This is a genomic window from Priestia megaterium (assembly GCF_009497655.1).
Taxonomy (GTDB): Bacteria; Bacillota; Bacilli; order Bacillales; family Bacillaceae_H; genus Priestia; species Priestia zanthoxyli.
In genome coordinates this window covers 320,515-378,185 of record NZ_CP023317.1, presented here as the reverse complement: position 1 = coordinate 378,185, position 57,671 = coordinate 320,515, and the positions used below count along the sequence as shown (strand labels likewise).

Here is a 57,671-nt window from a genome sequence, read left to right as displayed (position 1 = left end):
TTATAAATATCTACAGGATACCTTCCGTAGTTTCCAATATTATAAATAGTAGGCATAATAGAGGTTCTGGCATCCGACCAGAAGCCTATGCTTGCTAAGGCGATGAAAATTCCTGCGTATACAAGCGCTCCTCCTAAAATAAACAATAGAAAAATAAAAACATCATACCACTGGAAATGAAGATGTAAAGAAGACGCAGCATAAGCCATTACGGCAATCCCTGTGATACCACCAAACAATGATTCCAGTTCCATCCGCTCTAAAATAACTTGAAACAAACTGTGAATCGGCCGCGTTAAAATTCGGTCCATTTCACCTTTAACAATGTAGCGCTCGTTGAAATCCCAAATGTTAAAGAAAGACGAAAAAATAGCAAAAGGGACCAAAAAGAAACCATAAATAAAGATAATTTCCTCTCGTGACCATCCGTGCAGCGACTGAGTATGTCCAAATACAACTAAAATAAAAATCAAATTAACTGTTTGAAACAATAAGTCTGAAATGATTTCAACTACCATATCGGTGCGATACTGAAGCCTTGTTTTCATATATTGACTAATGTACTGAAAGAAAATCGAAAAATAAAACATTTTCATAGACTACCCTCCTTGAATAACCATTTTTTTCTTCGCTATGTTCCACAAACACGCAATAGGAATAAATAGAAGCCCTGACCAAACTGCTTGTGTAATAAGAGCATTTATTACTTCCTGCCCTTTAAATCCATTTGTGAAAATCATGCTCGGAATATAACTAATGGCCTGAAAAGGGAAATAGCTCATAATATGTTGCGCCCATAAAGGATAGAAACTGATGGGCAGAAGAAGTCCTGAAAACAAATCAATAACAACGCGCTTCGCTCGAATGAGTCCGTCATTGTTAAAGAGAAAGAAAGTAGTAATACCCGTCAATAAATTAATTTGTGTATTAATAATGAAACTAAAAATTAAAGACAGTCCAAAATAAAGCCATGTTGCGGCATTGGCTGAGAACTGTACTGGAAATAAAAACGCGACAATAATCATACCGGGCACTGAGAAAAACAGCAGCCGAAAAATCCCTTCTCCCAGTCCTTGCATTGTTTTCATACCAAGGTAGCTATAAGGCTTAATTAACTCTACTGCCACCTTGCCATCTTTAATTTCCATTGCCATTTCACGGTCAATGTTATTAAAATAAAAGGCTCTTGCCATCCATGAAACGGCTACATACGTTGTCATTTGGGTAATGGATAACCCTTGAATATTCTCTTTTCCTCCATAAATAGCGGACCATAAAAAGTAGTAAGCACCAATATTAATCGCATAAATCAATATTCCGCTGTAATAATTCGTCCGATACGCCAGCATCATTAAAAAGCGAATGCGTATCATCTCTATATATTTATCCATTCACAACACCTTCTTCATAAATGTTGCGGATGATTTCTTCCGTTGAAATTTCTTCAATGTTAATATCACTGATTTCGTGCTTTGCCACCACTTTAGCAATCAGCTGTGACAGTAAGTCTCCTTTATTTTGAAGCTGCGCTGTCCACAAATATTTTTGATCACCTTCAATCCAGTTAACAGGCATCCCTTGCGTCAATAGCTTCAACTGCTCTTTATTTGGCGCGGTTCCAAATTCAAACGTGACTTGTTTAAGGTCTCCCCAATTCGAACGCAGCTTTTGCAGTGATCCGTCATAAATAATACTGCCTTCATCGAGCATTACAACGCGTTCACATAAAGCTTCAATATCTGCTAAATCATGTGTCGTAAGCAAAATCGTCGTATTATATTTTTCATTAATTTCTTTTAAAAATTGGCGGATTTTTAATTTAACCAGCACATCTAAACCGATCGTCGGTTCATCTAAAAATAGAAGCGGCGGATTATGAATAAGAGCAGCAGCCAGCTCACAGCGCATTCTTTGACCTAGAGAAAGCTTTCGCACCGGCTTATCTAGCAGCGGTCCAATATCTAACGTTTGAATAACATGTTCCATATGAGCGTTATAATCTTCATCTGACACTTTGTATACTTTTTTTAACAAGCGAAAAGATTCTTGTACGGCAATATCCCACCACAGCTGAGAGCGTTGACCAAAAACAACTCCAATCGTTTGGGCAAACTTCTCCCTTTCTTTATGAGGATTCATTCCATTTACGGTAATCTCCCCTGAAGTAGGAGTTAAGATTCCTGTCAGCATTTTGATTGTGGTCGATTTCCCCGCTCCGTTTTCTCCTATATAACCTACCATTTCCCCTTGTTTTACGGTAAACGAAATATCGTTCACAGCTTTCATAACTCTATAATTACGGGTAAATAAGTCCCGGAATGCCCCTTTAAGGCCAGAGCGGCTAGAATAGGCTTTAAATTCTTTCCGAAGTTGATTCACCTCAATAGCATTTTTCATTGTATTCCCTCCGTTACGTCGACGTATTAGTGGTTTCTTTTATTGTTTCCGGCGCCCTTGCTAGCAACTCCTCTGCGAGATGAGGAACTATTTTCTAGCAGTTAGCTCACAAATTTCTATCATACACGTTCTCGAATGTTTTTCAAGAAACAAATAAGTTTGATAGAATAAAGAAGTTGAACTTTTCATTAGGAGGCATAACATGCAATTTACAAAATCAGAACAATTACACGCTGAAGCGCTCGAACATATTGTAGGCGGCGTTAACAGCCCTTCACGTTCATATAAAGCCGTAGGAGGCGGAGCGCCTGTTGCAATGGAAAAGGCAAGCGGAGCTTATTTCTGGGACGTCGATGGAAATAAATATATTGACTATTTAGCAGCTTACGGCCCTATTATTACAGGACACGCTCATCCTCATATCACGAAAGCTATTACAAAAGCAGCTGAAACTGGTGTTCTTTACGGTACGCCAACTGCTCATGAAGTCACATTTGCTAAAATGCTCAAAGAAGCGATGCCCGCATTAGATAAAGTGCGCTTCGTCAACTCTGGAACAGAAGCAGTTATGACAACAATCCGTGTAGCACGCGCTTATACTGGACGCGATAAAATCATTAAATTTGCAGGTTGCTATCACGGCCATTCCGACCTTGTATTGGTAGCAGCTGGATCTGGCCCTTCTACGCTCGGAACTCCTGACTCTGCAGGTGTACCAAAAAGTATCGCTAATGAAGTCATCACAGTTCCTTTTAACGATATTGAGCCTTACAAGGAAGCATTAGAAAAATGGGGCGATCAAATTGCAGCTGTTTTAGTAGAACCAATCGTTGGAAACTTCGGAATTGTTGAGCCAGAACCTGGCTTTTTAGAACAAGTTAACGAATTAACTCACGAAGCTGGAGCACTTGTTATTTATGATGAAGTGATTACAGCATTTCGCTTTATGTACGGCGGAGCTCAAGATTTACTTGGTGTAAAACCTGATCTGACTGCATTTGGAAAAATCATCGGCGGAGGTCTTCCAATCGGAGCCTACGGCGGTAAAAAAGAAATCATGGAAAAAGTGGCGCCGCTTGGACCGGCTTATCAAGCAGGTACAATGGCAGGAAACCCAGCGTCTATTCTTTCTGGGATTGCTTGCCTGGAAGTACTAAAGCAAGAAGGTGTTTATGAACAGCTAGATAAGCTAGGGGCGATGCTCGAAGAAGGTATTTTAAAACATGCTCGTACATATAACATGCCTATTACGATCAATCGATTAAAAGGCGCTCTTACTCTCTACTTTACAACAGAAACGGTTAAAAACTATGAACAAGCAGAAAATACAGACGGCGAATTATTCGCACGCTTCTTTAAACTAATGCTCCACCAAGGCGTCAACTTAGCTCCTTCGAAATATGAAGCATGGTTCCTTACTACAGCTCATACAGAAAAAGATATTACCGACACTTTAGAAGCTGTAGAAAAAGCATTTAAACAGTTAAGTGAAGAACGCTAATTTTTACTCTAAAGCACTCGTTTGAAAATGAGTGCTTTTTTATCTTGCCTTTGGGTTTCCTTATAGAACATTCCCACCTTTCATAACCATTTCTTACGCGTCATCTCCTTTTTGTCATCCTGTCGAAAAATCCCGAGAAATACCCTTATTTTTCTGCTTGTTTTCTCTTGATATCCATTCTTAAACCTTGTATAGTATGTTATTGTTTATATTATTTCCAACAGGTTATGTAATAAAGAAGGATTGATTTTTGCAATTTATCATTTGTTTTGGGGAACATTCTTCATAACGAAAAAACTTTTTTACAGAAAGGAACTACGAACGCACATGAAACTTGGTGCCCGCATCTTAAAAACGGGAATTGCCATTACACTTTCATTGTTATTAGGTGAATTTCTAAGTTTACCATCTCCAATATTTGCGGCAATTGCGGCAGTTTTTGCAATTCAACCGTCTATTTACAGATCTTATTTAACAATATTGGAGCAAATACAGGCGAATGTGATTGGAGCTGCTTCTGCAGTTTGTTTTGGACTTATTTTTGGTACCCACCCCATCATTATTGGTTTTACCGCTGTTGTTGTCATCGCAGTCAACTTAAAATTACGTATTAATAATACAATTGGGCTTGCGCTTGTGACAGTAATTGCAATCATGGAAAATCCAGGAGATAATTTCGTTGAATATGCGCTTATACGCTTTGGTACAGTGTTACTTGGGGTATTCTCAGCATTTATTGTCAATCTTATTTTTATTCCGCCAAAGTATGAAACAAAGCTGTATTATAAAATTGTAAGCACAACGGAAGAAATTATTAAATGGATTCGCATGAATCTTTATCACGCATCTGAGCACACATTGTTAAAAGAAGACATTGAAAAAATGAAAGACAATGTGGCTAAAATGAATCAACTTTTCGATTTTTACAAAGAAGAACGCACTTATTCAACCAAAAAACGTTTTGTTAAGTCACGCAAGCTCGTTTTATTTCGTCAAATGATTACCGTTACAACACGCGCTCTTACAACCCTGAAACTACTTCATCGAGTGGAAAATGACCTTCAAGTCATGCCGCAGCAATTTCAAGATTTAATCAAATCTGAAGTTGAGTGCCTGTTAATGTATCATGAGCAAGTATTATTAAAATTCATTGGGAAATTACGCGTACAGCCAACCACTACTGTACCAAACGAAGCCTGCGTTGGAAAACGAGCTTTAATCGATAAATTTATGCAGTACAAAATATACGATAATGATGAAGAGAATAAGATTATTTATCATATCTTCCCTTTAATTTCCGTCATCATTGAGTATAGTGAAGAGTTAGAGCATCTTGATAAGCTGATTGATACGTTCCAAAACTATCACAAAGATGATAACTCATTTGATATTAATCATCAGCGACAAGAAGATTAAAAACACCACCTATTGTTAGACAATAGGTGGTGTTTTTAAATTGTATCAAGCTGCTGAACGTTAAAGAGCTGATAGTAATGACCTTTTTTCTTAATTAACTCCTCATGAGAACCTCGTTCGACTACTCTTCCATTTTCTAAAAGTACAATTTCATCAACATGAGTAATTGTAGATAAACGGTGGGCTACAATGAAAGTCGTACGGTCTTTTGCTAGTTCAGCTAATGCTTCTTGAATATAGTGCTCACTTTCCAAATCTAGAGCTGAAGTGGCTTCATCAAAAATAAGAATAGCTGGATTTTTTAAAAATACGCGCGAAATGGAAATACGCTGCTTTTGTCCCCCTGATAGCTTCATTCCCCGCTCTCCCACTTTTGTATCATATCCTTCGGGCAAATTCATAATAAAATCGTGGGCATTTGCGGCTTTTGCCGCAGCAATTACTTCTTCATCTGTCGCTCCTGGCTTTCCAAGCAGTATATTGTTTTTAACCGTGTCACTAAACAACACCGTATCCTGCAGGACGATTCCAATCTTATCTCGCAGGCTGCGTACTTTATAGGTTTTGATATCAATGTCATCAATGAGAATTTTCCCCTCTGTCACATCATAAAAGCGCGGAATTAAGCTGATAAGCGTGGATTTCCCTCCTCCGCTCATTCCAACAAACGCAACGGATTTTCCTTTTTCTACATCTAAATTAATATCATGAATCACAGGTTTTTCTTCTTCTTCATAAGCAAATGAAACGTGCTCAAACTGCACCTTTCCATGAAGCTCAGTACATTCTTTTGCATCTTTCTTGTCTGTAATATCGTATTCTTCATCAATGAACTCAAACACCCGGTCCATAGATGCAACAGACTGCGTGAGCGTAGTCGATGAATTGACCAAGCGGCGAAGCGGATTATACAAGCGGTCAATATAGGCCACAAATGCTACCATCGTTCCTACGCTAAGACTTTCTGTGATGACTTGATATCCAGCAAATGTAATCACGATTAAAGGTGCCAAATCGGTAATGGTGTTCACTACTGCAAATGTTTTGGCATTCCAATTCGTATGATTGATTGCTTTTTGTAGAAAATTTGAATTTTGCTTATCAAATTGTTTCTGCTCATGAGGCTCAATAGCAAAGCTGCGAATAACAGAGATTCCTTGAACCCTTTCATGCAAGTGACCCTGTACTTCCGCTAAAGCCTGCGAACGGACTCGCGTTAAATGGCGCAGACGACTGTAAAAATATTTTACAGAGAACGCATAAACCGGCAGCAAAATAATCGATACCAGTGTTAAAGGTACATTCATCGTAAACATAATCACAATGGCTATTACAATCGTCATCATATCAAGCCATACGTTCATTAAGCCTGTGATAACAAAGTTTTTTGTTTGCTCTACATCATTAATGACTCGTGAAATCACTTCACCCGCTCGCGTGTTTGCATAGTAACGCAAGCTAAGCTTTTGAATATGGCTAAACAGCTGATCCCGAATATCATATAATACTTTGCTCGATACCCACTGAGCATAATACTGCCTGTAATATTCAATGGGAGGTCTTAACACTAAAAATATAACAAACGAAATCCCCATAATCGTCACCATTTTATGAACTTTTTCAGAGGAAGACATGCCATGTCCATTTACGATATCGTCCAAAACATATTTCAAAAGCAGCGGAATTAATAAAGGAATAGCAAATTTAATAATACCAATTAAGACAGTGCCGACAATTTGCCATTTGTATGGCTGTACAAACTTCATGTAGCGTCTTATACTTCCCATAAAATCTCCCCTTTCTATCTATGAGGGCAAGCTTTCTTAGTATATGTACACGCGTCGATTTTTTAGTGCTTTTATCTCTTCTAAAAGATGGCGACCATAACGCCAAAAAGAACATTATATCAAACAGTCAGCTTTAGACGGCCTAACATAATGTTCTCTAGCTCATTCATCAAGAATGCCGATATGTTAAAAAACGTTCATACCAAATGTCAATGAAATCTGGAGCAAACGGGCCTTTTCGCTGTCGAATCCAACCTTTTAACTCCTCGACGTGATTATGTAAAATACGGTCAATCACTTCTGGATAATTCATTTCTTTTCGATGCTTCTCATATTCATCTTCATCAAGAAGGGTGTATGTCATATCTGGATAGACTTTAATATCTAAATCATAATCAATATATTTGAGCGCTTCATTGTCATCATAAATGAACGGCGAACTGATATTGCAGTAATAATAAATTCCATCTTCACGGATCATCCCAATGACGTTAAACCACTGCTGAGCATGAAAATAACAAATTGCCGGCTCTCTTGTGACCCATGTTCGTCCATCTGATTCTGTAACGACTGTACGATCATTTCCTCCAATCACTAAGTTATTGGTTGCTTTTAATACGGTTGTCCGATCCCACACGCGATGAATATGTCCATTATGCTTGTAGCTGTGTATTTGAATTGTTTCTCCTTCCACCGGAATTCCCATCTCCAATACCTACTTTCATTTTAGCACTTAAAAAAATTCATATAACGTCTCCATTTGTCTTATGTTTATTATAACGGTTTCTCTCTCATTTTAACACAAATGTGCTAACCTTCTTGAGTTCAAAAAAGTCACTCCCCCTACTTTTCCTTTGCTTAGCAGCCTTAAAAAAGAGAGGAAGTGACACATCAATGTTCATTAAGCAAGTGTAGAGCAAGCCCCTTCACTTTTATATGTACGAATAATGTCTTCGGTTTGTGCTTCAAACGTCAATTGAATCTCTTTTAATTTTAGCTTCATTTCACTAATTTCATCTTGCACAGAATGAAGTTTTGCTTCTTCATGAAGTTTTACTAGTTCACCTTCGATTTCCTGACAGCGCTCAATCTCAGACTGCAAAAACAGAAGTTGATCCATGGTCTCCAATTGTTGAGTCACTAGCTGATCAAATTTTTTCATACGATAGCTCCTCCCTATTTGCTTTAACCATACACGCGGCACTTCTGTTAACATTCTGTTTAGGTGAGACAGATTCCTTTGACGAGTTGTGTAAAGTTTCAAGAAGTTTTGTCATACTTTGTTGCTTTTTATATAAGAAAAAGCGAACTTAACATCGCCGTTTGAAAGACGTTAAGTTCGCTTTTGATATTAACCTTGGTATTTACCAGCGTTTTGGTTTTTCTTTGCTTCAGCTTGTGCGTTTTGTTGTCTCACTTCTTGAGCACTTGTTTCGCTAGCAAATTCAGTACCGAAGTTGTTTTTAGATGCTTGAGCATTTTGGCTTTTGTTTGCCGCTGCTTGTGCATTTTGTTGCTTCACTTCTTGTACATTTGTTTCGCTACCAAATTCAGTACCGAAGTTGTTTTTAGATGCTTGAGCATTTTGGTTTTTCACGTGTTGTGTGCTTGTACCAGATGCTGTTTTGTTAGTTTGTTTTGCCATTGTAATCACCTCCACGAAAATTAATATGCCCGGGAGGTAAATAGGGTATGCAAACTTTTTTCAGTATTTTAAGGCGCAAGCACAAAATACATTTACCTTACATTAAAAGTGAACGCCCTCCGTCAATAATAAGCGTTTGACCGCAAATCATATTTGCTTGATCGGAGACTAAGAACATCACTGCATCTACCATGTCTTTTGGCTCCACCATACGACCAGCTGGAGTATGTTTGCGCGCATCATCTAACAGTTCATCACGATTTGGGAAGTGCTTTAATGCTTCTGTATCCACAGCACCTCCAGATACAGCATTTACCACAATATTTTTTGGAGCAAGCTCCACTGCTAAATAGCGGGTCAATGCTTCTACAGCAGCTTTTGACACGCCTACTGTTGTATAATTTTCCAAATAGCGAATAGAACCGAGCGAACTGATGGTAACAATCTTTCCTCCGCCTACTTTTTCCATACGTTTAGCCGCTTCTTGTGCACAGAATAAATATCCTTTGCTATTGATGTCCATTGTCCAATTCCAGTGAGTTTCTTCTAATTCCATAATAGGACGTAAAACTCCTGAAGCTGCATTACTTACAAATACGTCTAAGCGACCGAATGCGTCATCAATTTGCTCAAACATTTCTTTAATTTTCTCTACTTTTCCTACGTTTGCTTTAACAACTAATGCTTCTCTGCCTAATGCTTTAATTTCTTCCGCTACTTCCTGCGCTGCACTTTTGCTTCGTGCATAGTTTAATACAATATCGTATCCTTCTTTAGCAAGACGTAAAGCAATCTCTTTACCAATACCTCTGCTGCTTCCCGTAACTAGTGCTACCTTTTGTGACATGATGTCATCTCCCTTATGTATCATATTATCTTTACATTGTACTGATTTTATCGCATAAGAAACAAGTAATATAGGGAAAATAGATAAAACTTGATAAAATGAACGAGGTGAATAGAATGTATGTAGGTAGAGACATGACGGCTCTTTCAATGATTTCTAAAAGCGAGTGGAAAGACAGCGAGCTTGCGTTTTTCCATCACTCTTTACAGCAAATGACGCCGTATTTAAATGCTGAAGGACAAAGTATTCATCAGCAAATTATTAAAGAAATTGAAGCACGAGGCGGGTTACAGCGCCACGAAGCAGATTATACACACGGCACGCACGTATCATATGATTAAATAAAAAGAAGCGCGGAGTTTATCCACGCTTCTTTTATTTAACAAGCAAATATTCTTTTAAGATTTTTTGATGGGAAACCGGAAATGCATATTGTTCTAAGTCTTTTTCAGAAACTACTTTCAAATTTTTTAATGCACTGATATCACTTGCAAGCTCTGCTTCATATACTGTGATGTTCCAGACGATATGAGAAAACACGTGCTGAATTGTGGTAAAAGGCGCATGGATTTTAATATCAGCTCCGTACTCATTTTGAATAAACGCCTGAAGCTGCTGATGATCTGGCGCTATACTAAGATCTACTTCTATATTTGGAAATTCCCATAGATTAGCTAAAAGTCCTTTGCTTGGACGCTTATGAATTAGATAATTTCCTTCACCGTCTTTAATCACCGCTGCAGCAAGCTGAAGAGCACGCGGCGCTTTTTTCTTTGATTTAACGGGAAGCTCATTCTGCACTCCTTCTTCAAAAGCGCGGCAGTGTTCGCGAACTGGACATAACAAACAGGAAGGAGAAGTTGGTGTACAGACAATGGCACCAAGTTCCATCATACCTTGATTGAAATAGGAAGGGTTATCTGTTGAAATAATTTCATGCACGATTTCTTCAAACAACTTTCTTGTTTTCGGTTTTGCAATATCATCCCAAACGGATAAAATGCGCGATAGCACACGCATGACATTTCCATCTACAGCAGGCTGCGGCACTCCGTATGCAATACTTAAAATGGCCCCTGTTGTATAAGGACCCACTCCTTTTAGTTTGGAGATTTCTGCTGGCGTATTTGGAACTTCTCCCCCGTATTGTTCGTGAACTTCTCGAACCGCAGTTTGCAAATTACGGGCACGGGAATAATAGCCTAATCCTTCCCACGCTTTTAACACATCATCTTCATTCGCATAAGCTAAGTCTTTGATAGTGGGAAATTTGCTAATAAAATTATTAAAATAAGGAATGACCGTATCTACTCTCGTTTGTTGAAGCATAATTTCAGATACCCACACCTTATAAGGGTCCTGATCTTGACGCCAAGGTAAAATGCGCTGTTCCTGCTCAAACCAAGAGATTAAGTCATTTTGAAATGCTTGAATATCAAAATTTTGTACAATATCTTTACTTTGTTTCACGTCATAGCCTCCGAGGTATTAACTATACATATACAATGTGTTGCTTTTTGAATCTTAGTAACTTTATGATAACCTTATAACAACTACAAATATGAATAGTAAAATGAATTGTTCAAATAATGAATAAAAACAGCCGATTTGCTGCGTTAATAATAAAATGAGATTTTTTGCTTTAAATCAAGCTCTCATGCTGAATTAGAATAATCTAAGATCGTCATCATCTTACAAAGGAGGAGTTCGCTCTGGATACTGGTACACACATTGCAATGGGAATCGCTCTGGGCGGCCTTGCAACATTAGACCCCACTGTATCTGCGAATACAGCCACAATGGATGCTGTGATGATTGGCGTAATGGCCGGGTCATTAGCACCTGATTTAGACACTGTTTTAAAGCTGCGAAACAATGCACAGTATATCCGCAATCACCGTGGAATTACACATTCTATCCCGGCTGTTATTTTATGGCCTTTGCTTATCGTGCTCATTCTTTCGCTTCTGCTGCCAGGAGCTAACTTGCTGCACCTATGGATGTGGACCTTTGCAGGCGTCATTATTCACGTTTTTGTTGATATCTTTAACGCTTATGGCACGCAGGCTTTACGGCCTTTCACAAATAAATGGATTGCGCTTGGCGTAATCAACACGTTTGATTACGTGATTTTCTCAGCCCACGTGCTCGCAATTTTAATCTGGTTTATTGGAGCAGAGCCAGGACCAACATTCATTACGCTATATGTGTTATTGGCGTTTTACTATGGACTGCGCTTTTATATGCGCCACCAAATCGCCAAGAAGCTTCGAAAACAGTTTCCTGATGTTATCAAGCTCAATATCTCTCCTACGCTGCGTTTCACTCACTGGCACTTAGCCGTGACGACCGAAAAGTACTTTCATGTAGGAAGAGCAATCGGAGAAGAAATTTTTATTTATGATACGTTTGATAAAGTTCCAATTCCTGAATCGGCCGTAATTGAAGTAGCGAAAAAAGATGAAAATTTATCTGCTTTTCTTTCCTTTTCACCTATTTATAGATGGGAACTGGACGAATATAACGACCACATTGAAGTGCGTTTTATTGATTTACGCTACCGCAGCAAAGACTACTATCCATTTGTAGCCGTGGTCCAGCTTGATTACGATTTAAATATTATTTGTTCGTACACTGGTTGGATTTTCAGTGAGAAAAAATTGCGTAAAAAGCTTGATTACCTCCCGCACTAATCATAACAAGAACAAATATGAAACCCAAAAACGAACCGTCTTGAGAAGACGGTTCGTTTTTATTTAATGTTTTAAATAGTCATCGTTATTTAATAAATGCTGATATTTAGGGTTTTTAACCGCGATTTCATGAAGTTTGTCACCGTAGCTGTTGATGTACATCGTAACAACCTTTTCCGTCGCTTCTTTCCCTTTATAATCATATCCTGCTTTTGCGTAAGATGACTCAAAATCTTCCCAGAAAAGTTCGACCCATGTACGGGCTTGAGCGTATGAAAGCGAACTATTTTTGCTTAATAGCTGATTCGTTAATCTTTCGAATATATCGTTCATAAGAACACCTCGATTACCAAAATTCTTTATGAGTATGTTTGCACTTTTAACTTACACTATAAATGCGGAGTTATTCACTCCCTCATGTACTATATCATAACCGCAACGCTTTCTGTTGTAAAAGGAGAGGTATCGATGCGCAATAAAGCAAAAGATTTTACAAACCAACATCATACTAAGTTTGAAGGCGAACCTCGAGCAAAAGCAGAATACGCTTCAAAACGTGCAAATGGAACGATCAATACGCATCCGCAAGAACGTATGCATGCTTCTAATGAGCGCGAAGAATAACCGCTTGCTTTGCTTATTTGTTTAAAAGTAAAGCGAATATAGATATCAAACAAGCAGCACACTTCGTGCTGCTTGTTCGTCCCTTTATTTTTTCAACATGGAAATAGGCAATGCCTCTTCGTTTTGCGGTGAGCCAAGTCTAAACCCCCATGCAAAAACTCCGTTCATATAATCAATTTTAAAATATGAACCCGGATCTCCTTGAATTTCATATACTTCCCCTGCTTGAAACGTTTCAGGATCCAATAAGTACGATCTAGCCATTGTTACTTTTCTTTCTAATACTGCATACTCATTGACCATGCCAAGCTGTTCAGCTTTTCGTGCTTTTTCTTGAAGAGACCCAATTTCTTGTTGAAGTTCATACGTCGTCATATCACTGTAACGTTTTTCAGACATGCTGCTTTCCCCCTTGTTTGCTTTCATTTTATTATAACAAAAGGTATAACTAAAGGGAGACTATGAAAAGGGAGTTTTGGGAATGAAAACAGTGCTAATCACAGGCGGTGCGACGGGTCTTGGAAAAGAACTCGCAAAACTTTACGCAAAAGACTGCAACGTCATTCTAGCTGGACGCAATCAACAGAAATTAACTGAGGCCCAGCATGAGCTAGGAGAAAACGTATATACGATGTCTGTAGATATTACACAGTATGAAGAAGTAGGAAAATCTGTAGAAAAACTGCTGATGCAGCATTCAGTAGATATCCTTATCAACAACGCAGGCATTGGACATTTTGGTCCTTTGACAGATTATACAAAACAAGCAATCGATGAAGTCATCGATACAAATGTAAAAGGAACTATTTTTTTAACACAAGCGCTTATGCCTCATCTCTTGACGAGACCTGAACCTAAAGTTATGAATATCATTTCAACTGCAGGACTTCGAGGGAAAGCCAATGAAAGCGTCTATGTGGCAAGTAAATTTGGCGTAAGGGGATTTACAGAAAGTTTAAAAGTGGAGTACCAAGATACCAACCTTCATGTGACGGCAGCTTATATGGGAGGCATGAATACTCCTTTTTGGGATCACAACAACCACATTAAAGATAAAAGCCGCTTGCGCTCAGCTTCAGAAATCGCTGAGATTATTTATAAACAGCAGAATGATTCAGAAGATATTTTGTTTTAAAAAGATTGAAGCATCACAATAAAAAAATCCGAACGAGTTGGATTCTCTATCAAGAATCTCGATTCATCGTTCGGATCTTCCTTCAACTAACATACTTTTTTCCCCGCTCTATTCCTCTTCAATAGAATCTAGAAATGATTGAATTTGTTCAATGGAGAATCCTTTTCTATAAAGAGCCTGCTTCATTTTTTGCTGATATTCCCAGCCTTCATACTTTGAAAAACGACGATGAGCTTTCATTCCTTGATATTGCAGAGCTTCCCAAACCTCATCGCTTTCTTTTTCTGTATCCGTTCGCTGAAATGCTTCTTGAATAACAGAAAACGAATAGCCCTTCACTGCCAATGCTTGTTCCATTTTTTGTTTCATCATTACTTGAGATAATTTTTTATATTTCCCTTTTAACTTTTCAATTAATTTTACAGCAGTTTGAATTTGCTGTTCTTCAGGGTATTCACATAAACTAAGGGTAATAATGGAATCAGAAATCCCCTTTTCTTTTAATTCTCTTTGAATCACATTTGGTCCTTTTGGTGTTGTGTTCATCTGAGTTAACACAAATGCTTTGGCAAACTCTTCATCATTTAAATAACGGTGGCTGACTAGTTTCTGAATAACTTGTTGAATAATAGTAGAGTTAATTTCTTTTTTCTTTAAATAATCGTGTACCTCTTTTTCAGAGCGCATTCGATAAGATAAGTAAATGATCGCTAAATTATAAGCTTTTTTCTCATCATCTGCGTACTGAATTTCCGTTAATTCAAATTCATCAAGCTCACGACCTTTTTTTAAGTCATATTTGATGAGGACATTTTCGTCAACACCAAAGCCAAACTCTTCACCTTTACCATAATCTAAATACACATTATAACGTTCACCGCTATTCTTTTGCGTTGTGATCTTTGTGACAACAGGCATTAACCTTCACCTCATATTTCTTATTAAATTGATGGCTGAAGAACCGCCAAACGTATCATACACATTTTTATTTATCTCAATAAAGGAGGAAGTTCGTATGAAAATTGTTATTGCTGGAGGAACTGGATTCGTAGGTAAAGCTTTAACAAAACATTTTTTAACACAAAAACACTATGTATATATTTTAACACGCAATGCAGATAAAGCTGCAAGAGATCCGAAACTTCAATATGTAGAGTGGATGCAAGAAAACAGCCAACCTGAAGAGCATGTAGAAGGAGCAGACGTTTTTATCAATTTAGCTGGCGTTTCACTTAACAGTGGCCGCTGGACGGACGAACGCAAAAAAGCCATCGTGGAAAGTCGCCTTTCTTCTACTCAAGAAATTCTTCGCATTATGGCTTCTTTACCCGAAAAACCGTCACTTTATGTAAATGCAAGCGCCGTTGGTTATTACGGGACATCAACGAAAGAAACGTTCACAGAAGCTTCTCCATCGATCGGGACAGACTTTTTGGCTGAAACGGTAAAAAAGTGGGAAAATGAAGCGCTAAAAGCCATGGAACTCAATATTCGTACTGTCTTAACAAGATTCGGCGTTATATTAGGGAAAGATGGCGGAGCACTTCCTTCTACGGCCCTTCCTTATAAATTATTTGCAGGAGGAACAGTCGGTTCCGGAGAACAGTGGATGTCTTGGGTGCATCTTCAAGACGTCGTGAAGATCATTGATTACTGTATTCATACCGAACAAATAGAGGGAGCTGTTAACGTCACTGCCCCAAATCCCGTTCAAATGAAAGAGTTTGGAAAGACGATTGGAAAAGTGTTGAATCGTCCTCATTGGATGCCCGTACCTAGCTTTGGCCTTCAGCTGCTGATGGGAGAAATGAGTATGATTATTTTAAAGGGACAGCGCGTTTTACCTGAAAAATTGATTCAACAGAATTACATTTTTACATATACTGTATTAGAAGATGCATTGCGAGATTTACTCTAGTTATTTTCTGTTATTTCCCTAAAACAGGTGACTAAGCTGCCGATAGATAGGAGTAACTTTATGAAAACCATTCTCTTAAAAAATGCAACGCTCTATCCTATTACGTCAAAACCTATTTATAATAGTGATGTGCTCATTCAAGATGGAAAAATTGTTTTAATTGGGCCAAACTTGCAGCCACCTCTTCGAGTAGAAGTCATTGACTGCAAACAGCGTTATTTATTCCCTGGATTTATTGATGTTCATACACATCTAGGATTATATGATGAAGGAACCGGCTGGGCCGGGAATGATGCTAACGAAACCATTGAACCTATGACTCCACATATCCGAGCTTTTGACAGTGTACATCCTTTAGATCCTGGGTTTAAAGATGCCATTGAAGCGGGTATTACGTCTGTACACATTATGCCAGGAAGTGCAAATGTGATTGGAGGCACAACTTCCGTTATTAAAACAGCTGGAACAAGCATTTCTCAAATGTTAATTCAAGAGACAGCTGGACTTAAGATTGCGCTAGGAGAAAATCCAAAACGAATTCACAGCCACGGCAATAAAGAATCGATTACGCGAATGGGTATTATGGGGATGCTGCGAGAAGCCTTTTATCACGCAGCAAGCAGTGACAACAAAGATGATTTGCGCATCAAACCTCTCACTCAAGCACTGAATAGAGAAATTCCAGTTCGGATTCATGCTCATAGAGCCGATGATATTCTATCAGCTCTTCGCTTAGCAGATGAATTTCATTTAGACGTCCGTATTGAGCACTGTACAGAAGGCCATTTAATTGCTAAAGAGCTGGGTGGAAGAAATTTAAAAGTGAGCGTAGGTCCAACTTTAACACGCCGCTCAAAGGTTGAACTTAAGAATAAAACGTGGAAAACCTATCAAGCTCTTTGCAATGAAGGAGTAGAAGTTTCCATTACAACGGACCATCCTTATACGCCTATTCAGTATTTAAATATTTGCGCATCCATTGCCGTACGTGAAGGACTCGAAGAGCAAAAAGCATTAGAAGGCATCACGATTACTGCTGCTCGGAATCTCCGTATTGATCATCGAATCGGCAGTATCGAAGCAGGAAAAGACGCTGATTTAGTGCTATGGAGCCATCATCCCTTTCACTACTTAGCAAAGCCTATTTTCACCATGATAGATGGTAAAATATTATTTAAAAAAAATTAACATTTTACCTATTTTCTTTTTTTATTTTTTTTAGTATGATACGTTTAGAAGCATGTGAATTTCACAAAAGCATAAACATCACACGTTGACTTTTTATGTTTGTTGACTTGTAATGGGAAGGCAAATGGTGCGCCACCAGGTAACTGGTTCTAGTGGGTTCGATTCCCACCCCGAAATTTTTTTAATTATTAAAAAATTTCGAGGGTGGGGACTTGATTGGAGTCTGTATATACCCTCGATCAGGAGGGAAAAGTTATGTTAAAAAAACGTGACCTAAATGACTGTCAATCTCTATACGAACTCATGGTACATCCTGATGTCTTCCCTTTTGTTCGTCATAAAGCCCATTCCTATGAAGAATTTTTATTTGTGACTAAACAAACGATGGAAGCAGAAGATCATGGAGAAATTATTTCTCGCACGATTTTAGATGAATGGGGTAACCCTATCGGCACCATTAATTTATTTGATGTACAGGATCAAGCTGGTTTTTTAGGCACTTGGCTTGGCAAACCGTTTCATGGAAAAGGATATAATCAAATTGCAAAAGAAGCGTTCTTTAATGAACTGTTCTTTGAGTTAAATATAGAGCGAATTTTTATGCGAATCCGCAAAATCAACATCAGGTCTATTAAGGCTGCCGAAAAACTGCCTTATGCAGTACTTGCGAATGAAACACACAAAGCTTTATACGATGAAATTAATCAACATGAAGACGTATATGATTTATACGAAATTCCAAAAGACTTGTATACATTATACTACCTGCGTCACGAACAAGACGTTCAAGAAGATCACCAGCTTAAAGAAGCGTAAGAGTCTCTCCGTTACACGGGGAGCTTTTTTTATGATTAAAAACGAGAGATTCTGGAAAAAATAAGTAGCATGATCGAAAAACGTTAATTGGAGGTTTTTTTATGTCTGAAAAAAAACGAAAAGAAAACGCAAAAAATACGTTAAGTAGCGCTCAAGAAATCTATTACGGCCGCGAGTTTAAAAAAGCAGACCGTGCAGGCGGCTACACGAAAAAATAAGTGAGGCAAAACATCTCTATCCAACGCTTGATCATCCCAACGTCCTTTCTGTACACTGTGTATCGGAAGGACGTTTTATATTATGTAAAGATAATAACGCAAAGATTTCATGCGTATGATTTACGATTTTTTAATACTTTACTATATCCACAAAGTTTACCCACAATTATGTGGATAATGTGCATAACTTTATCAGATATGTATATTACCGCTTTCATAACTTGAAATAACAGTGGGTAATTTTTATGTAAATTTTCTGAAAAAATGTGAATAATGTGGATAAAGTTGTGAATATCCTATACAATTCAGCAGTTAACTTCTTGTTAACCTGTGGATATCTTCTTTAGCACTTTCGTTTGTTTTAGTAACATGAAAGCTTTTGATATATTATAAGTATAATAATAAAAAGTAGGGGAACTTCCCCTACTTTTTTATGATTGGAAACAATATATCCACACTTGTTCCTTGATTTAACTGACTAGAAAATGTCATCTGCGCATGATGAGCTTTAATAATCCGATAGCTGACCATCAGCCCTAAACCTGTACCTTTTTCTTTTGTACTATAAAAAGGCTCACCTATCTTCGCTAACCGTTCAGGAGGAATACCTTGCCCTTCATCAGCAAGCTGCAGCCAAAGGTGGTTTTCTTTTGCTTTAATCGTAATATGAATACCCCCTCCTTCAGGCATTGCTTCGATAGAGTTTTTAATAATATTAATAAATACTTGTTTTAACTGATTTTTATCTCCATATACCTGCGGTAATTGCTCATCCCTTTCAAATATGAAAGCTACCTTTTTTTCTACTGCTTCAGGTTCAAGAAGCGAGCACACTTCTTGAACAAGCGCTTGCATATTCAAGGGTTCAACATTCATAACCTGAGGTTTTCCTAACATCAAAAATTCTTCTACGATTCCATTCATTCGTTCTAATTCAGTTTCCATGATATCTATATACAAAGCATCTTTGGGATTTTGTTCTTTTAATAAGTGAACAAAACCTTTTAAAGAAGTCAAAGGATTTTTGATCTCGTGAGCAACTCCAGCTGCAAGTTCTCCTACAACGGCAAGCTTCTCAGAAGTTCTAAGCTTCTCTTCTGCTTTTTTACGCTCCGTAATATCTGTCGATACGCACAGCATTTGAATCACTTCCTGTTTTTCATTCATAATAGGAAGTTTTGCTGTTTCGACCCAGCGCCGGTTTCCTTTCGAATCTTTAAACTGTTCTTCTAATACCATCCCTTTTTGCGTACAGTTTGAAAACGTCCCTTTATATAAAAGATCTGATTGAAGGTTGAATTGATATTTATCAATTGGTTGTCCAATCAAGTCATCAGATTTTTCACCTAGCAGCATCGCAAAAGATTCATTAACAAGAATGAACTCCCTTTTTTGATTAATGGCATAAATATAGCTTGGATTAATGTCAATGACTTGTCTTAAAAACGTTTTTTGTTCCTGCAGCTGATTTTCTTTTTGCTGTAAATTTGCTTTAGAATGGCGTATATAGCTAATCATTTCATTAAACTGTTTAGATAAAGTACCGATTTCCCCCCGCTCAATTTCTCGTTCCGGAATTTTTTGATTAAAATTCCCGCGAGCTACTTGTCCCGCCAATTCATATAGTTTACGAATAGGATTCACAATTTGCCTTGCATATAACGCAGTAAAAAAAGAAAGTAGTAAAATTGTAATACCTGAAACGGTCCAAAGCGTTTTTTCAAACGTTTCATAAGGCCTGTAAATTTCTTCAACGGGTAATTCAGCGACAATTCCCCAATCCAAAACAGGAATATATTCAAATGACGCAAAGAAGTACTTACCTTCGGTGTTCACAACGCGCTGATATCCTGATTTATGATTCATCGTTTCCTGAACGATTTCATTTTCCCTGGCATTTTCACCGATTCTCTGTTTCTCAGGGTGTGAAATAATTCTACCATTGCGGTCTACAATAAACGTATAGCCGTTCTCTCCTATATCGAACGTTTGAAAAATGGATTGAAAGCTTTTATTTTCTTCAATGCGCAGCGCTAAATTTATAACTTTTTTTACATTTTGCTGCTCATCCAAAATAGGAATTGCCATCACCACAATGTAATGCTTTGTGTCTGCTGAAACGACATCGCTTAAATATATTTTTTTAGTTCGCAGCGCTTCTTGAAAATATTTTCTTTTACTTAAGTTCACGTGCTTCATACTCTTTAAATCATCTGGGTAATAATGCTCCACATACCCTTTTGTATTAAAAATGGTTCCGCTATCGATATACGGTGAAATATTAACTATTTTCTGCAGTTCTTTGTCTATCTCTTGTTCATCATCTGATAAAAAAATAGGATCTTGCTGTACCTCGTCGCCCAAGCTCCAAATATCTTTAATAACGATGTTAATTTGCTCTTTCATTCTCTTGACGGTTTTATCAGTTACCTGTCGATATTGATCTTGAGAAATATTAGGCAGCATCACTCTTGAAACTATAAACATTAGCGTCAGTACGGTACAAATAAGAAGCACATTAATCGTGAAGATTTTCCAAAACGTATGAGATTTAAACCATTTCATGTTTGTTCACCTTAATTCAATGAAGTCTACCTCCATTGTACTGCAAAATGAAAACTTTTCCATGTAAATGATAGAATTCCACCTTTAGACATAGAAGAAAAGCATTTGGTTCTACATTACTATCAGAAAACTATGAGCTTTTTCACTGCATTTTCTTCATACAGTAGAAATCAATTATTTATCTTCCAATAAAAAGACCCCATCACGAAATGATGAGGTCACCCATTTACTATTTCTTCTTCCTTCTAGCCCCGTAAAAACCAAATAAGAGAATAAACCAAACGGGTGTCAACAATAAGGCTGGGCGCGTCGCATCAGAAAACAGCATAATAATAAGAATCACTGCAAACAACGCTAGCACAACATAGTTTATAAATGGTGTTAACGGTGCTTTGAATGTTGATGCTGCATGCAGCTGCGGACGTGTTTTTTTATATCTTAGATGGCAAATCAAAATGATACTCCACACCCAAATGAAACAAATAGCGCTGATGGTTGTTACGATGCCAAAAGCTTGATCTGGTATCAGTTTGCTTAACAAAGCTCCCGCCGAGATAACCAGCGTAGATACAAACAATCCGTTGCTTGGTACGTGGTTTTTGTTCAGTTTTGCAAACGTAGATGGCCCTTGGTCATTTTTACTTAAGTTATATAAGATACGGCTCGTTGAAAACATTCCGCTATTACAAGCAGAAGCGGCTGAAGTTAATACAACAAAATTAATAATTCCAGCAGCAAGCGGAATTCCGACTAAACTAAAGGTTTTAACAAATGGGCTTTCTGCTGCATTCAATTCCATCCACGGGTTAATAAATAAAAGGACGATAAGCGCTCCAACATAGAAAAATAAGATTCGCAGCGGAATTTTATTAATGGCCGATGGAATATTTTTTTGGGGATTTGATGTTTCTGCTGCCGATACCCCAACCAATTCAACCCCGACGTATGCGAAAATAACCATTTGGAATGAAAGTAAGAAACCTGAAACACCGTTTGGAAACAGTCCTCCATGATTCCAAAGATTTTGAACCGTAACGGATCCTGCATCTGTTTTAAATCCGATTACCAGTAAAATAACGCCAATAACAATTAACGCAAGAATCGTAATAACCTTTATTAAAGCAAACCAAAACTCTAATTCTCCAAATAATTTTACGGTTAATAAGTTAAGTCCTAATAAAATGATTACACAAATAAGTGCAGGAATCCACTGAGGAATATTGAACCAATATTTCACATATACGCCAACGGCAATCACATCAGCCATAGCTGTCATGATCCAGCAAAACCAGTACGTCCACCCTGTGACAAATGAAGCCCATGGTCCAAGATACTCTTCAGCAATATCTGTTAACGATTGATAACCTGCTTTAGACAGCAGTAGTTCTCCTAGCGCTCTCATCACAAAGAAAAGCGCAATACCCACAATTAAATAAGCAAAGATGATAGAGGGACCTGCAAGCTGTATGGCTTTACCAGAACCTAAAAATAATCCCGTCCCAATGGTTCCTCCAATCGCGATTAGCTGAACATGACGATTGGATAAATCCCTCTTTAATTCTCGTTGTTCCAACTCTAACTCCTCCTAACAATAAAACCTTTGATACGATCGTGCGAACTACAAAATAAAGTCCAATAAAAAAAGAGATTGGATGCGCTCCAATCTCATGGTCATAAGAATAACAAATATTATGGTACATGCTACCAATTAGTAACATACCAAATAAATATCCGGTACTCTTCTGTCCTTTTGCCTGAGATTGTGAACCCTTCGGCGTCGCGAAACTATCGCGATCTCTCCAGAAGCTGCTCCTGCTATAGTGTGATCCATAGCAATCATAGCTTTCTACGTATTAAATTTTTCGATCAAGATAATGACTGTCGAATAGTTGTTTATTCTAATACCAGTTGGATGCTTTGTCAACAAGAAAGATGACTTTCATTTATTTACCTTCTTCGAAAGAAGGTAATGAAACAGGTTCAATCGTCAACTTAGTATCCTTTTCTACATGCTACCTGAGTCCCTGCGGAAACCTAAATACGTTAAATGGATCGTACTTTTTATTTACTCTTTCTAACCGCTCTGCGTTGTCTCCAAAATACTCACGCTCATAGTTTCTAAGGTTGCTGATAGGGAAATTCACATAGGAACCTACCGTAATACTTTTAATATATTCAAATCGCTTGCGAAGCCATTCTCTGTTTGCGCTTGCAAACGCATCGTCTGTCCACACGGATTGAAAGCCCAGAATATATCTGGAGTTTCTGTAAAAGAAGGCTGTTTCTCTTTTACCAACACTGCGAATTTCTCCTCCTAGTGCATAAAAAGAAATCGCGGCGTAAACGGACCCTTCCGCTGGACGCTGTATGAGATCTGCAAGATTTTCAAGCTCGCCAACTGAATAACTTCTTTGCACAAATCTTCCCGTTGACTTAAATTTTTCAGACGGAGGATAGGTTGCTTCTATCTTTTGTACCGCTTCAAGAAAAGATAATGACTCTAGCTCGACTCGGAACCCCTCCACCTCTGCAAAAGGCTGCAAGATCTTTCGAGCTCTTTCTGGAGATCCGTAAAAGAAGCCGTTCGCAAATATGCCCAATCCTTCTCCTTCTGCATTATAAAAACTGGCAACTAGCGTCATACGTTTGTCCAGTTCAGGCAGCCAGTTTTGCCATATATTCATCACTTGTGCCTGTTTTTCCTTTGTAGTACCTACATAAAAGAACCGAACGAGCGTCACAGAGCGGTTCGCTGGCTTTGGAAGCTGAAACGTCATGCTTACTACAACGCCAAAATTACCGCCACCGGCACCTCGGCATGCCCAAAAAAGATCAGCGTTACACGATTGGTTTGCCTTAATGAGCTTTCCTTCATAATTGACCAATTCTAGCTCCATCAAGCTGTCACACCCTAATCCGTAAAGTCTGCTCGAAAGCCCCCAGCCGCCTCCGAGCGTAAAGCCTGATACACCAACAGTCGGACACGTTCCTCCTGGAAACACATATCCGTTCGAACCGATGAAATCATACACTTCCGTATTCTTTGCTCCCGCTTCCACCTTTAAGATGTTCCGTTTCCTATCCAACTTCAACGCGTTTAACCGACTAATATCAATGACTAAAACACAGTCACCTGTAGAATACCCTTCATAATGATGACCGCCAGATCAAATCCGAATCTCTACACGATGCTTACGTGCCCAGTGGATCGCATTTACAACATCCTGCTTTTTTTCACAGTACACAATCACAAGCGGAAATTTATCAATAGCGCGATTCCATTCCTGACGAGCTTCCTCATAAATGGGGTCTTTCGGCGTTACCACTTTACCTGTAAGCCCTTTCAAAAACATTGAGTCCATTTGACCTCTGCCCCTCTGTATATACTTTTTAGTAGTTTTATTACTATAGTATTCTTGGGGTGGTTGAGGGTTTGGGTTTTCAAGACTAGATTGGCGTTTATCATCTCTATAAAAAATGAAATATAAGTACTAATAAAACTTCTTTTCGGTGCTCCGATGCTTTCTAAAACATAACTTTCCAATAATTCAAATTAGATATATTAGAATATTTTTTCTTCCAACAAGAGTCCACTTCAAATAAAAAAAGAGCAGAACCAAATCTGCCCTTTACTCTTCATCTATTTATTTCTTTAACGTCAAACTCACCACATTCTCCACGTGCGCCGTATGAGGGAACATATCAACAGGCTGAATGTAATCAACGTTATAAGCCTTCGACAGCTGCTGCACATCTTTCGCTAATGTGGATGGATTACAAGAAACGTAAACCACTTTCTTTGGCTTTACTTGTAAAATTGTTTTTAGAAGCTTGTCATCACAGCCTGTTCGCGGCGGGTCAACAACGATAACGTCTGGCTTCCAGCCTTCTTTTACCCACTGCGGCATCCATTTTTCAGCTGGACCTGTCACGTATGTGGCATGTTCAAATCCATGATCTTTGGCATTTTTTCTCGCGTCTACAATGGATTCTTCAATCGTGTCCATTCCGCGAATTTCTTTGGCATCTTTAGCAAGCCATAAGCCAATCGTCCCTACTCCGCAGTAAGCATCTACGATTTTTTCACTGCCTGTTAGCGCAGCTGCTTTTTTTACTTCGTCATATAGCTTCACCGTTTGAAGAGGATTCAGCTGGAAAAATGCACGCGCTGAAAGTTCGAATGAGATATCACCTAACGTTTCTTGAATCACCGATTTTCCAGCGAGCGTAAACGTTTCGTCTCCAAAAATAAGCGATGTTTTTTGGCCGTTTACGTTTTGTACGAGCGATTTCACTTCCGGCAGGCGGCGCTGAATTTCTTTCATCAGCAGCTCTTTTTTCGGAATTTCTTTTTTAGCCGTGATTAAAACAATTTGCACTTCACCCGTTTCAAATCCTACTCGAGATACGATAGTACGCACAATTCCACGGCGTTTGCGCTCGTTGTAGATAGGGATTTGAAGGTCTTGTAAAATTCGTTTTATTTCTTTTGTCACGTGATTTGTAGCTTTATGCTGAATGGGACAGTTTTCAATATCAATCAAGCGGTGAGAATTCAGTCCATACAAACCAGCAATGACTTTTTGTTTGTCCACGCCGACTTGAAACTGAGATTTATTACGGTAGCGCCACGGATCTTCCATACCAATCGTTTGGCGAGTTTTTTCCTCTACTTTTTTTAATGAACTGTGACGTTCGAACGCTTGCAGAACAATATCCCGCTTGGATTCTAGCTGACCTTCATAAGATAAGTGCTGAAGCTGGCAGCCTCCGCACTGGTCGTAAATCGGACAGGGTGCTTCTACGCGATGAGGAGATTTTTTGCGAATTCGCTTGATTTTCCCTTCGGCAAACTTATGCTGAACATTTGTTGCTTCTACAACCACTTCTTCATTCGGTAATGCTCCCGGTACAAAGACGACTTGGCGCTTAAAATAGCCTACGCCTTCTCCATTAATACCGAGTCTTTTTATCGTCAACGGAAACGTTTGTCCTTTTTGAACTTTCATTTCAGTTTTTGGTTTATTCATGAGACCAACTCCGATTAGTTTAAATTCTTTATATAGTTATTAACGGTCTTTAACTGCTTAAAACCTATTGGACCGTATCGCTTTAAAAAAGACATCAACGCATATTATAACACTTCAACAGCAAAAAACCGACAGGAGAAACATTCCCGTCGGTTTTTATCTTTATTTCGTTTTAGAAGGACTTTTTTTCAATTGTTTACGTTCGTTCATTAAATCATCAATACTTTTAAACGTATAGCCCTGCTTTTTTAAATCCACAATCGCTTGATCTAACGCATCTGCGTTATCCTTTGAAACGGTATGCAGAAGCATGATCGCACCTGGATGTATTTGAGTCATCATATTGTCGTATGAGTAGCGCCAGCCTTTTTGTTCATTCACTTTCCAGTCAACAAATGCTAGTGACCAAAATACATTCGTATAGCCTTCTTGCTTTGAAAGAGCTAGCGTTCGTTCGCTAAATACACCTCTAGGTGAGCGGAGATACTTCATTTCATCACGACCGGTAATATTCTTGTATTCATCTTTTACTTTTTGCAGCTCTTCTTTAAAACGTGCATCATCCACTTGAGTTAAGTCAGGGTGATGCCATGAATGATTGCCGACAATATGCCCTTCTTTTACCATTCGCTTAATTAGCTTAGGCTCTTCTTTTAAATAGTGTCCTGTTACAAAAAACGTCGCAGGAACCTTTCTTTTTTTGAGCACGTCTAATACCTGCGGGGTATAACCATTTTCATAACCGTTATCAAACGTTAAATAAATATTTTTTTTAGTTGTATCGCCGAGGTAAAACGCATCATACTTAGCAAGAATGTGTTCATAAGCTGTACCTGCGGATGCGGGCTTGTGATTTTTACTTTTTTGAAATCCCCAGCTGATCGGAGTGTTTGGATACATTTGTGCTTCAACAGATGCTAGGCCTGTTGACATCACGAATAAAAAAACGAGAAAAAAGGTGAACCGGCGCATAAGAAGCTCCTTTCGGAAGTCATTTTACGCTTAGTATCCACTCAATTTTCTCGTTCATGAACGTTACTTTTTACCATACGCTCCGGACGTATGTTTATTTAAATACCGGTTCTTTAAATTGCTCAAGCTTTTCAAATGAAGACTTGTCTACATCTGCATGCAAGCTGTTTCCGTGTGAATCCATCGTCACTACAGCTGTAAAACCTTCTACTTTTAAATGCCACATTGCTTCAGGAATACCGAACTGCATCAAATCAACGCCTTCTACGCTCTTGATACAATCAGCATAGTACTGCGCAGCTCCTCCGATAGCATTTAAGTACACACCGCCGTGCTCTTGAAGAGCAGCAAGCGTTTTAGGACCCATACCGCCTTTACCGATAACCGCGCGGATACCAAATTTCTTCATAATATCTCCTTGGTAAGGTTCTTCACGGATACTTGTTGTTGGTCCTGCAGCGGTTACGTGCCATTTTTCATCTTCATCTTTTAACATAACCGGGCCACAGTGATAAATGATTTGTCCATTTAAATCAATTGGCGCATCGTGGTCTGTTAAATGTTTATGAATAGCGTCGCGTCCTGTGTAGATCATACCGTTGATGCGCACTACGTCACCAACTTTTAATTCACGAATTTGCTCTTCTGTAATAGGTGCTTGTAATACAACTTCTTTTGTTTCATCCGCATTTTGTTTCTCTTCTGCACCTGCATTTTTATTAAAATCTACTTCTTCGCCTTCTTGATACAGCCACTCTTGAACGCTTCCTGTATCAGCGTTGATTTTAATACCTAAGCGACGGTAAGCCCAGCAGTTATACGCAACTGACACATAGAAGCTAGCAGGAATACGATTGATTACGCCGACTTTACAGCCAAGTAATGTCGTTTCTCCGCCAAAGCCCATTGTACCGATTCCTAACTTATTAGCATTTTCCATTACATACTCTTCTAATTCTTTCAGCTGAGCGTTTGGATTTTCGTCATCTAAGTTTCGGAACAGCTGCTCTTTTGCTAATTCATAGCCTGTTGTACGGTCGCCACCGATTCCAACACCAATGACGCCGGCGCTACAGCCTTGGCCTTGCGCTTGGTATACTGAGTGCATCACACATTTACGAATACCGTCTAAATCACGACCAGCTCGGCCTAACCCTTCTACTTCACAAGGCAGGCTATACTGAATGTTTTTATTTTCACAGCCGCCGCCTTTTAAAATAAGACGCGCATCAATATAGTCATTTTCCCACTGTTCAAACTTAATAACCGGCGTGCCTCCGCCTAAATTATTACCGCTGTTTTCTCCCGTTAACGAATCTACAGAATTAGGGCGAAGCTTTCCGTGCTTTGTTGCTTCTTCAATTGCCCAATAAATCGCTTCTTTAATTTGAAGCTGATTCACTCCTACAGGGGTTTTAATTTTAAATGTTGGCATACCTGTATCTTGACAAATTGGCGATAAATTATCATCCGCCATCTTAATATTATTGGTAATGGTCGCTAAAGACATTGCTGCACGCGTTCCTGCATTTTCACGCGCTTTTGCCTTTGCGATAGCACGTCGAACGTCTTTTGGCAATTTTGTAGATGTTTCAACAATTAAATCGTACATGCTTTGTTTTAAAGCTTCAATCATCACTTAATTCCTCCCATATCCCGCTAATGTATGTATTTATCTATCTGTCGTACAACTTTCAAAATTTATTATACTCCTTCAAAAATTGTTTCGAAAGACCTTTATAGGAGGATTTCTACTTCAAGCAAAAAAGCGCTAGTCTTTCTAGCGCTTTTTTCTTCTTCATTCTTTATCTTTTTTAAACTGCTCACATTTTGCTTCTAAGTCATCAATCATTGTAATCAAACGGTCAATATCTTCTAGATCTGTGTTTTCAGGCTCCATAGAGTCTAATACATGTACAAACATATTTAAACGATCTTTTAAATAACGTACTTGTGAATCTTTATCTCGAACGGCGTTTCCCATTTTAAACCCTCCTGATGTAGCTTTTCATTCGTATTTCCTTATATCCTAACGAATACTTTCATATTTGACAACTAAAAGCAATAAAATCCATAATAGTCACTGGTGTCCGTTTTGAATGGGACGTATAATTTAGTCTAGCAGGACGGACCGTGAGATGTTTTCATCATCATTTCACTTTACGGAAAAATAAAAGGAGTTTTTTTATGGCCACTTTACAACGAATTACCCCGGAATTCGATCCGTGGGAAGCGTATTTAGATATGAAACAATATGGCAAACCGACGCTCACAAACGTTGAATTTACAACAACGACGCTTTGTAATATGCGATGTGAGCACTGCGCAGTTGGATATACGCTGCAGCCAAAAGACCCAAACGCACTGCCTCTTGATTTAATTTTAAAACGTCTCGATGAAATTCCAACACTTCGAGCGTTAAGCATCACGGGCGGAGAGCCTATGATGTCTCTATCTTCTGTGAAAAATTATGTGGTGCCTTTATTAAAGTATGCACACGAACGAGGTGTCCGTACACAGATTAATTCAAATTTAACATTAGATCTTGCTCGTTACGAACAAATCATTCCTTATTTAGATGTTTTACATATTTCTCACAATTGGGGAACGATGGACGACTTTGTTGAAGCTGGCTTTGCAATGATGGAGCGAAAGCCTACTTATGAGCAGCGCGCCAAATATTTCGACCGTATGATTGAAAACAGCCGCGCGCTTGTAAAAGCAGGTGTAACGGTATCAGCTGAAACGATGTTAAATAAACGTACGCTTCCTCATATGGAAAAAATTCATCGTCAAATTGTGGATGAAATGCTTTGTCAGCGTCACGAAGTACACCCTATGTATCCAAGTGACTTTGCCAGCACCTTAGAGACATTATCTCTTCCTGAAATGCGTCAAGCGATTCATCACCTTCTTGATATTCGAGATGAAAATGTGTGGATGCTATTCGGCACGCTGCCGTTTTATGCATGCAGTAATAACGAGGAAGACTTAACGCTTTTACAGCGCTTGTATAGCAGTAAAAATGTAACCGTTCGAAACGATCCAGACGGACGTTCTCGCCTAAATGTAAATATTTTCGACGGAGATATTATCGTAACTGATTTTGGTGATACGCCTCCTCTTGGCAACATTCAAGATACAAAGCTTACAGACGCTTTTGATACGTGGCAGCAAAGCACAATTTCTAAAGAACTTAGCTGCCATTGTTCAGCGGTCTCTTGTTTGGGACCTAATATTTTGGTAAAAAACAGCTATTATCAAGATACTGATTTTAGCAAACTCCAAGCGAAGATTACAAAATAACAAAAAGAGATTCCACCACTGGAATCTCTTTTTTTGTTATCTCGGCTGATCGTAAGCCCCGAAACTTAAGGAGACATAATCTTGTACTGGAATCCATGCTCCAATTCCTTGAGAAGTTACATTTCTCACCACAATTGAACGCTTGCTGCCTTTTACCGTTACATATACTTCCCCATACGTTACTTTTCCCTTTTCACTTACAGCAGGCGTGTACGCATAGAGATAACCTACTTTTTTAGGAGCTACGTTATACACCTGGTCTTTTTTCGTTCCGGCACCTACAAACGTTTGAAATGATAAAGTGAGCTTTGTTTTTTTAGCTGCTTCAATTAGCATCATTTGTTTAACATGATCAGGCTGAGGCACTTTTGCCGTTAATCCGCCTTTTACATGGCTTTGATTTTCCTGACTGTACATCATTTTGTACTGAGTTTTTCCCGCTCTGTTATCATAATGATTCGTATTGATTCGCTGGTGCTGCCAGTTAACGTTTGTTTCTGTTGATTCATAATTTAACGGCCACTGTCCTAAAAAAATGGTTGCTCTGAATCCAATTGCCCATGGAGTTTTAGAAATGTTTGATTCATTTAATATACGAATTAAATCAGGGTTTTCAATTTTTACATTTGACGTTTCAATGAGCTCTTTTGTGAACTCACTCGGCTGCAAATAAGGCGTGTCTTGACTAGCATTTGGATACGTATTTTCTTTTGAAATATTTAAAGCTGAAGAAGGCACGTTGATGGTAGGCTGAGCTGTTTTTGCAATGGCGATCTTCGTTGAACATGAAAATGAAATAATGATGGTAAACACAAATAAAAGCAATTTACGTAACATCTAGAAACTCCTTTCAACATCGTTAATGAATGCAACCATAGTTTTTTCAAACATCCCCTGTTTTATCCTGAATACCAAAAGGGAAATTCTTCTATTCACTTACAAAAAAGAAACGTCCACATAAAGTGAACGTTTCTTTTTTAAATAAGATAAAAACCAATTCCCATAATAATATAAGCACCTAAAAGAGTTGCGCCTTCAAACCAGTTTGTATCTCCGTCATTAGAAATCGCAATCGTTAAAAATACGGCTGTTACCATCGCAATCAACTCAGGCCAAGTAAAAACAAGAGACATTTGGCTTTCGAACATTAGCGAAACAAGTACTAATATTGGTGCTACAAACATCGCTACTTGTAAAGTTGATCCAACAGCAATTTCAACAGCTACACCCATGCGATTTTTAACGGCCATAATAATAGCGGAAGCATGCTCTGCCGCGTTCCCAACAATCGCTACAATGATGACCCCGATAAACAGCTCACTCCAGCCAAAGCTTTCCGAGACAATTTCGATTGTGCTTACCAAGCTTTCGGATACGTAAGCCACCGCTAACGTAGACAAAAAGAGAACCGCAATCGCTTTCCACATTGACCACTCTGGCTCCTCATGTTCTTCCACTTCTTCACTTTTATGCTGATACACGCCTCGATGCGTGACCAGCTTAAAGAATAACGCCGCTAAGTATAAGATGATGAGAATAATGGAAATTCCGACACTTAGAGACATGGTCTTCGCTTCGTCCATTTCGCTAGCAAACACTTCAGGAATAACAAACGCAACGATAACAGCAAAGATCAATAATCCAGAATTATGTCTTGCATCATAGACATTAAATTCTTGACGCTTAAATTTAAGTCCCCCGATAAAGAATGAAAGACCGCCTACAAGAAGGAGATTTCCTAATACAGAACCGGTTAACGATGCAAGCACCACGGCTGTAAGGCCTTCTTTTAAAGCAAAAATCGAAATAATTAATTCTACAGCGTTACCAAAGGTAGCATTCAATAGACCGCCTATTCGAGGACCAGCTACAACAGCTAAGCTCTCTGTAGCTCTTCCCATAAAAGCTGCGAGGGCAATGATTGTTAAACAGTAAATAATAAACATAAGAACATCTGACCAGTGCATCATGTGCCCAATAACAGATAGCGGCACCCCAAGAATAACCGCTATCAGAAAAATCCGATTGATCATCGATATGTACACCTACCTTATTCATTTTTTTACAACAAAATCAATCATATCAAATTAATGGAATTTGTATAGACTCACCGTCAATGTTAGTATTTTTAACCTATTTTTATAAATGATAAACCTCTAATTGATTTTTGATTAAGATATTTAAAAATCAGCCAAACTACCAAGGATAATGAGATAGAATGAGGAGTGAAAAAATGAGTAATGATGTAAAAAATCAAATTTTATCGGTACTGGATGACTATACAATCGGAACGTTAGCTACGATTCAAGATGGAAAACCTTATTCACGCTTTATGATGTTTTTTCATGAAGATCTTGTGCTTTACACCGCCACCAATAAAGATACCCACAAAGTCGAAGAACTAGAAAAAAACCCTTACGTTCATATTTTGTTAGGCTATGATGGGCAAGGTTGGAGTGATCCGTATGTAGAGGTAGAAGCCAAAGTAAATGTAGAAACAAACGAAGAGTTAAAAAAGAAATTTTGGAATGAAAAGTTAAAAGAGTGGATTAAAAGTCCAGATGACCCAAATTTTTTGCTTCTTCAGCTGACTCCTGAACGCATGCGCTATTTTGATAAAGCCGGAAGCAAACCAAAAGAAATATAAAAGTGGACAATGTCCACTTTTATTTTATTTCGAAGGTTTCTGTCACTTCTATACTGTCAATAACCGACTGTAGCATTGAACAATTTTTTCGGGCTAGCTCAATCGATTTTTCAATTTTGTCTAATGGCAGGTCTTTTCCCGTGATGATATAGTGCAAATGAATTTTTTCGATTCGCCCCGCTTTTTCATCATTGCGCGTTACATCAGCTTGGATGCGTAAATCGGAAAAAGCGATTCTTTTTTTCTCTAGAATCTTTCTTAACACGCCTCCGCTGCACACGGCAATGGATGATGTCATTAGCTGATACGGACGAAAGCCATGCTCTTCATCTCCGGCGATATGTAGCTCTCCATAAGGAAAATCTGTCGTAAACCCCGCCTCTTTTTTCATGTTAAATTCCATTTTCTTCACTCCTTTCCTTCATTATAAACCGTTTTTTATATAACCAACTACTCTCACTATAGATCACTTGTTACACCGCGGTTTATTTCCGGGCACCATCACAATAAAAAAATCCGAACGAAGTTGATTCTTGATCAAGAATCAACTTCGTTCGGATCTTCCTTCAACTAATATACTTTTGTCCTAGCCTTTTGTATGACTCCGTATTAAATTAATTTTCCAGCGCGAATATCATCCGTCATTCCTTCGTAAGGCGCTTGAGCGATAACTTCCTCATTGTTTACTCCGACATTTGTGATGAATGTAATGTCAGCAAATTCGGGAACCACGTATTTCGGATATGTTTCGTATTTTTCACGGGATTCATGCATTAAATCAAGATAATCATTTTGATAGCACACGGTAATTTCAGGATGTTCATGTACCCATTTTGGGAAGAAAATAATTCCGTGCATGCGTTTTTCATCAGGCATAAAGTTCAAAGATACATCTGTCCCCGTTGGTTCAGTCCAAGATACTTTATATACACCTTCTGTTAATTTCACAATATCTACTTTTTGGTCACGAACCCATCGTCCTGCCACCATTCCGCTATGAATACGATAATCGATTGTATTTTCGTTTTTAATATAGATTTCATATTCCCATCCGTTTTCGTATGTGTAAATCATATGATTTCCAATAAATTTTTCCATGTCTATACCTCTCCTTTGATTTGATTTATAAAACTTCGTATATGTCTAGCACAACGCTTTCTGGGTTTCTTACAGCAGCGCCTATAAACATGCGGTCCTGTAACCACTTATACTTTGCACTTCCAGTTTCAAAGACAGGAATCGTACGAAAGTAAACGTGCTCTGGGGGTATAATTTCACCTTCAGCAGCCTGTTCTCTAAACTCTTCACTAACCTGACGTATTCCATTGTTTTCAATATAAATAAGTTCATCATCTTCTGTTTGAATGACATATCGTGCAGATAAATCGACGCGGCCATCCCAACGAATAATTTGAGAATCCGCTCCACTTGGAAGAATTAAGCCTTTTATTTCCCCGTCTGCAGTACCTGACTTAATGGGAATAAACTGTTTTTTTCCTAATCCTGTATGACCAATAACGACGGGTGTACCAACATTAATTGTGAATGTTGCTATTTTCTTCAGCCCTGGTTCTATCATAGCAATCACCTCTTAATTGTAAATAAAAACATGTAAATATTTACACGTTTTATTCTACTCCCCTTACATAAAGATGTCAAATGGACAGCACGGCCTGTTTATATCCTTGTCAATAAAGTGTTTTCCTTGTACGATTAAACAGTTGGATTGACAAAATATAGATAAAAAGAGGTTAAATGCTATGGGTGCTACTCATCAACAACGTTTCTGGATTTTAGTTAGCCTTGTCGCCATTTCTGGATTCAGCCAAGGCATGCTGCTGCCTTTAATTGCTATTATTTTTGAGAAAGATGGTCTTTCCTCTACTATAAACGGATTAAACGCAACTGGATTGTACCTGGGCATCTTATTTATTTCTCCTTTCATGGAAGCGCCGCTTCGCAGATACGGATACAAGCCAATTATCGCAGCAGGAGGACTTTTAGTTATTGTATCTTTAGCTTTGTTTCCCCTGTGGAAATCTGTTGTATTTTGGTTTGTGCTCCGTTTATTTATTGGAATAGGAGATCACGCGCTGCACTTTGGAACTCAAACGTGGATTACATCGTCTTCCCCTGCTGATAAAAGAGGTAGAAACATTTCACTGTATGGGCTCTTTTTTGGTATTGGTTTTGCTGTTGGTCCTTTAATGACGCCGTTAATTGAAATTAATCAAGCGCTGCCTTTTATGATTTCTTCTGCTCTATGTCTTCTAACGTGGGTATTTTTATTTTTGATAAAAAATGAATTTCCCCTTCAGGGAGTTGAGGTTAATTCATTAAAAGAAACGGCTAAGCGATTTTCTAAAGCGGCTAAATATGCTTGGATTGCTTTTTTACCGCCTTTTGGATATGGTTTTTTAGAGTCATCACTGAACGGCAGCTTTCCTGTATACGGTTTACGAATTGGATTGCAAGTAGAGTTTATTTCACTGCTGCTGACTTCCTTTGCAGTTGGAGCTATTGTGTTTCAGCTTCCTCTTGGCATACTGAGCGATAAATTCGGACGGAAATTGGTATTAGGATGGATTTTATCAATTGGAGCCGTGACTTTTTTTACAGCAAGTCTCTTGGAAGACACCGCTATTCCATTAGTAGCGTGTTTATTTATAGCAGGCATGGTTGTAGGTTCTACGTTTAGTTTAGGAATCAGCTATATGACGGATTTGATTCCTACTCGTCTGCTTCCTACAGGTAATTTACTATGCGGCATTGCTTTTAGTATCGGAAGCCTTGCCGGTCCTTACATAGGCGGTACTTTTATTCAGTTCTTTCATCATGTCAGCTTTTTTAATATTATTAGCGGGATGCTTGGCTTTATTTTTATCCTTCTTTTTGTATTCGGACAAAAAATGCCTATGCAGCAAAAAACAAGCGAGAACTTATAAGTTCTCGCTTGTTTTTAAACTTTTAGCGTCCGGTGCTGAAGAGCTGATTTTTCAATTTGTATCGTCGTATGCTCAATACCACAGTGATCGTGTACTAAATCAATGGCTTTTTGCAAAATCTGCTGACAATCTTTTTCATCTTCTACGCGCATATGACAGCTCAATGAGTCCAGTCCTGAAGTAATCGTCCAGATGTGTAAATCATGCACATCTTTGACTCCTTCAATGTTTTCAAGAAGGTTTTTTATTTCACTGTGATCCACTCCTTCAGGAGAGCCTTCCATCAAAATATGAACGCTATGAGCAAGCACGCCCCAAGCGCTTTTTAAAATTAATACAGACACAACTACAGAAATAATCGGATCAGCAATATACCATCCAAACAGCATCATAAGAAGTCCCGCTACAATAGCTCCAATAGACCCTAAAGCATCTCCCAATACGTGTAAGTAAGCGCTGCGCAAATTTACATTTCCTTTTACATCGCCTTGTCTCATAAGTGACCATGCGCTGATTAAATTAGCGAGTAAACCAACAGCAGCAATCAGCATCATGCTGCCGCTTGCTACAGACTGCGGCTCCAGTACGCGCTGATAGGCTTCATAAATGATAAACCCTGCTATTACAAACAGTGCCACTCCGTTAAAAAGAGCCGCTAATATTTCAAAACGATAATAACCGTACGTTTTTTTAGCCGACGCATCTCGGTTAGCAAACCATATGGCTACGAGGCTAAGAGCAAGTGAGCTTGTATCCGACAGCATGTGTCCGCTATCGGATAATAGCGCTAAACTATTTGTAAAAAGCCCTCCAACAAACTCAAGAACCATAATACCCGCGGTGATAATTAGTGCAATTAACAGACCTTTTTTGTTGCCTTCACGCTGTGTATCAAAATGGTGATGATGACCATGATGATGGTGGTGATGATCATGACTCATGCAAAGCCCCTCCTTCTAATTGTTATGTGCGCATTCTACGTGCTGAATCACTTGATGCAATATTCCAACCACGTGTTCATCATCGTACGTATAGAAATACGTATTCCCTTCACGGCGATATTTTACTAAACGTAAATGACGCAAGTGAGTTAACTGATGTGAAATAGCTGATTGTGAAACACCAAGCACTTCAACCATATGACCGACTGAACACTCTTCTTGAAATAGCAAATAGAGAATCTTCATTCTCGTAGGATCTGAAATAGCTTTTAGTATTCTTGATGCTTCTTCTACTGTTTGAGGTGATAAAAACGAATGTTCATCTTTTTTCATAACATCTCTCCGTTCATTATATGCAAGTATATGAGCATATGTTCATATATAAATTATAAAATACCTTTTTCTCTATAGTCAATTATTTACGTCTTTCAAAATTTTTTTGCCTATTTTAAAAAAAAATCCACACAAAATACTTTTTCTGTTATATAATACAATTAAATATAATAAACTGTATTAAAACAGATGGAGAGGAGAATAATAAATGAGCAGACAAGAACGTAAAAACATGATTACATTTATTGAAACAATGAAGGGGATCGACCGTGAAACCTTAATGTACATGACGGATGCCGATATCGAGCACATTTACACTTCCGCTTATAAATATTATGAAGAGCATTTAGATATGTAGTACGTTTTTTACAGAATGCAGACGTCCAGCTGCATTCTGTTTTTATTTTTTAAGCATTAGTTGTTACCTCCTTGCTTGTTCCGTGCTATACTATACTAAATATCCCAATTCAAAAGATAATAAATGGAAAAAGTGTGCTGCTATCGCTGAGATGGCAGCTTTCGTGCTTTTTTAGGGGTAATGATTGTGATTATTTTTCTCAATTATCGTTCAAGGAGGATTTGTATGGAAAATGCGTTACCTAAAAAACAAGAACAAACGCCGCAAACATCTTCTGCTGTCAACGTATTAAAAACACATGGTGAACTCATTGCTGCACTGTTGAGCGGAGTGCTTATTTTAGCCGGCTGGCTGATTTCAAAACAGCAGGATACAGCTGTATCTATTACGCTCTTTGTATTAGCTTATGTGATAGGTGGATTTGCTAAAGCAAAAGAAGGCATTGAAGAAACGATTGAAAATAAAGAATTAAACGTCGAAATGCTAATGATTATTGCGGCCATTGGAGCGGCTGTAATTGGCTACTGGACAGAAGGTGCTATGCTTATTTTCATTTTTGCACTAAGCGGTGCATTAGAAACGTACACCATGAATAAAAGCAACCGAGAAATTAGCGCCTTAATGAATTTGCAGCCGCAAGAAGCAACGCGGCTGATTGGAGACCAAGAAGAAATTGTCTCCATTTCAGATTTACAAATCGGAGACTTGCTGTTAGTTAAGCCGGGTGAACGAGTGCCATCCGATGGTATTGTTGTCTCAGGTCAAACAACGATTGATCAGGCGGCTATTACGGGTGAATCTGTCCCTGTACTAAAACAGCTCGACGATGAAGTATTCGCGGGCACGGTGAATGTGAAAGGCGCCATTACCATTAAAATGACAAAGCCAAGTGCTGAGACGCTGTTTCAAAAGATCATTCAACTTGTTCAAACGGCTCAAAGTGAAAAGTCTCCTTCTCAATTGTTTATCGAACGATTTGAAGGCACATACGTAAAAATTGTTCTATCGGTTGTGGCAGTTATGCTGTTTCTCCCCCACTATGTGCTTGGATGGAGCTGGACCGAGACATTTTACCGAGCAATGATTCTCTTAGTTGTAGCGTCTCCTTGCGCCCTAGTTGCATCTATCACCCCTGCTTCGCTGTCTGCTATTTCAAACGGAGCAAAAAAAGGAATTTTGTTCAAAGGCGGCGTGCATTTGGAAAGGTTAAGCCATTTAAGCGCAATTGCTTTTGACAAAACAGGCACGTTAACAAAAGGAAAGCCAGAAGTGACAAATGTTATTGTACGTTCTGATATAAACGAACAGGAATTTCTTATTAAAATAGCATCCATTGAACGTCAGTCTAATCATCCGCTTGCTCAATCCATTGTTGACTTTGTGAAAAACAAGCAGGAATTGACGCTCGTTCAGCCAGATTCACTTGAAGACGTTCCCGGATACGGTGTGATTGGGTCTCTTCAAGAAGATACGTGGAAGATAGGAAAAGCAGATTTTGTAGGTAAAGAAGAAGCAGCTGAATTTGAAAATGGGATTTCATCTACGCTTGCCAGTGAAGGAAAAACGATTGTGTACGCAAAAGACCAGCATGGTATTGTGGGATTGCTTGCGCTAAAAGACGTTGTACGAACAGAAGCTGTAGAAGCTGTTAAATCTCTGAAAGAGCAGGGTATTCATACCGTCATGATTACAGGAGACAGCGAAAAAACAGCCGAGGCCATTTCAAAAGAATGTGCCGTCGATGAATACATTGCAGAATGTTTGCCTGAAGCGAAAGTAGATAAAATTAAAGCGTTAAAAGAAAAATTCCCTACCGTTTCAATGGTGGGAGATGGCATTAACGATGCACCTGCTCTCGCTACTGCTAACGTTGGAGTAGCCATGGGAGAAGGAACCGATGTGGCACTGGAAACGGCAGATATTGTTTTAATGAAAAATGATTTATCAAAAATTTCGGATGCAGTAGCTCTTTCCAGACGAATGAACTCAATTGTGAAGCAAAACGTTATTTTTTCTATTGCCGTCATCTTTTTATTAATTTGTTCGAATTTTTTCCAAGTGCTTGATATGCCATTTGGTGTTATTGGTCACGAAGGCAGCACCATTTTAGTTATTTTAAACGGCCTTCGCTTGCTAAAATCTTGACGAAAAAAAGCCTAACGTATTTGTTAGGCTTTTTATTATGGAAATCAATGCCTTAATGGTAACCGTTTTGTCCATTTTGGCTGTTGCTTGTTTTATGCTTGGGCTGGCTCTTTTTATTTTGCTTTGTATTGCTTCCGTCTTTTTTCGTATGCTTTGTCATGATGTAAAACCTCCCTTTCACTTTGTTAGTATGCTCATATCTTGCGAATGATTTCATCCCAATTTGTGACTATGAAGATTTAACTCGACGGTCGTAGAAAATAGCGTTAATTTCTCCTCCAATAACGATAATCATACCTGATAGATACAGCCAAATAAGCAGGATAATAATTCCGCCCAAGCTTCCATATGTAGCTGTATAGTTATTGAAATGATTTACGTAATACGCAAACAGCATCGATACCACTGTCCACCCGACCGTAGCAAAAGCCGCTCCTTTTACAACATTTCGAATCAGCAGCTTTTTATTAGGAGCAAAGTAATACAACCCCGTAAAAACAGTAAACAAAATGAGACCGCTGATAATCCAGCGGGAGGCAGACCATAAAGCGAGAAAAGTTTCTGAAAATCCAAACGTAGACGATAAATAAAGACCAATCATATGACCGAAAACAGGAAGTAAAAGCGCTACAATAATAACAAATATCATCGCAAAAGTAAGGAGAACTGCCATGCCTCTCGCCACTAAAAACGGCCGATTTTCTTGTACGTGATACGCTCGGTTAAATGCCCTTACGATCGCATTAATTCCATTTGAAGCAGACCACATCGTGGCAATGATACCAAAGGATAATAGTTTTTCATTATGAGAACCAATGATATGAGAAACGTTGCTTTCAATCATGTGCAGCGTTTGCTGTGGCGCTACATTTTCGACCAAGTCAAGCAGATCTGTTGATTCCAATGGCAAAAATCCAATCAGCGTAATTAAGAAAATTAAAAAAGGAAATAGCGAGAGCAGCAAATAATAAGCCAATTCAGCTGATAAGCTGGGCAGCTCATCTCGATGAATGCGGCCCATGAGTTCTTTGCCAAACTTTACGATGTTATTTATGTATATTCCAGCCATATGTGCCTCCTTATTTATTTTTGTTCATCACCATACTTCTCTACAAATGCTTCTTTTGTATCGTTTACAATTTCCATCACCTGAGGGGTTGTTTCTTTTAACTTTTCTACTTTTCCTGCTACAAATGATACATCTTCAGAAACTTGCTCGATGGTCGTGCGGATCGTTTCATATTTCTCTTTCACAGTATCCGTTACAAGTTCAGGATGCTGAATAAGAGTTGTTGTTTTGTCTTTCAATTTTTTACTTCCTTGAATAACGGAACTTCTGGTTTCTTTATCAAATAAAGAAACAGCTCCTCCTATAATTGCTCCAATGACAATACCTTCTACTAGCTTATTTCGTTTACCCATTTGTCGTTTCTCCTCCGCTTTTTATTTTTTTAGTATCACTTATTCCGAGAAATGCTTCTCTATAATTTCGTCTAAAAGCGCCTTGCATCCTTCTTGAACTAAGTCATATACTTCGTCAAAATTTCCCGTGAAATAAGGATCAGGCACATCTTCAATATGTAAACCAGGCACAAAATCCAAAAGTCTTGCAATATAACCTGTTTTAGTATGTCCAGCCATTCTTCTCAGATTTCCTACATTTTCGACATCCATTCCAATAATATAATGAAATTTAGCTATATCCTCTTGAATCACTTGTCTTGCTGTTTGCCCTTTAAAATCAATGTTGTTTTTCGTTAAAATAGATTGCGTCCCTTCATGAGGAGGATTTCCTTTGTGCCAGCCTCCTGTGCCTGCAGAATCTACGTGAATTTGTCCTTGTAGCCCTTTTTTCTTCACCATATCTTTAAAGACCGCTTCTGCCATGGGTGAACGACAAATATTTCCCAAACAAACGAATAATACGTTAATCATAGTCTCGACTCCTTTCCCTTATTACAAACATTATATACAATCATTTTTAAACTAAAAAATAGTTTTCTTTTATTTATATCGTTTCCACTCTTCTGTGGATAAGAACCTGACATAAAAGTGTTCACACGATAAAAACATGTTACAATAAAAAAAACGCAACTGGAAGGATGAACAAAGTGGATTTATCAGTAAAATCTCCAGAGAATATTAAACATATGGTCGATAGCATCAGTGAAAAATTGCGCATGCTAAATATCGGAGCAATTAAAGCCGAAGCTTTTGACGAAGAAATGTATGAAGACTTAAAGTACTTATACGATATGGTAATGAGAAAAGATTCTTTTAGCCCAAGTGAAATGCAAGCGATCGCAGAAGAATTAGGTACACTGCGTAAACAAGCTTAATGACACCTCCGTCAATGACTAATAGCCATTGACGGTTTTTTCTACATTTTTTTCTATACATGAATGCTGCACCTTTTAGCGAGCAAATAAGAGTTAAATCGTTTACATACACATAGATGAAATATTCCCAAAAATCTTTCTTTTTTATTAGGAATTGACGTTTTTATTATTTGTCTATAGAATGTATCGAAATACCTAAAGCTCGTATAGTCTTGGAAATAGGGTCCAAGAGTTTCTACCGAACTACCGTAAATAGTTGGACTACGAGGGTTGAACATCATTCATACTACATGTTTATTCTTCTTTATGTTCTCCCTTACATAGTCCTTCATTGTTATTCAGTTATACAATGAGAGGAGTCACATTCATGTCAAATACAAAAACAACCTTAAAAAAACAGCTTGCTGTTGCCAATAAAAAAACACCTGCAGATCTTGTAGTGAAAAACGGGAAAATTATCGATGTCTTTACGCTTTCCATCATTGAAGCCGATATTGCGATTGCTGATGGAGTGATTGTTGGAATAGGTCAATACGACGGGAATAACGTCGTTGATGCAAAAGGAAAATACATTTCGCCTACGTTCATTGATGGACACGTTCACATTGAATCATCAATGGTTACACCTAAAGAGTTCTCAAAACTTCTTGTACCTAGAGGTGTTACAACTGTCGTAACGGATCCTCATGAAGTTGCGAATGTTTCAGGGAAATCTGGCATTGAGTTTATGCTTCAAAACTCGGATTCCATTCCTTTAGACGTATTTGTGAACTTACCTTCAAGCGTGCCAGCAACTCCTTTTGAAAGCTCTGGAGCCGTCTTAAAAGCAGCTGACTTAGCGCCATTTTTCTCTCACTCTCGCGTGCTTGGATTAGCAGAAGTGATGGATTTCCCTGCTGTTCGAGATGGAGATGACGATATGCTCGATAAATTACAAGCAGCTAACGATGCAAACGGCGTAATTGATGGGCACGGCTCAGGGCTAGATGCCACGGGCGTTAACATTTATCGTACCGCTAATATTTCAACAGATCATGAATGCGTAACAGCAGAAGAAGCAATTGAACGTATTCAGCGCGGGATGTATGTTCTAATCCGCCAAGGTTCTGTTGCTAAAGATTTGAAACAATTGTTACCTGCTGTAAATGAACGCAACGCGCGCAGATTTTTATTCTGTACCGATGACAAACATCTAGATGATTTATTAACGGAAGGCTCTATTGATTACAATGTTCGTTTTGCTATTGAACTCGGGCTGGATCCGTTAATTGCGATTCAAATGGCTTCATTAAATGCCGCTGAATGCTACGGGTTAAAAGATAGAGGGGCGGTTGCTCCTGGTTACAAAGCTGATTTTATTCTGTTGGACGACTTAACTGATATATCTGCAGCACATGTTTATCAAAACGGAGAGCTTATTGCTGAAAATGGAGAGATGCTGTCTGTGCAAGAAGAACAAATTGATCTTCCGACAGAACTAATGAATTCTGTTCATTTGAAAGAGTTTTCTATTAACAAACTTACGATACCACTTCAGCACAATCGGGCTAATATTATTGAAATTAATCCAAACAGCCTGCTTACAAATCATATTGTAGAAGAAGTTCAAGTAAAGCAAAACGAATTTCAGCCTTCTGTAGAAAACGATCAGCTGAAAATGGCTGTTGTTGAGCGCCATCATCTAACAGGAAATATTGGTCTTGGGATCGTAAAAGGATTTCAGTTAAAAGATGGAGCGCTCGCTACTACGATTGCTCACGATTCACATAATATCGTAGCCGTAGGAACAAATGATGAGGATTTAGCAAAAGCAATTGCGGCAATTGAAGAAATCGGCGGAGGTATTGTTATTGTAAAAGATAATGAAGTGATTGGTTCCCTCCCTCTTTCCATCGGAGGGTTAATGTCACCTCACCCTTACAATGAAGTAAATAGCTTACTTAAGCAGCTTCACGGGGCTCTTCATGATCTCGATATCTCACAGAAATTCAATCCGTTGCTGACTTTATCTTTCTTGAGCTTACCTGTTATTCCATGTCTAAAATTAACCGACAAAGGATTATTTAACGTAAAAGAATTTAAGCATATCCCTGTTCAAGCATAAAATAAAAAGGACTCTTTCGAGTCCTTTTTATTTATACCCTTTAGAGGGGGTAGTTCGAGTTTTACGATTTTTATAATGACGATATCCTTCTTTTAACAGGATAGGAAAAACAGCGACTAGAATTTTTTTTACTATACGTCCCAATTTAAGGCACTCCTTTACGTGTTCTTACTTTACTATACCCAAATTGGACAGCTAAAAACGCAAAAAAGAGCAGGTATATCCTGCTCTTTTTGTATTACTTACCGATAAATTGTTGAGTCCAGTACGTAGTATCACCTTTTACGTATCCAACACCAATTTCAGTGAAATCAGGGTTTAGAATATTTTTGCGGTGACCGTCACTATTCATCCAAGCATTCATTACATCTTCAGGAGATTGCTGACCTTTTGCAATGTTTTCACCTGCAGTTGTATATTCAATGCCGAATTGTTTCATCATATCAAATGGTGAACCATATGTTGGTGAATTGTGGTCAAAGTACCCTTTGTCCATCATATCTTTTGATTTAGTGCGCGCAACGTCACTTAATTTTTTGTTAAGTGTTAAAGGCTTTAAACCTTGTTTTTGACGTTCTTGGTTTACTAAATCTACTACTTTTTGTTCAAATTGACTAGCATCTTTTGTTTGTTCTGCTTTATCAGTATTTTCTGATTGTTGAGCTTTTGTGTTTTGCTGTGTTTGCTCAGGAGCTTTTGCCTCTTCACTTTGCTCTGGTGCTTTTGCTTGTTCCTGTGGAGCTGCTTCAGCTTGATCTGGTGCTTGTGTTTCTTGCTGTGGAGCTGCTGCTTGAGCAGATTGTCCTTGAGCGTTAAATTTCTTTAATAGCTCGTCTACATTTATATTTTGTGCTGCTTGAGCATCTTTAATGGTAATTTGTTTTGGAGTGTTGCAATCAGGAGCTGCTGCATTTGCTTGTCCTGCTGTTAGTAATCCTAATGATACGGCACCTGCGACAGTGGCAATACGAAACCTTTTCTTCATGTTTGAAATCCTCCTATGTGATAATAAAGTTTTTTGTAAAACCGCAACGCATCTAAGCTTGTAGCAAGCCAACCTCGTGATGCATCCTCATTGTTGCACGAAAACTATGAAACTCGCAACGTCTTTTAAGCTACCAAAATTATACTCACACTTATGTAAAAAATATTTCGATTATATTACGCGACTTCCAGCTATTGATAGTAAAAGGTTTTCATATACTTTGAAAAACAGCTTCATCCAATGCGGTAATATAACTGTAAATTCCTCGTCAAAAACGTTACATACAAAAAAGGCGACAACAGAGTGGTAAACCACCCTGTTATCGCCTTTTACAGAAAGTTTTACTAATATTATTTACTTATTTTAAGACGTTTACTGATTCACGTACGAATGCTTCCATATCATCTGGTGTACGGCTTGTAACTAGTTGATTACCGCATACCACAACTTCTTTATCATGGAAGTTTGCGCCTGCATTTTTCAAATCAATAGCAATTGATTTGAAACCAGTTACGTCACGTCCTTTTAATGTTTCAGCATTGATTAGCAGCTGTGGCCCGTGACAAATAGCCATAACCGGTTTGCCTTCATCCATAAATGATTTTGTAAAAGCTACGACTTGATCGTCCGCACGCAAGATATCTGGTGAGAAGCCTCCGGGTAAAAACAATGCGTCAAAATCTTCTGGTTTTACATCGGCAATTGCTTTATCAATTGTTAATGTTGTTTCGCCTTGTTTACCTGTTACTTCGCCTGTTTTCACATCGATTTTTGTTAGCGTATGGCCTTCTTCTTCAAAGGCTTTGGCTGGATCTGTATATTCCACATCTTCAAATAAATCTGTTACTAATACTGCAATTTTCTTACTCATTCTAAGCAACTCCTTAATTGATTTGTGTACTAATGTTCTATAAATAAAATACCCGTACACTATTCTTTTAAACATGGTTTATGAGTAAAAAACTTTTCTACAATAATCTAAAAACACAGTGCAGGTTTTTATAAATCAGACATTCAAAACAAATTAAATGTCTGAAACGTCGTCTCTTCTGGAACTGGATACACATCTCTACCTGCAATTACGTTCAGAATACGCTGATTACGCTGAACGGATAAACCAAGATTTGTTGCGCCAGATCCGTGTGAATGTTCAATGTTAGTTAACGTAAAAAAGTGGTGGTTACGGGGTTGTTTAAAGACAAGCCGGTAATCTTTTGTGACGTTGAAACGCTTGTCATCTTCCCATTCGATATCATCTTTTATTCGTTCGATGAACGGCGAAATCTTTGGCTTATAGCCCGTGGATAATATCAAACGATCCGCTTCGTATTGAAAAGAGCGATCAGCCTTTAATTGTTTACACTCCAGCTCATATCCATTTGCTTTTTTATGAATGTCACTTACTTCAGTCGAAGCTTGAATCGTAACGGGTACTCTTCCTTTAAGTGAACGATGATAGAGTAAATCATAGATTTTCGTTAAGGTAGAAGATTCAATTCCGTGACGTAGGGGGTTTAAATCTTCTACCGTGCTTGTACGTTCCTCAAAAGCCAGCGAATGAAAGTAATCTACATAGTCTGGCGAAAATAACTCTTGAGCAAGCTTGGATTGATCAAGCTGAAAAAAATTAGAGGATCTTGTAAACCATGTAAGGTGGTAATGATGTTCAGTCTGTTCTTCTAGTAAATCCAGAAAAATCTCGGCAGCACTTTGCCCTGAACCAACGATCGTTACATGCTTTCCTTTTTGAATCTCTTCTTTTTTATGTAAATAGCCGCTGCTGTGTAAAATATGCTCATTTAGCTTTTCTTCAAAAGCCGGAGGCACAAGTGGAATGCTTCCTGTTCCCATTACAACGTGTTTAGCATTTACCGTTTGAATTCCCTCAGGTGTTTCTACCTTTACTTCATAATACTCTTCTTCATTTTTTGGTATCACGTCCACAACTTTTGAAGAAAAGTGGCAGGAAGATAGCTGCTCCGCTACCCATTTTGCGTACTCGTTGTATTCTTGACGCGGAATGTCAAAACGATTAAAGAAAAAGAACGGATACAAGCGCTTTTGCTTGTGAATATAATTTAGAAAAGAATAGGGGCTTGTTGGATCTGCAAATGTAACTAAGTCTGCTAGAAACGGAATCTGCAAGTCCGTACCGTCAATTAACATGCCCGGATGCCATTCAAATTTCTCTTCTTTATCAAAGAAGACTGCATCAATTTCATCAAGAGGCTCAGCAAGGGCCGCTAAGCCTAAATTAAAAGGGCCTATTCCTATTCCCACCATGTCATACTGCTTATTTGTCATCTTTAAACTCCCTTTCATAAAAAAGCTAACAGTATTGTCTACTGTTAGCTTTTTACCCTTTTTCCATACATTTATGCGGAAGGAGTCATACTCATTTTCGGGCCAAACGATTCATACATGATATTTTCTTGGGAAATGCCCATTTCATCTAGGCCTTCTAACACCATTTGTGTAAATGAAGAAGATCCACAAACATAATAATATGCATGTTTATCGCCGGCATATTTAGCTAGCTCTTTTTTAGTTAAGCGACCATACGTTATGTTTTCATCATGCTGATCTGTTTGCGCTTGACTATAGAAAACGTGCTGTTCAAACGTATATGTCTCTGACAACGATTGAAGCTCTCGTTTCATTGCATGAAACTGCTCATTTTTAGCACTGTGAATAAATGTTACTTCTTGATTGTTTTCCAATGCTTGATGAAGCATTGACATCATTGGAGTAATTCCTACACCTCCGCTGATAAATACTGATTTATTATTTTCTTTTAAGACAAAATCTCCTGCTGGAACGCTGACTTCAAGCAAGTCTCCTTCTTTCAATTGATCATGTAAATACGTTGACACGACCCCGTCTTCCATTTGTTTTTCTTTTTTCACCGTAATTTTATAGTATGGTTGGTTTGGATAGCCAGATAAGCTGTACTGGCGAATGGATAAATATTCTTGACCAAGAATTCGTACACTCACGTACTGACCTGGCAGAAAAGCAGGCAGTGCTTTTTGATCAGGTGATACTAAATAAAACGAGTACACGCCTTCTGCTTCTTTTACTTTTTTATGAACCATTAGTTTTTTATAATCTTTCCATCCTTTTTCTTCAGCTTCTTCATATAACTCTTGCTCCACACTTATGAATACGTCTGCAATGGCACCGTAAGCTTCTTTCCAAGCTTCCATAATCTCATCGGTCGCAGCTTCTTTTAAAACATCTTTAATTGCCTTTAATAAGAACTCGCCGACAATTGGATAGTGCTCTGCTTTCACGCCGATACTGCGATGTTTATGGGCGATTTGCTTCACAACTGGAAGCAGCGTTTCAAGCCGATCGATGTACTGCGCAGCGGCATAAACTGTATTAGCTAACGCCATTTGCTGACGTCCTGTTTTTTGATTTGTTTGGTTGAATACATTTTTTAAAGAAGGATACTGTTCAAAAAGCATTTCATAAAAACGAGTTGTGATTGCTTGACCATGCTTTTCTAAAACAGGAACTGTACTTTTTACAATAGAAATAGTTGTTTGTTTCATAACTTTCGCCTCCGAAAGATTCATTTTTAAAAGATATATTTTTAATACATCTTTATAATACTCATATCCTACTTAAAAAGATATATTTTATATACACATTTAAAGAAATGTTCACAAATTCACCCTGTCAAAAATGTGAGCATTCTTTCTGTATTTCTTAGATATAGACATGCTATTATAGATATATCAGCTGCTGATAAGAGAAGAGGTAAAAAGATGAGGCTCACACAATATACAGATTACTCACTGCGAGTTTTATTATATTTAGGCGTTCGCGATAATAATAAACTAAGCAATATAAAAGAAATTGCTGAAGCGTATAATATTTCAAAAAACCATCTTATGAAAATCATTCACGAACTTGGAAAACTTGGCTTAATTGAAACGATCCGAGGACGAAACGGCGGTATTCGTTTAGCTCAGCTTCCAAAAGACATTAATATTGGCAAAGTGGTACGTCAAACTGAAGAAGATTTTCATATTGTTGAATGTTTTGACCGTGAAGGAAACTTCTGCATTATTAGCCCCGTCTGCAAGTTAAAAAGTGTTTTGCATGAAGCCATGCAAGCCTTCATTAAAGTGTTAGATCAGTATACATTAGAAGATCTAATCCAAAATAAAGACGAATTAAACCTCCTCCTCCTATCTCAAAAAAACGAGGAATGAACAAACTAAAATTCACCTGAAATCATTCTCGTTTTTTTGACCTTTTTCCCTTTCATCATAAAATAAAAGATGTTACAATGAGGCACGTATTGGAAAGACAAGATGTCTCCATTCGAGCAGACAATGAACCTCATTCTGTTCATCCTAAAAAATGACGAAAGGGTGTTTGAGTATGCACGTAGGAAGCAAAGGTTGGTATGTTGAGGAACTTAAAAAACGAGGAGTTCGCAACCATGAAGGCCGCAAAGTGGAAAAGTACAAAACATATGTACTTGCTAACTTGCTTGATAAACACAAAAATTAATTAACGTGTAATAAGAGAGTACAAATTTGTACTCTCTTTTTTGTTCATTTAATAAGCAGCGTCTTGATAAAAATAATTTGGTGATAATACTTTATTTTTATAAGGCTTATGAAAAATATGTGTGGTAGCTGGTGAAACCGGTGGGATTAACCATGTCCAGTTCCCAGTCACTTCCCGGCCATTTTTTTGTTCTCTTTCTTCAAACAAGTGAAATTGCTGAGCAGCCGTGTGATGGTCTACAATGCTAACGCCTTCTCGTTTAAAAGAAGAAAGCACTGCAACGTTTAATTCCACAAGAGCTTTGTCCTTCCAAAGCGTAGCATTATAATTCATGTTCAATCCCATTATAGAAGCTACTTTTGGAAGTTGATTATAGCGATGCGTGTCCGCTAAATTTCGGGCACCAATTTCAGTCCCCATGTACCATCCATTAAACGGTGCTGCGACGTACTCAATCCCTCCAATTTCTAGCTTCATATCTGAAATCATTGGGACAGCGTACCATTTTAACTGTAAGTCTTCAAATTCAGGAAGTTCTGGATGCGTAATAGCTACTTCCTTCACTAAATGTTTTGGAATCTCAAAATATCGAGGCGACTCTTCATTCACTTGCAGGACAAGAGGAAGAACATCAAAGTGAGTTCTCTCACCTTCCCATCCTAATTTTTGACAAACTTCCGTGAACGCAACAGAATCAGGGTCTCCTATCATACCATATTCCGTCTCATACCCAGCATAGCGGATTAGCTGATGATTCCATATCCTAACCGGTTCTTTTGCCTTCATTTTTGGTTTAAACACCGTAATAGTAGGACGGATTTTCCCGTCATTTGTTGCATATTCAATATGATGAAAAAGGGCGTCTCTTACCTCTTCAACTGTGATCGCCTCTCGCTTATCAAATACATTAAGCGATTGCCAAAATAGTCGTCCGATACATTTATTGCTGTTTCTCCAAGCCATACGAGCTCCGTGCTCTAGCTCTTCAAATGTATGATCATAATGTCCGAGTGACATAATTTGCTGATGAATTTCTTTTAACCGCTTATTTTTATCCGCTTCGCTTTTTTCAAGTTCAGCGTAACACGTCTCTATAAATACACGTGCTTGTTCAAATAATTCTTCTTGCTTCAACGTTTGTTCCCCCCTAGAAGAACAGATTTCATTCTTTTCGTTCAAGAAAAGCAAGTTTCAGTATACCATTCTCATAGCGGAAACGCGCATCATAATGCTTTAATAGCCTCTTTCAATATTAACCAAGTTAGAAGTCAATTCGCCCTGCTCAACTTTTTGCAGCGTTTCAACAAAGCATTCGACGGCTTCTTCAGGCGTAGTCACCGCTGAAATATGAGGTGTTATGATGATATGTGAATGATTCCACCAAAAGGATTCTTTCGTTAACGGCTCCTGTTCAAACACGTCTATGTATGCTTTTCGAATATGTTTTTGCTCAATAGCCTCTACTAACGCATTTTCATCTACAGTTGCTCCTCGTCCAACGTTTATAAAGTATGCATTTTCAACTAAATTCATCCATTTTTGATCAAAGTAGCTTTTTGTTTCACTCGTTAATGGCATGGTGCTAATAATCCAATCCGCTTCTTTTAACAATTCTTTTTCTTTTGAAATGGAGAAGACTTGATCAAATGAGGGCTTTTCATTTCCATTTTTAGATACGCCTATCACTCGTACACCAAAAGATTTTAAAACAGCGGCAAGACGTCCGCCGATTTCACCTGTTCCATAAATTATGACCGTTTGAGTAGAAAGCTGCTGAGGCTCTATCACTTTCCACTGCTTTTGTTTTTGCTGATGCTGAAACTGTGCGTGGTGCTGAAGTTCAGCTAGCATATAGCTAAGACAATATTCACTGATTCGCTGACCGAATGAACAAACCGTACGTGTTAACATCACGCTCTTTTTCCAATTCCCACTTTCTAAGAACCGATCGACTCCTGCGCCGAGAGAATGAATCCATTTAAAGCTATGATCTTCAAAGCAATTCGTTGGACCGAAGGATAAAAGCGCATCAGCCCAGTTTAAATCTTCCATTGTAACGTCTTGCTCTTCCATAAACCGAAACGTCTGTGTGAGCTTCTTTTGATTGATTATCTCCTGCAGCTCTTTATGCATTCTTCCTGCCACTAGTATCGTATGAATCTTCATTTCTTTTCCCCCTGGCTTTTTGTTCTTCTATATACTCTATTTGAATGATCCGATATGACCGGCCCTTCGTCATGAAGGATTTTCTATATTGATATATATAGTATGAATGAAGTGAAAGGAAGACGCGAGTGAATTTTATATGACTTTCCAGGCTGGAAAACTCATATGGATTTATGTATATAAGTTCGCTATAATCGTTATGAATCAATTTGTTTATAACGAAACGTACGATAGATATTTTAAAAGAAAAGGTGTGTCAGCATGAGTGTATTAAACGTAAAAAATCTAAGCCACGGTTTTGGTGACCGTGCGATTTTTAACGATGTATCATTTCGATTGTTAAAAGGTGAACACGTCGGCTTAATTGGAGCAAACGGCGAAGGTAAATCAACATTTATGAACATCATTACAGGCAAACTAGAACCGGATGCGGGAAAAGTAGAATGGTCTAAAAAAGTGCGCGTCGGCTATTTAGATCAGCACACAGCATTAGAGCGCGGTCTTTCTATTCGTGATGTACTAAAAAGTGCTTTTCAATACCTATTTGATTTAGAAGCTCAAATGAATGGACTCTATGAGAAAATGGCCGATGTATCACCAGAAGAACTTGAAAAACTTTTAGAAGAAGTCGGTACACTTCAAGACCTCTTAACAAACAATGACTTTTACGTTATCGATGCAAAAGTCGAAGAAATTGCACGCGGATTAGGATTAGAAGATATCGGCTTAGATCGTGACGTACAGGATTTAAGTGGCGGACAGCGTACAAAAGTATTGCTAGCCAAACTGCTGCTTGAAAAACCAGAAATTCTTTTACTTGATGAGCCTACAAACTACTTGGATGAACAGCATATCGAGTGGCTACGACGCTACTTGCAAGAATATGAAAATGCCTTTATTTTAATTTCTCACGATCTTCCATTTTTAAATAGCGTGATCAATTTAATTTATCATATGGAAAACCAAGAGTTAAATCGCTATGTAGGAGACTACGACGATTTTATGAAAGTATATGAGATGAAAAAACAGCAGCTTGAAGCAGCTTATAAAAAACAACAGCAAGAAATGGCAGATTTAAAAGATTTCGTAGCGAGAAACAAAGCCCGCGTGTCGACACGAAATATGGCCATGTCCCGTCAAAAAAAGCTGGATAAAATGGAAGTAATTGAACTAGCTCAAGAGCGTCCAAAACCAGAGTTTAACTTTAAGAGTGCTCGTACTTCAAGCAAATTAATTTTTGAAACATCTGATTTAGTCATTGGATACGAAGAGCCGCTTTCTAAGCCACTGAATCTAAAAATGGAGCGAGGTCAAAAGATTGCCCTTGTAGGAGCAAATGGAATCGGGAAAACAACTCTTTTAAAAAGTATTCTAGGAGAAATCAAACCGATTTCAGGCTCTGTAGAAAAAGGCGATTACCAGCATATTGGCTATTTCGAACAAGAAGTTAAATCAGCTAACTACAATACGTGTATTGAAGAAGCATGGAACGAGTTTCCTCACTTTACCCAATATGAAATTCGTGCAGCGTTAGCTAAATGCGGCTTAACAACCAAACATATTGAAAGTAAAGTAGAAGTTCTAAGCGGTGGAGAAAAAGCAAAAGTCCGTCTATGTAAGCTGATTAACAATGAAACCAACATTCTTGTACTGGATGAGCCTACAAACCACTTGGATGTAGATGCGAAAGATGAATTAAAACGAGCTTTAAAAGAATACAAAGGAAGTATCTTAATTATTTGTCACGAACCTGAATTTTATCAAGATGTAGTCACAGACGTGTGGAACTGCGAATCTTGGACGACTAAATTATTTTAAAAAAACGGGTTAAAAGAGGCATATCTTTTAGAAAAAGTGGGAATGATAAGATTAAGTTCCCCCCCCTTTGTGTGAGTAGCCATTTTTTAAATGGTTACTTTTTTTATGTATAGTCCTTTAATAAAATGGCTATATTGTATCTATACTCCCTAAACCCAAAAAGACCGCTGCAGTGATGCAGCGGTCTTTTCGTTGTCATGGTTTCATCTGTAGCCAGCTATCAAAATGATGAACAGCTATACTGCTTGGAGGGTTTTTAGCTTGACACTTCGTAAGCAACATACCCAGCTCTTGCATCATCTCTTCTTCTCCTTTAGCAGAAAAAGAAATGTATTCCCCTTCATCTGAGGCCATCGTTTCTACCCCTATTTCAATCGGAGTAGATAGTACACGTCCCCACCTGCGTTCATTTTGCGTTATGTCAGCAATACCGTCTTCTTTATCTGCATGGTTTCGGTACGACATAATTGTGACTTCATCAGCGTACTGAATAATCCAATGCCCCAGCGAACCGGAACCGTTGCTATTTTTGAATGGAACTTCGTCAAACCAAAACGGTATATCTACAGCAAGCGGCAAGTGTAACTCATGAGACTGTACAGCGGCTTGAGAAATAACATATTGATACTGCAGAATACTTTTCGCTCGATTATTTTTCCAGCTTTTATACAAATACGGCTCTATATCTAAATGAACCCCTGAAAATTGCTGTTGTTCTTCCGCTTCTGCTTGGTAAGCTGTTATCCAATTAAAAAATGCGTCTTGCTCTTCTATACCAGAAGGCCCTATCCAAGAAGGAGCGCCGTCAAGTGCGTAGACATCTATACCCTGGACTTGCGCTTGTTGGATAAAATGCCTATATACAGAAGGTGAAAGATGAGCATCAATTTGTAAATAAACCTTTGTCACCTTTTTTTCTTGAAGTTTTTCACGGATAGCTTCTTGGTTCAACATCCATTTCTTTGTATCCCACACCCACGTCGACAGCGGTATATTCATCTCTGCATTCACCTTTGATCCACATCCTATTCCTTTCCCCATATTAAACAGCCATACAACCACCAGAAAAATAAGAACGCACTTGCTTTTCACACTCTATTTCCTCCTTTATACGAGCCAGAACTCATATAAAGAGAGTCTGGCAGCTTGGCAACTTTATGGTGAATTTCTCCCTTAGATCTGTAGCTTTCAGCAAACTCTCCCTTATCAATTTTTTCAGCCTAATCTTTATTTGTTCTAGCGGTTGCTTGATTTACTTCCCTGTATCTTTCTTATGGAATAAATATGCCTGCTTTGGATGGTTTGGCTGATTTGGATATTTCAACTGTAATTGTCCTTTTCGTAATAGCTTTGTTAAATAATTATTACGTACTCCATCCGGCGTTCTTTCTAGTAAATAAGCAAACTCTTTAAGCATGAGCGGTTTTTCTTTGCATAATTCAAGAATAATATGCTCCATCTGATTAGGCGAAAGCCGTTTTTTTTCACGAGCCAGCGCTGCAATATCCCATAGCTTCGTATCAATATCCTCACCATTCACTGAATTAGAAGAACCATCTTCCGATTCTTTATTATAGGAGCTTTGATAACTATTATAGGAGTAATCATCTTTATTGTATGAGTTAAGTTCACTATTATAGTAGTTTTCTTCTTTATTATAGGAGTTATTTTCGTTATTACATGAGTTTAACTCCTCTAATAAATCTTTATTATAAGAGTCTTTATTTTTATTATAGGAGTTATTTTCGACATTGTTTTCAGGTATGTTTTGATATTTTTCGACACTTTTAAAATTATTTCCCAAATCAGTTACAGACGTATGATAAGTGTCTTTTTCAGAAGAACTAATCTGTCTTTCTTGAGTGGACAGAGATAACGTGACTACCGTACGATGCATAGAAACATCTTGATCAACAGAAGGCTTTTTATAATGATGCAAGCTCCAGTTTTGCTTCACTTTTTTCAAGCCAGAGCCCGAACGTTCACATAGCCCTAGTAAACTGAATAGCTTAACGATATTCGGGTTTCGAAGCTGACTAACGGTTTTACTAAAAACTGAATCTGTAGGTACTAACAAAAGACCTGGATTAGAAAAAACGTAATGAGAAGGTTGCTTTTCTAAAATAACGCCGCCCTCGCCATTATAATCTGCATGAATAAGCATATTGATTAAAACTTCTGTTAAAGAGGAAGCGATTGACGACTGGGGTTCGCTATTGCGAACAATTTCATGAATATGGAAATAAAAATCGAAAATATTTCCTGACCACGTCCCGTCTTGAGAGGTAAAACGCTCTGTCCATTCTTCATTCCCTTTACTTTCCCGGTATTCCAAAAAGTATTGTGGTAAAACTTCTGTGATAATCCGTTCTTCACTGAATAAAAGCAGGCCTGCGAGCGTAACTCCTTCTTTATGGGTATCTCTTACCTTTCCCCATGCTCCTACTTTGTATAAAAACTCTTTTGTTTCAAGCGCATTCCAAGGATGAGCTGGTTTTACTTCAGCAAATCGATCCCGGTAGCTTTTGATCGTATCAAAATTTAATTCATTTAATCCATAGTGCTCTAGGATGAGATTATCTTGTAACATATTCAACTCTCCTATTATCTTTGTATATTTATTTAACAGCGCGAATATGCTGTTTCTTACCTCTTGTTACTAACGTACTAACTTTATTTATCTAGATGCCGCATAGATCCTGCTTCTGCCGCCTAATCTCTTCTACATCGATATATACACCTCATCTATTCTATCATTTTTTCTTTCTTCTCTCCTGCATTTTTCAATCTTCAACATAGCCGAGTTTATTGTGTAAAAGCTGTGGATATTTATCTTTATCCACAGCTTTTACACAACCTACAAACCCTTTTCTAGCTGTTTCAATATAAATTTGTTATAATACCCTTCATAACAACGGATTAAGTGAGGGATTACGTATGGAAAAAGCTACATTTGCAGGTGGATGTTTCTGGTGTATGGTTACACCATTTGAAGAGCTAGAAGGTATTCACGGCATTGTATCAGGATATATGGGGGGAACTGTGGATAACCCTACCTATGAGCAAGTAAAATCTGGCACAAGCGGTTATTACGAAGTGGTTCAAATCACATTTGACCCTGAAGTGTTTCCGTATAAACGTTTGTTAGATCTTTATTGGCCGCAAATTGATCCAACAGATGATGGAGGTCAATTCCAAGATCGAGGCTCGCAGTATCGAACAGCAATTTTTTACCATAACGATAGCCAAAAGCAGGAAGCTGAAGAGACAAAGCTAGAGGTCGCAAAAAGCGGACGTTTTAAAAAACCAATCGTGACAAGCATCCTTCCTGCCTCTGCGTTTTATGAAGCGGAAGAGTATCACCAAGATTTCCACAAGAAAAATCCAAAGCATTATAAAGAAGACCGCGCTAAGTCTGGTCGAGATGAGTTTATTCAAGCGAACTGGAAATAATTCTTATGTTCGAAACAAAGCCGCATAGCGTTTGCTATGCGGCTTTGTTTACCAATTATCTGTATAAGTTGCTGTTGTTGACGGCACGCTCCAATATTGCTGCGAAGGCTGCCATGCTTTTAACGAGCCATCAGCTCTCTTCACAATTGCTTTAAATTGAACATTTTGACTCGCAGGAAAATAGACGGTGCCTCTCCAATCGGCTGTAGATGAATTATATGTTAATTTAATTGGATAAAGGGACGTATCCCACTGACCTAGCTCAGCTCTGTCTCCAACAATATAAACCGTTTCTCCTACCGCAGTTGGCGCATTTTTCACTACAACCGTTTGCGCAACTGGTGTAACGCCCAGCGTATTTTTAAATTGCCCCATCAGCGTATCATTGTTAATGACATCGTAGAAACGAAGCAAAGTAAATCCTGCAAAATTATAGTTAAAGGCCATTTCAGCTGCTTTTTTATATTGATCTTCACTGCCTATAGTTAGAGCATTTTCCCCGTTTAAAACAATTCCTTTTGCATTCGCAATACCTGCTACTTGGCGTACAAGCGTCTTTGGCATAGAATATTCGGGATAACTTCCGCTGTCCGTCATTTCTAAGCACGTAAACGTTATATCTAATTTAGCTGTTTTAAAAGCGTCTAAAAGCGCATTGTAATCATTATATCCAGCAGGTTTTTCTGCAGCATGAGGAATCGTCGGATTATTATACTGCCAATGAATTCCCGCCACTTTTGCACCGATTGGTACGTTAAAGGTGGCATCAAAAGCCTGATGAGCTAACTGTCCAATACGTTTTGTGTGATCTTCCAAAGCTCCTTGATACCATGCTAAGAAATCTTTTCCATA

Annotated in this window: 58 protein-coding genes, 1 pseudogene and 2 riboswitches (2 of these 61 only partly in view); of the genes and pseudogenes, 21 read left to right on the top strand and 38 right to left on the bottom strand. The window is 38.3% G+C overall.

Annotated features, from left to right (window positions below):
* The 3 genes in view from CEQ83_RS01995 to CEQ83_RS01985 are tightly spaced (at most 9 nt apart) and all read right to left on the bottom strand, a layout consistent with a single transcriptional unit that may run on beyond the window.
* On the bottom strand, positions 1–590 hold the 5' portion of the coding sequence (locus CEQ83_RS01995) for an ABC transporter permease (protein ID WP_013055169.1). Its footprint begins 196 nt before the window's first position; only the first 590 of its 786 coding nucleotides appear in the window; it begins with the start codon at positions 588–590; its stop codon lies beyond the left edge, outside the window.
* Between the two features lie 9 nt (positions 591–599).
* A complete protein-coding gene (locus CEQ83_RS01990; protein ID WP_013055168.1) occupies positions 600–1,391 on the bottom strand; it encodes an ABC transporter permease in 792 nt (263 codons plus the stop codon).
* Entirely contained in the window at positions 1,384–2,397 is a 1,014-nt protein-coding gene (locus CEQ83_RS01985; RefSeq protein WP_028412425.1) for an ABC transporter ATP-binding protein, read from the bottom strand. Before CEQ83_RS01985 ends, CEQ83_RS01990 begins: the two co-directional genes overlap by 8 nt.
* Positions 2,398–2,599: 202 nt before the next feature.
* Between CEQ83_RS01985 and CEQ83_RS01980 the strand changes: the two genes are divergently transcribed.
* Positions 2,600–3,898: a glutamate-1-semialdehyde 2,1-aminomutase gene (locus CEQ83_RS01980; RefSeq protein ID WP_028412426.1), complete on the top strand. Its 1,299-nt coding sequence runs from the start codon at positions 2,600–2,602 to the stop codon at positions 3,896–3,898.
* 327 nt (positions 3,899–4,225) lie between these two features.
* Positions 4,226–5,314: an FUSC family protein gene (locus CEQ83_RS01975; RefSeq protein ID WP_028412427.1), complete on the top strand. Its 1,089-nt coding sequence runs from the start codon at positions 4,226–4,228 to the stop codon at positions 5,312–5,314.
* A gap of 35 nt (positions 5,315–5,349) precedes the next feature.
* Here CEQ83_RS01975 and CEQ83_RS01970 read toward each other — a convergent pair whose 3' ends face one another.
* The 5 genes from CEQ83_RS01970 to fabL all read right to left on the bottom strand — a co-directional run bounded on the left by CEQ83_RS01970 (position 5,350) and on the right by fabL (position 9,593).
* The gene (locus CEQ83_RS01970) at positions 5,350–7,101 is read right to left on the bottom strand and encodes an ABC transporter ATP-binding protein (RefSeq protein ID WP_013081549.1); all 1,752 of its coding nucleotides are present in this window, start codon (positions 7,099–7,101) and stop codon (positions 5,350–5,352) included.
* 169 nt (positions 7,102–7,270) lie between these two features.
* Positions 7,271–7,807: a nucleoside tri-diphosphate phosphatase gene (ntdP, locus tag CEQ83_RS01965; RefSeq protein WP_013055163.1), complete on the bottom strand. Its 537-nt coding sequence runs from the start codon at positions 7,805–7,807 to the stop codon at positions 7,271–7,273.
* A gap of 195 nt (positions 7,808–8,002) precedes the next feature.
* A complete protein-coding gene (locus CEQ83_RS01960) occupies positions 8,003–8,263 on the bottom strand; it encodes a YgaB family protein (RefSeq protein WP_014461824.1) in 261 nt (86 codons plus the stop codon).
* A gap of 189 nt (positions 8,264–8,452) precedes the next feature.
* On the bottom strand, positions 8,453–8,746 hold the full coding sequence (locus tag CEQ83_RS01955; RefSeq protein ID WP_028412428.1) for a gamma-type small acid-soluble spore protein: 294 nt from the start codon (positions 8,744–8,746) through the stop codon (positions 8,453–8,455).
* A gap of 97 nt (positions 8,747–8,843) precedes the next feature.
* The gene (fabL, locus tag CEQ83_RS01950) at positions 8,844–9,593 is read right to left on the bottom strand and encodes an enoyl-[acyl-carrier-protein] reductase FabL (protein ID WP_028412429.1); all 750 of its coding nucleotides are present in this window, start codon (positions 9,591–9,593) and stop codon (positions 8,844–8,846) included.
* Between the two features lie 116 nt (positions 9,594–9,709).
* Here fabL and CEQ83_RS01945 point away from each other — a divergent pair, with 116 nt between their 5' ends.
* Positions 9,710–9,934 carry a hypothetical protein gene (locus CEQ83_RS01945; protein ID WP_014461827.1) on the top strand — a complete coding sequence of 75 codons (225 nt, stop codon included), beginning with the start codon at positions 9,710–9,712 and terminating at the stop codon, positions 9,932–9,934.
* A 34-nt stretch (positions 9,935–9,968) separates the two neighbouring features.
* Here CEQ83_RS01945 and mutY read toward each other — a convergent pair whose 3' ends face one another.
* Positions 9,969–11,063, bottom strand: coding sequence for an A/G-specific adenine glycosylase (gene mutY, locus CEQ83_RS01940; RefSeq protein WP_028412430.1), 1,095 nt, complete (start codon positions 11,061–11,063; stop codon positions 9,969–9,971).
* Between the two features lie 242 nt (positions 11,064–11,305).
* On the opposite strand from mutY, the gene CEQ83_RS01935 reads away from it, so the two are divergent.
* A complete protein-coding gene (locus CEQ83_RS01935; protein ID WP_074682687.1) occupies positions 11,306–12,286 on the top strand; it encodes a metal-dependent hydrolase in 981 nt (326 codons plus the stop codon).
* A 63-nt stretch (positions 12,287–12,349) separates the two neighbouring features.
* Here the strand turns inward: CEQ83_RS01935 and CEQ83_RS01930 are convergent, their stop codons facing one another.
* Positions 12,350–12,619, bottom strand: a complete 270-nt coding sequence (locus CEQ83_RS01930; RefSeq protein WP_028412432.1) for a YfhJ family protein — start codon at positions 12,617–12,619, stop codon at positions 12,350–12,352.
* A gap of 135 nt (positions 12,620–12,754) precedes the next feature.
* On the opposite strand from CEQ83_RS01930, the gene CEQ83_RS01925 reads away from it, so the two are divergent.
* Positions 12,755–12,910, top strand: a complete 156-nt coding sequence (locus CEQ83_RS01925) for a small, acid-soluble spore protein K (RefSeq protein WP_028412433.1) — start codon at positions 12,755–12,757, stop codon at positions 12,908–12,910.
* A gap of 84 nt (positions 12,911–12,994) precedes the next feature.
* Here CEQ83_RS01925 and CEQ83_RS01920 read toward each other — a convergent pair whose 3' ends face one another.
* A complete protein-coding gene (locus CEQ83_RS01920; protein WP_028412434.1) occupies positions 12,995–13,309 on the bottom strand; it encodes a YfhH family protein in 315 nt (104 codons plus the stop codon).
* Positions 13,310–13,391: 82 nt separating this feature from the next.
* Here CEQ83_RS01920 and CEQ83_RS01915 point away from each other — a divergent pair, with 82 nt between their 5' ends.
* A complete protein-coding gene (locus CEQ83_RS01915; RefSeq protein WP_028412435.1) occupies positions 13,392–14,045 on the top strand; it encodes an SDR family NAD(P)-dependent oxidoreductase in 654 nt (217 codons plus the stop codon).
* 108 nt (positions 14,046–14,153) lie between these two features.
* Here the strand turns inward: CEQ83_RS01915 and recX are convergent, their stop codons facing one another.
* Entirely contained in the window at positions 14,154–14,963 is an 810-nt protein-coding gene (gene recX, locus CEQ83_RS01910) for a recombination regulator RecX (protein ID WP_098999469.1), read from the bottom strand.
* A 97-nt stretch (positions 14,964–15,060) separates the two neighbouring features.
* Between recX and CEQ83_RS01905 the strand changes: the two genes are divergently transcribed.
* The 4 genes from CEQ83_RS01905 (at position 15,061) to CEQ83_RS01890 (ending at position 18,185) form a co-directional block, all read left to right on the top strand.
* Entirely contained in the window at positions 15,061–15,963 is a 903-nt protein-coding gene (locus tag CEQ83_RS01905; protein ID WP_098999468.1) for a TIGR01777 family oxidoreductase, read from the top strand.
* Positions 15,964–16,023: 60 nt separating this feature from the next.
* Positions 16,024–17,151 carry an amidohydrolase gene (locus CEQ83_RS01900; protein WP_033580772.1) on the top strand — a complete coding sequence of 376 codons (1,128 nt, stop codon included), beginning with the start codon at positions 16,024–16,026 and terminating at the stop codon, positions 17,149–17,151.
* 255 nt (positions 17,152–17,406) lie between these two features.
* A complete protein-coding gene (locus tag CEQ83_RS01895) occupies positions 17,407–17,967 on the top strand; it encodes a GNAT family N-acetyltransferase (RefSeq protein ID WP_013055149.1) in 561 nt (186 codons plus the stop codon).
* A 101-nt stretch (positions 17,968–18,068) separates the two neighbouring features.
* Positions 18,069–18,185, top strand: a complete 117-nt coding sequence (locus CEQ83_RS01890; RefSeq protein WP_013055148.1) for a YfhE family protein — start codon at positions 18,069–18,071, stop codon at positions 18,183–18,185.
* A 423-nt stretch (positions 18,186–18,608) separates the two neighbouring features.
* On the opposite strand, the gene CEQ83_RS01885 is transcribed toward CEQ83_RS01890, so the two are convergent.
* From CEQ83_RS01885 to CEQ83_RS01855, 7 genes and pseudogenes are all read right to left on the bottom strand, one after another.
* Entirely contained in the window at positions 18,609–20,750 is a 2,142-nt protein-coding gene (locus CEQ83_RS01885; protein WP_028412439.1) for a PAS domain-containing sensor histidine kinase, read from the bottom strand.
* 229 nt (positions 20,751–20,979) lie between these two features.
* Positions 20,980–22,323 carry an amino acid permease gene (locus CEQ83_RS01880; protein ID WP_028412440.1) on the bottom strand — a complete coding sequence of 448 codons (1,344 nt, stop codon included), beginning with the start codon at positions 22,321–22,323 and terminating at the stop codon, positions 20,980–20,982.
* 159 nt (positions 22,324–22,482) lie between these two features.
* Positions 22,483–22,563, bottom strand: a riboswitch (glycine riboswitch).
* Positions 22,564–22,762: 199 nt separating this feature from the next.
* Positions 22,763–24,112, bottom strand: a pseudogene (locus tag CEQ83_RS01875) (FAD-binding oxidoreductase).
* Between the two features lie 282 nt (positions 24,113–24,394).
* The gene (rlmD, locus tag CEQ83_RS01870; RefSeq protein WP_098999467.1) at positions 24,395–25,780 is read right to left on the bottom strand and encodes a 23S rRNA (uracil(1939)-C(5))-methyltransferase RlmD; all 1,386 of its coding nucleotides are present in this window, start codon (positions 25,778–25,780) and stop codon (positions 24,395–24,397) included.
* Between the two features lie 162 nt (positions 25,781–25,942).
* Positions 25,943–26,752: a delta-lactam-biosynthetic de-N-acetylase gene (gene pdaA / locus CEQ83_RS01865; RefSeq protein WP_028412443.1), complete on the bottom strand. Its 810-nt coding sequence runs from the start codon at positions 26,750–26,752 to the stop codon at positions 25,943–25,945.
* A 94-nt stretch (positions 26,753–26,846) separates the two neighbouring features.
* Complete coding sequence (locus tag CEQ83_RS01860; protein ID WP_098627107.1) at positions 26,847–28,388, bottom strand: fumarate hydratase; 1,542 nt, start codon at positions 28,386–28,388, stop codon at positions 26,847–26,849.
* Positions 28,389–28,550: 162 nt separating this feature from the next.
* Positions 28,551–28,736 (bottom strand): SE1561 family protein, encoded by a 186-nt coding sequence (locus CEQ83_RS01855; protein WP_013081532.1) that lies wholly within the window; start codon positions 28,734–28,736, stop codon positions 28,551–28,553.
* A gap of 203 nt (positions 28,737–28,939) precedes the next feature.
* Here CEQ83_RS01855 and yfkAB point away from each other — a divergent pair, with 203 nt between their 5' ends.
* Complete coding sequence (gene yfkAB, locus CEQ83_RS01850; RefSeq protein WP_028412445.1) at positions 28,940–30,058, top strand: radical SAM/CxCxxxxC motif protein YfkAB; 1,119 nt, start codon at positions 28,940–28,942, stop codon at positions 30,056–30,058.
* Between the two features lie 36 nt (positions 30,059–30,094).
* Here yfkAB and CEQ83_RS01845 read toward each other — a convergent pair whose 3' ends face one another.
* Together CEQ83_RS01845 and cax are read right to left on the bottom strand one after the other, a co-directional pair.
* A complete protein-coding gene (locus CEQ83_RS01845) occupies positions 30,095–30,895 on the bottom strand; it encodes a YfkD famly protein (RefSeq protein WP_028412446.1) in 801 nt (266 codons plus the stop codon).
* A gap of 140 nt (positions 30,896–31,035) precedes the next feature.
* Positions 31,036–32,091: a calcium/proton exchanger gene (gene cax, locus CEQ83_RS01840; RefSeq protein WP_034263745.1), complete on the bottom strand. Its 1,056-nt coding sequence runs from the start codon at positions 32,089–32,091 to the stop codon at positions 31,036–31,038.
* A 200-nt stretch (positions 32,092–32,291) separates the two neighbouring features.
* Here cax and CEQ83_RS01835 point away from each other — a divergent pair, with 200 nt between their 5' ends.
* On the top strand, positions 32,292–32,705 hold the full coding sequence (locus CEQ83_RS01835; protein WP_034263743.1) for a pyridoxamine 5'-phosphate oxidase family protein: 414 nt from the start codon (positions 32,292–32,294) through the stop codon (positions 32,703–32,705).
* Between the two features lie 19 nt (positions 32,706–32,724).
* On the opposite strand, the gene CEQ83_RS01830 is transcribed toward CEQ83_RS01835, so the two are convergent.
* From CEQ83_RS01830 to CEQ83_RS01820, 3 genes are all read right to left on the bottom strand, one after another.
* Positions 32,725–33,108, bottom strand: a complete 384-nt coding sequence (locus CEQ83_RS01830) for an OsmC family protein (RefSeq protein WP_034263756.1) — start codon at positions 33,106–33,108, stop codon at positions 32,725–32,727.
* Between the two features lie 206 nt (positions 33,109–33,314).
* Complete coding sequence (locus CEQ83_RS01825; RefSeq protein ID WP_048021570.1) at positions 33,315–33,803, bottom strand: phenolic acid decarboxylase; 489 nt, start codon at positions 33,801–33,803, stop codon at positions 33,315–33,317.
* A gap of 25 nt (positions 33,804–33,828) precedes the next feature.
* A complete protein-coding gene (locus CEQ83_RS01820) occupies positions 33,829–34,284 on the bottom strand; it encodes a DUF3237 domain-containing protein (RefSeq protein WP_028412450.1) in 456 nt (151 codons plus the stop codon).
* 181 nt (positions 34,285–34,465) lie between these two features.
* Between CEQ83_RS01820 and CEQ83_RS01815 the strand changes: the two genes are divergently transcribed.
* Positions 34,466–35,650, top strand: a complete 1,185-nt coding sequence (locus tag CEQ83_RS01815; RefSeq protein ID WP_098999466.1) for an MFS transporter — start codon at positions 34,466–34,468, stop codon at positions 35,648–35,650.
* Positions 35,651–35,664: 14 nt separating this feature from the next.
* Here the strand turns inward: CEQ83_RS01815 and CEQ83_RS01810 are convergent, their stop codons facing one another.
* Both CEQ83_RS01810 and CEQ83_RS01805 read right to left on the bottom strand, forming a co-directional pair.
* Entirely contained in the window at positions 35,665–36,591 is a 927-nt protein-coding gene (locus CEQ83_RS01810; RefSeq protein WP_098999465.1) for a cation diffusion facilitator family transporter, read from the bottom strand.
* Positions 36,592–36,606: 15 nt separating this feature from the next.
* Positions 36,607–36,924 (bottom strand): ArsR/SmtB family transcription factor, encoded by a 318-nt coding sequence (locus CEQ83_RS01805; RefSeq protein ID WP_098999464.1) that lies wholly within the window; start codon positions 36,922–36,924, stop codon positions 36,607–36,609.
* Between the two features lie 208 nt (positions 36,925–37,132).
* Between CEQ83_RS01805 and CEQ83_RS01800 the strand changes: the two genes are divergently transcribed.
* Both CEQ83_RS01800 and CEQ83_RS01795 read left to right on the top strand, forming a co-directional pair.
* Positions 37,133–37,282 (top strand): BH0509 family protein, encoded by a 150-nt coding sequence (locus CEQ83_RS01800; protein WP_013055132.1) that lies wholly within the window; start codon positions 37,133–37,135, stop codon positions 37,280–37,282.
* Between the two features lie 225 nt (positions 37,283–37,507).
* Positions 37,508–39,427 carry a heavy metal translocating P-type ATPase gene (locus CEQ83_RS01795; RefSeq protein WP_028412454.1) on the top strand — a complete coding sequence of 640 codons (1,920 nt, stop codon included), beginning with the start codon at positions 37,508–37,510 and terminating at the stop codon, positions 39,425–39,427.
* Positions 39,428–39,656: 229 nt separating this feature from the next.
* On the opposite strand, the gene CEQ83_RS01790 is transcribed toward CEQ83_RS01795, so the two are convergent.
* The 3 genes from CEQ83_RS01790 to CEQ83_RS01780 are packed head-to-tail and all read right to left on the bottom strand — an operon-like array spanning position 39,657 to position 41,362.
* Positions 39,657–40,496, bottom strand: coding sequence for a YihY/virulence factor BrkB family protein (locus CEQ83_RS01790; RefSeq protein ID WP_034267022.1), 840 nt, complete (start codon positions 40,494–40,496; stop codon positions 39,657–39,659).
* Between the two features lie 14 nt (positions 40,497–40,510).
* Positions 40,511–40,849 carry a hypothetical protein gene (locus CEQ83_RS01785; protein WP_013055129.1) on the bottom strand — a complete coding sequence of 113 codons (339 nt, stop codon included), beginning with the start codon at positions 40,847–40,849 and terminating at the stop codon, positions 40,511–40,513.
* 39 nt (positions 40,850–40,888) lie between these two features.
* Entirely contained in the window at positions 40,889–41,362 is a 474-nt protein-coding gene (locus CEQ83_RS01780; protein ID WP_028412456.1) for a low molecular weight protein-tyrosine-phosphatase, read from the bottom strand.
* A 176-nt stretch (positions 41,363–41,538) separates the two neighbouring features.
* Between CEQ83_RS01780 and CEQ83_RS01775 the strand changes: the two genes are divergently transcribed.
* Together CEQ83_RS01775 and ade are read left to right on the top strand one after the other, a co-directional pair.
* Entirely contained in the window at positions 41,539–41,766 is a 228-nt protein-coding gene (locus tag CEQ83_RS01775; RefSeq protein ID WP_013055127.1) for a DUF1128 domain-containing protein, read from the top strand.
* Between the two features lie 182 nt (positions 41,767–41,948).
* Positions 41,949–42,050: riboswitch (purine riboswitch) on the top strand.
* A gap of 83 nt (positions 42,051–42,133) precedes the next feature.
* On the top strand, positions 42,134–43,870 hold the full coding sequence (gene ade / locus CEQ83_RS01770; RefSeq protein WP_099330594.1) for an adenine deaminase: 1,737 nt from the start codon (positions 42,134–42,136) through the stop codon (positions 43,868–43,870).
* Between the two features lie 238 nt (positions 43,871–44,108).
* Here ade and CEQ83_RS01765 read toward each other — a convergent pair whose 3' ends face one another.
* The 4 genes from CEQ83_RS01765 to hmpA form a co-directional block, all read right to left on the bottom strand.
* On the bottom strand, positions 44,109–44,855 hold the full coding sequence (locus CEQ83_RS01765) for a CAP domain-containing protein (RefSeq protein WP_028412458.1): 747 nt from the start codon (positions 44,853–44,855) through the stop codon (positions 44,109–44,111).
* Positions 44,856–45,213: 358 nt separating this feature from the next.
* Positions 45,214–45,726 (bottom strand): type 1 glutamine amidotransferase domain-containing protein, encoded by a 513-nt coding sequence (locus CEQ83_RS01760; protein WP_013081517.1) that lies wholly within the window; start codon positions 45,724–45,726, stop codon positions 45,214–45,216.
* A 143-nt stretch (positions 45,727–45,869) separates the two neighbouring features.
* Positions 45,870–47,159 (bottom strand): lysine N(6)-hydroxylase/L-ornithine N(5)-oxygenase family protein, encoded by a 1,290-nt coding sequence (locus CEQ83_RS01755; protein WP_028412459.1) that lies wholly within the window; start codon positions 47,157–47,159, stop codon positions 45,870–45,872.
* A 71-nt stretch (positions 47,160–47,230) separates the two neighbouring features.
* The gene (gene hmpA / locus CEQ83_RS01750; protein WP_028412460.1) at positions 47,231–48,412 is read right to left on the bottom strand and encodes an NO-inducible flavohemoprotein; all 1,182 of its coding nucleotides are present in this window, start codon (positions 48,410–48,412) and stop codon (positions 47,231–47,233) included.
* A 216-nt stretch (positions 48,413–48,628) separates the two neighbouring features.
* Here hmpA and CEQ83_RS01745 point away from each other — a divergent pair, with 216 nt between their 5' ends.
* Both CEQ83_RS01745 and CEQ83_RS01740 read left to right on the top strand, forming a co-directional pair.
* On the top strand, positions 48,629–49,078 hold the full coding sequence (locus CEQ83_RS01745; protein ID WP_028410145.1) for an Rrf2 family transcriptional regulator: 450 nt from the start codon (positions 48,629–48,631) through the stop codon (positions 49,076–49,078).
* A gap of 172 nt (positions 49,079–49,250) precedes the next feature.
* The gene (locus CEQ83_RS01740) at positions 49,251–49,382 is read left to right on the top strand and encodes a YflJ family protein (RefSeq protein WP_016762840.1); all 132 of its coding nucleotides are present in this window, start codon (positions 49,251–49,253) and stop codon (positions 49,380–49,382) included.
* A 48-nt stretch (positions 49,383–49,430) separates the two neighbouring features.
* On the opposite strand, the gene CEQ83_RS01735 is transcribed toward CEQ83_RS01740, so the two are convergent.
* A complete protein-coding gene (locus tag CEQ83_RS01735) occupies positions 49,431–50,516 on the bottom strand; it encodes a nitric oxide synthase oxygenase (protein WP_098999462.1) in 1,086 nt (361 codons plus the stop codon).
* Positions 50,517–50,615: 99 nt separating this feature from the next.
* Positions 50,616–51,548 (bottom strand): D-2-hydroxyacid dehydrogenase, encoded by a 933-nt coding sequence (locus tag CEQ83_RS01730; protein ID WP_098999461.1) that lies wholly within the window; start codon positions 51,546–51,548, stop codon positions 50,616–50,618.
* A 261-nt stretch (positions 51,549–51,809) separates the two neighbouring features.
* On the opposite strand from CEQ83_RS01730, the gene CEQ83_RS01725 reads away from it, so the two are divergent.
* Complete coding sequence (locus CEQ83_RS01725) at positions 51,810–53,366, top strand: ABC-F family ATP-binding cassette domain-containing protein (RefSeq protein WP_028412463.1); 1,557 nt, start codon at positions 51,810–51,812, stop codon at positions 53,364–53,366.
* A 195-nt stretch (positions 53,367–53,561) separates the two neighbouring features.
* Here the strand turns inward: CEQ83_RS01725 and CEQ83_RS01720 are convergent, their stop codons facing one another.
* Together CEQ83_RS01720 and CEQ83_RS01715 are read right to left on the bottom strand one after the other, a co-directional pair.
* Positions 53,562–54,458, bottom strand: a complete 897-nt coding sequence (locus CEQ83_RS01720; protein ID WP_098999459.1) for an amidase — start codon at positions 54,456–54,458, stop codon at positions 53,562–53,564.
* A gap of 160 nt (positions 54,459–54,618) precedes the next feature.
* A complete protein-coding gene (locus CEQ83_RS01715; RefSeq protein WP_028412465.1) occupies positions 54,619–55,956 on the bottom strand; it encodes an ATP-binding protein in 1,338 nt (445 codons plus the stop codon).
* 347 nt (positions 55,957–56,303) lie between these two features.
* On the opposite strand from CEQ83_RS01715, the gene msrA reads away from it, so the two are divergent.
* Entirely contained in the window at positions 56,304–56,819 is a 516-nt protein-coding gene (gene msrA / locus CEQ83_RS01710; RefSeq protein WP_028412466.1) for a peptide-methionine (S)-S-oxide reductase MsrA, read from the top strand.
* 48 nt (positions 56,820–56,867) lie between these two features.
* Here msrA and CEQ83_RS01705 read toward each other — a convergent pair whose 3' ends face one another.
* Positions 56,868–57,671, bottom strand: partial view of a family 14 glycosylhydrolase gene (locus CEQ83_RS01705; RefSeq protein ID WP_033580731.1) — the end only. 834 nt of this gene lie beyond the right edge of the window; only the last 804 of its 1,638 coding nucleotides appear in the window; the start codon falls outside the window, past its right edge — the gene reads right to left on this strand; it ends in the stop codon at positions 56,868–56,870.

Bases quoted from the DNA above. Each gene is read 5' to 3' on its own strand.
- CEQ83_RS01810 (WP_098999465.1), bottom strand. From the start codon at position 36,591: ATGAGTCATGATCATCACCACCATCATCATGGTCATCATCACCATTTT.
- CEQ83_RS01985 (WP_028412425.1), bottom strand. From the start codon at position 2,397: ATGAAAAATGCTATTGAGGTGAATCAACTTCGGAAAGAATTTAAAGCC.
- CEQ83_RS01855 (WP_013081532.1), bottom strand. From the start codon at position 28,736: ATGGGAAACGCCGTTCGAGATAAAGATTCACAAGTACGTTATTTAAAA.
- CEQ83_RS01890 (WP_013055148.1), top strand. From the start codon at position 18,069: ATGTCTGAAAAAAAACGAAAAGAAAACGCAAAAAATACGTTAAGTAGC.
- CEQ83_RS01800 (WP_013055132.1), top strand. From the start codon at position 37,133: ATGAGCAGACAAGAACGTAAAAACATGATTACATTTATTGAAACAATG.
- CEQ83_RS01900 (WP_033580772.1), top strand. From the start codon at position 16,024: ATGAAAACCATTCTCTTAAAAAATGCAACGCTCTATCCTATTACGTCA.
- CEQ83_RS01825 (WP_048021570.1), bottom strand. From the start codon at position 33,803: ATGGAAAAATTTATTGGAAATCATATGATTTACACATACGAAAACGGA.
- ade (WP_099330594.1), top strand. From the start codon at position 42,134: ATGTCAAATACAAAAACAACCTTAAAAAAACAGCTTGCTGTTGCCAAT.
- CEQ83_RS01975 (WP_028412427.1), top strand. From the start codon at position 4,226: ATGAAACTTGGTGCCCGCATCTTAAAAACGGGAATTGCCATTACACTT.
- CEQ83_RS01895 (WP_013055149.1), top strand. From the start codon at position 17,407: ATGTTAAAAAAACGTGACCTAAATGACTGTCAATCTCTATACGAACTC.
- CEQ83_RS01990 (WP_013055168.1), bottom strand. From the start codon at position 1,391: ATGGATAAATATATAGAGATGATACGCATTCGCTTTTTAATGATGCTG.
- CEQ83_RS01820 (WP_028412450.1), bottom strand. From the start codon at position 34,284: ATGATAGAACCAGGGCTGAAGAAAATAGCAACATTCACAATTAATGTT.
- CEQ83_RS01730 (WP_098999461.1), bottom strand. From the start codon at position 51,548: ATGAAGATTCATACGATACTAGTGGCAGGAAGAATGCATAAAGAGCTG.
- msrA (WP_028412466.1), top strand. From the start codon at position 56,304: ATGGAAAAAGCTACATTTGCAGGTGGATGTTTCTGGTGTATGGTTACA.
- cax (WP_034263745.1), bottom strand. From the start codon at position 32,091: ATGATCAATCGGATTTTTCTGATAGCGGTTATTCTTGGGGTGCCGCTA.
- CEQ83_RS01955 (WP_028412428.1), bottom strand. From the start codon at position 8,746: ATGGCAAAACAAACTAACAAAACAGCATCTGGTACAAGCACACAACAC.
- CEQ83_RS01785 (WP_013055129.1), bottom strand. From the start codon at position 40,849: ATGGGTAAACGAAATAAGCTAGTAGAAGGTATTGTCATTGGAGCAATT.
- CEQ83_RS01980 (WP_028412426.1), top strand. From the start codon at position 2,600: ATGCAATTTACAAAATCAGAACAATTACACGCTGAAGCGCTCGAACAT.
- CEQ83_RS01945 (WP_014461827.1), top strand. From the start codon at position 9,710: ATGTATGTAGGTAGAGACATGACGGCTCTTTCAATGATTTCTAAAAGC.
- CEQ83_RS01765 (WP_028412458.1), bottom strand. From the start codon at position 44,855: ATGAAGAAAAGGTTTCGTATTGCCACTGTCGCAGGTGCCGTATCATTA.
- CEQ83_RS01885 (WP_028412439.1), bottom strand. From the start codon at position 20,750: ATGAAATGGTTTAAATCTCATACGTTTTGGAAAATCTTCACGATTAAT.
- CEQ83_RS01740 (WP_016762840.1), top strand. From the start codon at position 49,251: ATGCACGTAGGAAGCAAAGGTTGGTATGTTGAGGAACTTAAAAAACGA.
- CEQ83_RS01835 (WP_034263743.1), top strand. From the start codon at position 32,292: ATGAGTAATGATGTAAAAAATCAAATTTTATCGGTACTGGATGACTAT.
- CEQ83_RS01790 (WP_034267022.1), bottom strand. From the start codon at position 40,496: ATGGCTGGAATATACATAAATAACATCGTAAAGTTTGGCAAAGAACTC.
- rlmD (WP_098999467.1), bottom strand. From the start codon at position 25,780: ATGAATAAACCAAAAACTGAAATGAAAGTTCAAAAAGGACAAACGTTT.
- CEQ83_RS01930 (WP_028412432.1), bottom strand. From the start codon at position 12,619: ATGAACGATATATTCGAAAGATTAACGAATCAGCTATTAAGCAAAAAT.
- CEQ83_RS01920 (WP_028412434.1), bottom strand. From the start codon at position 13,309: ATGTCTGAAAAACGTTACAGTGATATGACGACGTATGAACTTCAACAA.
- CEQ83_RS01845 (WP_028412446.1), bottom strand. From the start codon at position 30,895: ATGTTACGTAAATTGCTTTTATTTGTGTTTACCATCATTATTTCATTT.
- CEQ83_RS01755 (WP_028412459.1), bottom strand. From the start codon at position 47,159: ATGACAAATAAGCAGTATGACATGGTGGGAATAGGAATAGGCCCTTTT.
- hmpA (WP_028412460.1), bottom strand. From the start codon at position 48,412: ATGAAACAAACAACTATTTCTATTGTAAAAAGTACAGTTCCTGTTTTA.
- CEQ83_RS01960 (WP_014461824.1), bottom strand. From the start codon at position 8,263: ATGAAAAAATTTGATCAGCTAGTGACTCAACAATTGGAGACCATGGAT.
- CEQ83_RS01815 (WP_098999466.1), top strand. From the start codon at position 34,466: ATGGGTGCTACTCATCAACAACGTTTCTGGATTTTAGTTAGCCTTGTC.
- yfkAB (WP_028412445.1), top strand. From the start codon at position 28,940: ATGGCCACTTTACAACGAATTACCCCGGAATTCGATCCGTGGGAAGCG.
- ntdP (WP_013055163.1), bottom strand. From the start codon at position 7,807: ATGGGAATTCCGGTGGAAGGAGAAACAATTCAAATACACAGCTACAAG.
- CEQ83_RS01915 (WP_028412435.1), top strand. From the start codon at position 13,392: ATGAAAACAGTGCTAATCACAGGCGGTGCGACGGGTCTTGGAAAAGAA.
- CEQ83_RS01725 (WP_028412463.1), top strand. From the start codon at position 51,810: ATGAGTGTATTAAACGTAAAAAATCTAAGCCACGGTTTTGGTGACCGT.
- CEQ83_RS01860 (WP_098627107.1), bottom strand. From the start codon at position 28,388: ATGATTGAAGCTTTAAAACAAAGCATGTACGATTTAATTGTTGAAACA.
- fabL (WP_028412429.1), bottom strand. From the start codon at position 9,593: ATGTCACAAAAGGTAGCACTAGTTACGGGAAGCAGCAGAGGTATTGGT.
- CEQ83_RS01970 (WP_013081549.1), bottom strand. From the start codon at position 7,101: ATGGGAAGTATAAGACGCTACATGAAGTTTGTACAGCCATACAAATGG.
- CEQ83_RS01745 (WP_028410145.1), top strand. From the start codon at position 48,629: ATGAGGCTCACACAATATACAGATTACTCACTGCGAGTTTTATTATAT.
- CEQ83_RS01925 (WP_028412433.1), top strand. From the start codon at position 12,755: ATGCGCAATAAAGCAAAAGATTTTACAAACCAACATCATACTAAGTTT.
- CEQ83_RS01760 (WP_013081517.1), bottom strand. From the start codon at position 45,726: ATGAGTAAGAAAATTGCAGTATTAGTAACAGATTTATTTGAAGATGTG.
- recX (WP_098999469.1), bottom strand. From the start codon at position 14,963: ATGCCTGTTGTCACAAAGATCACAACGCAAAAGAATAGCGGTGAACGT.
- CEQ83_RS01905 (WP_098999468.1), top strand. From the start codon at position 15,061: ATGAAAATTGTTATTGCTGGAGGAACTGGATTCGTAGGTAAAGCTTTA.
- CEQ83_RS01795 (WP_028412454.1), top strand. From the start codon at position 37,508: ATGGAAAATGCGTTACCTAAAAAACAAGAACAAACGCCGCAAACATCT.
- CEQ83_RS01830 (WP_034263756.1), bottom strand. From the start codon at position 33,108: ATGGAATTTAACATGAAAAAAGAGGCGGGGTTTACGACAGATTTTCCT.
- pdaA (WP_028412443.1), bottom strand. From the start codon at position 26,752: ATGCGCCGGTTCACCTTTTTTCTCGTTTTTTTATTCGTGATGTCAACA.
- CEQ83_RS01715 (WP_028412465.1), bottom strand. From the start codon at position 55,956: ATGTTACAAGATAATCTCATCCTAGAGCACTATGGATTAAATGAATTA.
- CEQ83_RS01805 (WP_098999464.1), bottom strand. From the start codon at position 36,924: ATGAAAAAAGATGAACATTCGTTTTTATCACCTCAAACAGTAGAAGAA.
- CEQ83_RS01780 (WP_028412456.1), bottom strand. From the start codon at position 41,362: ATGATTAACGTATTATTCGTTTGTTTGGGAAATATTTGTCGTTCACCC.